The following is a 56,623-nucleotide window of genomic DNA, read 5'->3' as shown; positions in this document are numbered from 1 at the left end:
GGTGCTCGACCGGGCCCTCGCGCTGGGCTTCGACGCGGTGGCCACCGGGCACCACGCGCGCGTCGCGGACGGCGTCCTGAGCCGCAGCCCCGACCAGGGCAAGGACCAGTCGTACGTCCTGGGCGTGCTCACCAGGGAGCAGCTCGGTCACGCGATCTTCCCGCTGGGCGACTCCACCAAGGCCCAGGTCCGCGAGGAGGCCGCGCGGCGCGGCCTCATGGTGGCCGACAAGCCCGATAGCCACGACATCTGCTTCATCGCCGACGGCGACACCCGGGGTTTCCTCGCCGACCGCCTCGGCGCGGAGCGGGGCCCGATCGTCGACGAGTCCGGCGAGGTCGTGGGCGGTCACGAGGGCGCCTACGGCTTCACCATCGGCCAGCGCAAGGGCCTGCGCATCGACCGCCCGGCCCCCGACGGCCGCCCGCGCTACGTGCTGTCCATCGAGCCGGTCTCCAACACGGTCACCGTCGGCCCGCGCTCGTCCCTCCAGGTCACGAGCATCGTCGCGGAGCGGCCGGTCTGGAACGGCCCGGTGGACGAGCCGCGCGAGCCGCTGGCCTGCGTGGTCCAGCTCCGCGCCCACGGCGAGGTGTACGGCTGCCGTGCCCAGCTCTCCGGCGGGGAGGTCCACATCACGCTGGACAGCCCGGCCACCGGGGTCGCGGCGGGGCAGGCGGCCGTCCTCTATCTCGGCGACACCGTGATCGGCTCGGCCACGATCGCCTCGGCGTCCTGAGGCGGTTTCCCCGGACCGTTCGCCGAGTGCGTTCCGGCGGGCGTGCTCCGCGGACGTGCTCCGCTCTCGCGCGGGCGTGTCCTCGACGGTCACGTCCGCGAGAGCCCGGCGCCGGGGGCGGGCGCGTCCCCGGCGGGCCCGAGGCCGGTTTTCCCGCCGAAGATCGCCCGTGGGGGCGGGAGCCGGTCCGCGTTACGGCAGCGTGACCGACTCGCCGGGCTTGAGGCGGCGCATGTCGGCCTTCTGCCTGTCCGACTCCATCTCCAGCCACATGTCGACCAGGCGGAGCCCGATGTCGTTGAGCAGGCCGTCATGAGTGGAGAAGGCCCGGGCGGGGCGGACCTGGCGGAGATACCCGACCATCTCCGACGCCTTCATCCACGGCGCGTTGGTCGGCACCAGGAGCGTGGGCACCTCGACACCCGGCGGAGTGAACGCGTCACCCGGGTAGAAGACCTCCTCGTCCACCAGGAAGCCGACGTTGCGCACGATCGGCAGGTCCGGGTGGTTGGGGGCGTGCCACTCGCCGACGACCTTCACCCCGAAACCGGCCGTGTCGAAGGCGTCGCCGTGCCGTACGACCTGGATCTTCGCGGGGACGTCGGCGAGCGTGGCGGCCACGCCCTCGTTGGTCCAGATCCGCAGGGACGGATTGGCCTCGGCCGCCCGGCGCAGCCGGTCGGCGTCCACGTGGTCGAAGTGCTCGTGGGTGATGAGCACGGCCTGTGCCCCGTCGAGCGCGGACTCCTCGCTGAAGGAGCCCGGATCGATCACGAGGACGGAGTCGTCCTTCTCCAGGCGGACACACGCGTGCCCGAATTTCGTGAGTCTCATCTCTTCACTTTATGGGCGGGTCGGATCATGGTCCCGAGGGGGGCGGCGCCGTCGCGGCTGCTTCGCGGTCCCCGGTGGCGATGCTGTGGAGCAGCCGCGCCAGCAGGCCGGAGAGCTGCTCGCGCTCGGCCGCCGACAGGCCGGAGAGCATTCGCTCCATGCCGCGGACGTGGTCGCCCACCGCGCCGCCGACGACTTCGCGCCCCTCGGGGGTGAGCCGGACCCGTACCCCGCGGCCGTCGGAGGGGTCGGGCGCGCGGACGAGCAGGCCCGCCGACTCCAGGCGGTCGACGCGGTTGGTGGTCGCGGCGGGTGAGAGCAGCATCGAGGAGGACAGGGCCCCGGCCGACAGGCCCTCCGGGACTCCGGAGCGGTAGAGGGTGGCGAGCACGTCGAACTCCCCCCGGTTGAGTCCGTGGGCGCGCAGGGTCGCGGCGATGGCGGTTCCCGCGAGGGCGTCGGCGCGGGTCAGGCGGCCGAACAGGGCCATGGGCCGGGGGTCGACGTCGGGCATCTCCCTGTTCCACTGCTCGATCATCCGCTGGACACCGGCGTCCGGGTCTTCCATGCGCGCTCCTCACGTCTCGGTCCCAATAGTTTGACATCGAAATACATGGATGCAACTATTTCTACATCGAAATTCTTTGAGAGGATCGCCATGAACGACGCGCAGCGTAACGCACAGGCCGTGAAGGATCTCTACGACGCCCTCGGCGCGGGGGACCTGGAGGCCGCGGGGAGGGCGCTCACCCCCGACTCGGTCCTGCACGTCCCCGGGCGAGGCGCCAACACCGGCGACTACGTCGGCCGCGACGCCGTGCTCGGATTCGTCACCCACGCGTTCACCGTCACCGGCGGCACCCTCAAGCTCACCGTGCACCGCGTGCTGTCGGATGACGAGACGGCCGTGGCCCTGACGACCTACACCGCCTCCCGGCCCGACCGCGACGTTCCGCTGGAGAACAACCTCGCCCACGTCATGACGATGCGCGACGGCAAGATCGCCGAGGGCTGGTTCCACAGCCGTGACCAGTACGAGGTGGACGCCTTCTGGGGCCCCGAGACCGCCTGAGCCGGACGTGCCCCGGGCCCGTGGGCCCAGGGGGCGGCGAGCGGACCGCGCGCCGGCGCGGGGCGTGTCGTCCGGTGAGTCCGCGCCGGGGACGGGCGAGGTCGTGTGTCCGGCCGATCGGGCCGGGGTCGTACGGGGGGCCTTACGGGGCCGGGGTCGTACAGGGGCTGAAGCTATACGGGGGCCGGCCCCGCGGGGCCGGCCCGGGGTCGCTTCCGGGGGGCGGGGCGCGGAGGCCTCCGCCTTTCCGTGCGGGAACGGCGCGGCATGGTCGTGCACGGACCGCGCGGGAGGCTGCCGTGGAAGGCACGGCCCCCCGCGCGGTCCGGTCAGGTGATCACAGGTGGTGCGGTGCCGCCGTCACCACCCCAGACGTCCTCGTCCTCGGTGAGCCAGGTGGAGCGCTCGCGGTCCTGGTTCGCCTCACCCGCCGCGCCGCCCATCGGCATGAACGGCATGCCGCCCATGCCCATGCCGCCACGGCCGTCGGCCCGTGGGCCGCCGACGCCTCCGAAGCCGCCACCGTTCCCGGCGGTGCCGCCGTTGCCGACCCAGGAACTCGGCCCGGCGGGGGTGTTCGGGCCGAGCGTGGAGCCCACGCCGCCGCCCCCGCCACCCCCGGTGGAGGGCAGGCCGGTCCCGGGACCGAGTCCCGTGCCCGGACCGAGTCCCGTGCCCGGACCGAGCCCTGTGCCCGGACCGAGTCCCGTGCCAGGGCCGAGCCCCGTACCGGGACCGCCCGGCACGGTGGGTTCGAAACCGGCGAGCTGGGTGTTGCGCGGGTCGTTCGGGTTCAGCACCGTCGGGTCGTTGGCGTACGCGGGCGGAACGATGCCGTTCCCCGGCAGGCCCGTGCCGGGACCGCCCGTACCGGGGTTGCCCGTGCCTGGGAGGCCCGTACCGGGATCACCCGTGCCGGGGAGGCCGGGGAGGCCCGTGCCGGGACCGCCTCCGGGGAGGCCCGGATAGGTCGGGTTGGAGACTCCGGGATAGGTGCCCCCGCCCGGATAGCCGCCGGGCAGGCCGCCCCCCGTGCCTCCCGGGTAGCCGGCGCCGCCCGGGAAGGCGGGCAGGCCCGCACCACCGGGATAACCGCTCACGCCGCCGGGGTACCCGTTCACGCCGCCGGGGTACCCGTTCACACCGTTCGGGTAGGTCTGGGTGGTGAGCGGGGGGGCGGCCGGGTCGCTCAGCCGGGGCAGGTCCTTCTCCACGGTCGCGGGGATGCTGTCGTAGAGGACGACCAGTTCCTGGTTGAGCGCCATCAGGTCCTCGCGGGCGAGATCGTTCTCCGACTTGTTGGTGAAGATGATCCCGCCGAACGTTCCCAGGTTGATGTCGTCGCCCGGCAGGAAGTCCAGCCCGTCGTCGAACTCGAACCAGCCGCTCTTGGCCGCGTTGGCGATGTAGGAGGGAAGGATCTCCTTGCCGTAGTAGTTCAGCGGGGGTCCGAGCTGGCCGCAGCGGGTGGCCAGTTCCTGGACCGTCTTGTGGACGAACTGGAGCGCTTTCTGCGCCTCGATCGAGGCGTCACCGCTCCATACCTTCGACAGCTCTCCGGCGACCTCCCTGATCAGGGTGTGGCTGCCGTTCAGCATGCCCGCCGCGGAGTTGTAGGCGTGTCCCGCGTCCTCGATGGCCCGCGGGTTGGTGGCCCCGAGCATCGTCCTGATCTCGGTCGCGCTGTAGCCGCTGTAGTGGCCGCGGCTGCCGATCCCGGGAGCGCTCTCGCCGTCGAACTTGATGTGGTGAAGCGCGTGGTCGTTGCCCATCGCCTCAGCTCGTCTTGTTCGTGGTACTGGCCTGCTCGGCGTCCTGGTAGTTGTAGGCGGCGACCCGCAGCAGCTCGATCGCGGCCCGGTACTTGGTGATGGTCTCCTGGTAGACCGCGCCGATCTTCATGTGAGCCTTGCCCGTGGTCCTGGCGACGTCCTTGGCGGTGTCCCAGGTGCCGAAGTGGGCCTCGGTCAGGTTGGTCATGGACCGCATGTCCTGCAGGGCTCCCTCGTTCGAGCTCTCCAGGCGCTCGACGTCCTCTTCCAGAGCCCTGAGGAGCTGCTTGATCCGCTCGCGCTTGAGCTCGACGGTCGGTCTGTTCTTGTCGAGGCCGGGCCAGGCGGGCGGACCCATTGGTTCCGGTGCGGGAGGTGGCATGCCTCTTCTCCCCGTTACTGAGGGGCCGCGGCACCGCCGCGACCCGGTTGGTTCTCCCCGTTGACGTGAGGTCGCGGCACCGCCGTGACCCGTTTCGCTCTCGGGATCAGCGCCCGTCGAACATCGTGACGTTGACCTTCTCGGTCGTCGCGAAGTTCTCCCTGCCGATCTCGATGACACCGCCGAGGCGCTGGAGCAGCGCGGCCATCCGGCCGGACGCGGCGTCCCACTGGGCGCGGGCTCCGTAGTAGGCCGTGCGCGCGTCGCCCTCCCAGTCGCCGAGCAACCGGTCGAGGTCCCCCTCGAGCGTCTGGAGGGTTCCTTCCAACATCTGCCACTGCCGGGCGAAGTCGCCGGCAGAGCGGTCCATCTGGCCGAAGTCGACAAGAGTGCGGTCGAAGTCGCTAGCCATGGTGATCCCCGTTTCTGAGTCCGTCAGCTGTTGATGTCGGCCCCGAGCCGCCTGGATACGGCGGTCTGGTTCTCCTGGGCCGTCTCGTAGTTCTTCTGGATGCTCTTGAGCTTGATGGACAGGCCCTCAAGCTCGCGCAGGATGTTGGTCATCTCGGTGCTCCAGGCGTTGAACACGCCGTCGAAGGAGACCGCGGACTGGCCGTCCCAGCCGGAGCGCAGCTCGCCCCGGTGACCTTCGAGCTGGGTCTTGATCTGGTTGATCGTGTTCTTGGCGTCTTCTGTCTTCTGCGACGACTCGCCAAGCCGCGAATGGTACGCGGAGGTCTTCTGAACCACGTGAGATACCCCCATGGTGCTCAACTGGCACGAATGTTTCGATCATTACAAAGTGGACAGCCGTTATGTCTCTCATCAATAACGAACAGATATACCGTTGGTAACGTGGGTCACGGTTGTCCCACGGGCACCGGCACTCCCGCCGCCGTCCGGCTGAGCGCCGGCCCCTGCGGGATCAGGTGCACGATGTGCGCGGGCAGGGGCGCGACGTCCGCGGCGGTGTAGCCGAGACTCGCCAGCGAATCCGTCGCGGTGACCGCGTGCCGCCGCCCCTGGTCGCTGACCAGGAAGACCGAGGTGACCGAGTCCAGCCTGCCGTCCCCCGGCAGCACGCCCACCAGCGACGCGGTGCCCGGCGGGAGCACGACCTGGTCCACCGAGTCCTGGTCGAACCGGCCCGCCGGCGGCGCGGGGATGCGCACGGTGCTGCCGACGGTCAGCCGCGCCCGGGTCGACCCGCGCTCGGTGTCGGCGTAGACCGCGCACACCGGCGAGGCCGGATCGGGGGCGATGACCCGCGGCATGGCGGTGGGAAGCCCCGCCGGATCGAAGCGGGTGGCCGAGCGCCGCATCCCGTTCGCGGTCGCGGCGTCGATCTCCACAGGGCGCACCGGCGCCCTGCCGTACGCCCTCTTGCTGGCCGGGTCCTGGAGCAGGAGTTCGGCCTGGGCGGGCGTGAGCGCGGCCAGGCCGTCGGGGAGCAGGACGTACCACTTGGCCGCGCCGCCCGAGGCCGCGCGCACGGTGTAGATCCGGCCAGCCACGGAGCGCCTGCCGTCGGGGCCGCGCATCATCCTGCCGCGGGCGGCGAGCGCCGGGGCGCTGAAGTCGGGGCCGATGGGCAGCGCGTTGAGCCAGGCCGCGGGGACCTGCCGGGGCTGCTCCTCGGTCAGCGCCCGCAGGCTCTTCTGCGGCACCCGCATCCGCCGGTCCGACCAGAGCAGCCAGGTCTGCGAGCCCTCCTCCACGACCATCGCGGTGTCCCGCCCGATCGGGGTGCCGCCGACCGGGAAGCCGCCGATCAGCGAGGTGTGCGGGGAACGCGTCCCGGCGGCGTCCACGCCCTCGACCACGCAGGCCGACCAGGGGGCGCGGACCAGCCGGTCGCGGGGCGGCAGCGACTCGGGGGCACCGGGAATGCCGACCAGGAGCCCGCGCGGGAAGCGCGCGAGTGACGCGGTGGAGACCGTGCGGACCGCCACCTGCTGCCCGCCGCCGAGCAGCAGCCGGGCCGAGGTCACGTTGGCGACCGGGATCATCTGGCCCCGCGTCGCGCTGTAGACGAAGGTCGCGCCGGACTCCTCCTCGACGATCACCGTCCCCGGCTCGGTCAGCGCGGTGGCGCCGCCGGGGCGCAGCAGGCCGTAGATGCCGAACGCCACCGCCACCAGCACCGCGACCAGCACGCCGCAGAACGTCGCGACGTTGTGCCGGCGCATCGGCGACTCGGGCACGTCGGGCTCGCCCTGGAGCAGGGCCATGCCCAGACGCTGGGTCATCAGCCTGTGCGCCTGATAGAGATCACGACGGGTCTGCATCCCACCTCCGCCTCGCCGGGTGCGTGGTCGCCGACAGCATAGAAGCGTGATCGACATTCGGGGCAGGGGGCGCCGGTGGTGAACGGCGGTGGTCCCGGATGTTTCCACTCGTCGGCGACCCCGTGAACAGGCCTTCGAGGCGGGTGGGAGGGCCGGGTGGGGATGGTAGGAGATGTCCGGGAACACATGATCACGGAGGCCGCATGACCCAGGAGAAGTACGTCACCTCCAAGGCGATCGAGAGCATTCGCAAGGAGATCGAGGAGGACGTCATCCCCAAGATCAGGGAGCTTCACGCGATGCTGGGCGACACGGTGGTCGGCTTTCCCGGCTGGGGGGCCGTCGGCGAGCTCGCGGTCGGGATGCGCTACCGGGATGTCCAGCGGGACGTCGGCGAGAAGTTCGACGACGCCGTGGAGGTGCTGGAGTCGTGGACGGCCGCGCTGACCACCGCCCGCGTCAACTGGCGTACCGCGGAGGACAACAGCACCGTCGTGTACCAGTGAGGCGGGGGAGGGGGATCTGACATGACCGCGAGACCGGGCGGGAGACCGAGCCCGCTGACGGCGGGCAAGAGCGCCAAGGGGGTGATCACGAACTCCACCAAGGTCCTGTCCACCCTCAAGGGCGGTGCCAGGCTGGCGCCCACGGCCTGGGCGGGCGTGGCGATCGCGAGCACCGCCGTGGCGAACGTGCCGGGCATGGCCGACGCCTACAACAACTGGGAGTCCATCCACTCGCGCCTGGACACCGCGGTGAAGAGCTACGTCGCCGTCCTGCTCACCAAGGAGAAGGAGGGCTGGATCGCCGACGACAGGGAGGCGTTCGACGACGCCGTCCAGCGGATGCAGGAGGCGTTGGAGAGCCTGCGCGCCTACGTCAAGAACGTCGCGGGGATCGTCGACGAGCTGGGGGACGCCTACCGCGCGTACTGGCTGGCCATCGCCAAGATCGCGGCGACCCTGCTGGTCCTCGCCACGATCGCGGCGGCCATGCTGGCGACCCCGTACGCGGCCAACGCCATGGTCAACCTGAAGATGCTGGGCACCCTGGCCAGCCAGGTCATCGCCGTCTCGACCGGCGCGCTGGGCAAGCTCGTCGCCTCGGTGGCCGGGAGCATGTCGGTCTACTTCTCCGGCAAGGCGTGGGTCCAGTCGTTCAACCTGGAGCCCACCGGCTCGGCCAAGGTCGACTTCACCAAGGCGAGGATCGACCCCTCGCTCCTGCCGTACCAGCAGGCGCCCACGGGTGCCCCCGGCCAGGTGCCCCAGTTGCCCAAGGGCGGGACGTTCGAGTGGCTGTCCCCCAAGAAAGAGATGCCGGAGCCGTACAAGTGAGCGATCTCAACCCCGAGAACCTGCGCCTGGAGGACCTGGACGCCGTCGTACGGCAGAGCGAGGAGACGCTGCGGCGTCTCAGCGGGGTCTTCGGCGAGCTGGAGAGCGTCACCGGCGAGGGGTCCGGCGCCGACGGCCTGGCTCGCGCCCTGGTGGACGGCGCCGGGCAGATCAAGGAGATCACCCTTGAGCCGCGCATCATGCGCCTGGACAGCCAGGCCGTCGCCGAGGCGGTGACCGAGGCGGTCCGCGCCGCCCAGCAGGCCGCCAGGCGCGCGAACGAGGAACTGCTCCGTGCCGCCACCGGCGACCCGCTCCCGCTGGACATGGACGAGGCCCGCCGCCGTTTCGAGGACATCGGCCAGGACCTGGTCCGCACCCTGGACGACCTGGCGCGCGACTGACCGGCCGGGGCCCTCCCGTGATCACCGGTGACCGTCCATGACCGGCAGGCGGGGCGGGACCTGGACGGTGCGGAACTTTGGCGGGACCTCGACGGGACCGGCCGGGCGGATTCCGGTCCGCCCGGTCCGTATGTCCGCCCGGTCTGTCTGCCCGGTCCGCCCGTCCATCCAGCCGGCCCGGCCGTCCATCCAGCCGGGCCGGTCTGCCAGGGCTGGGCCGGTCAGTCCGGTCAGCTCCGGTCAGTTCGGCCGGGCCGGGCCGGGCCGGTCAGCCCGACAGGCCCCTGATGGCCGCGTACACGTCCATGACCCCGAGCGCGAGGGGAAGCAGGGCCAGGATCAGGCAGAACTCCACGACGTCCCCCGCGCGTCCCCAGAACGGGGAGGGCCGCTGCCGAGGGAGGAACAGCGCCATCCCGCCCGTCACCGCCGCCGCGCACACCAGGCCGATCGTCACCGCGGGGGCCGAGCCCGGCACGGTGAACGCCACGCCCAGGATCAGTGCCAGCAGGCCGGCCAGCCCCGAGCCGAGCAGCCAGAGGCGCTGACCGGTCCCCTGGAAGACGCGGGCGCGCATCAGCAGTGCCAGCGAGAGCGTGACCACCGTCGCGGGGGCGGTCCACCCGCTCGCGGTGAGCAGGACGGGCAGCGTGCCCAGCGCCACCAGGGCGACGCCCGCGGTCAGGCCGGTCGCGAACCGCTCGGCCTCCGTCGCGCGCCGGCGTATGTCCGCGCCGTCGATGTCGTCGGTGTCGGCGCGCAGCTCCTCGGCGTTGGCGGGCAGCGTGGGCATCGGGAGCCGCGCCAGCCGGAAGGACGTCGTCGGGATGAGCGGCGCGCAGGCCAGGGTCACCGCGGCGGCCACTGCGGCCACCCCGGCGGCGGGCGCCCCGGTGAACATGACGACCGCCGCGCAGATCGTCCCGATCACCGCGGCCAGCCCGACGCCGAAGAAGTTGGGCAGTCCCTCGGCGACGATCCAGCCGGTCACGGTGGCGACCAACGCGGTCACCGCGAACCCGGCCAGCAGGTTGGGCGCTCCGAACACCGCGGGACCGGCCGGGGGAGCGGGTACGCAGGCTCCGGCCAGGAAGGCGTGGGGCAGCGCGGTGTAGCCGATGGTCGCCCCGGCCCTGCCGTCGCCCGCGGCCCTGGAGAGCGCGGCGCCCGCCACGACGGCGAGGATCGCGCACGCCCCGGCGAAGGCGACGACCGGCGCCCAGGGCGGTCCGCTCGCCGCGAGCACCGCGGCCGCGGCGACCATCGACAGCGCCGCGGCGCCCAGGCCCACGCCCCTGGTGTGCGCGGCCCGCCAGCGGCCGGTGCGTTCCTTGACACCGGTCGCCACGGTGTCGGCGACGTCGTCGAAGACCGCCTCGGGCAGCTGGGACGAGCGGGGCAGCAGGTAGAGGACCTCGCCGTCCCTGATGCCCAGATCGTTCAGGCTCGCGCTCGACGGCATGGGGGCCGCGCCGATCCGCTGGAGTCCCCAGCCTCCCGCGGGTGCCACCTCCTCGGCGCTCTCGCCGGTGGCGGCGAGCAGGTCGGGCAGCAGGTGGGAGAGGGGGAGATCCGAGGGCACCGCCAGGTCGACCCGGCGGCGCGGGGTGACGACGGTGATGCGGCACAGGGGGATTGCGGTCACCTGGTTCACAGGGCGCATGGTAGCCACCTCCGCGATCACCCGGTATCGGTCCGGAGGCGTTGTCGGAGATTCCATCGAACATATGGAACGGTTTCGCTACGGTAATCCGGACGGGGCAATATTTGCTTAACTCACATCGGGGGCGAAGTGGGCATCGTGGTCGTCCGACGTCCCGAGCGGCGTCCGCCTCCGGCGCCACCGCGCGGCGAGATCCTCCTGGAGTCGCCGCCCGAGATCCCGGAGACCACCTCGGCGGGGTTCACGCAGGTGCTCATGTACCTGCCGATGGTGGCCGGCGGCGCCGCGATGGGGCTGATGTTCGCCGGGGGCGGCGGCGGAAACCCGATCATGTACGTGGCCAGCGGCATGTTCGCGCTCTCCATGATCGGCATGACCGTCGGCCAGATGGGCCGGGCGGGCGGGGAGCGCAAGCAGCGGATCAACGGCCTGCGCCGCGACTACTTCCGCTACCTGTCCCAGACCCGCGCCAAGGTCAGGCGGGCGGCGAGCAGGCAACGCGAGGCGCTCAGCTGGAACGGCCCCGACCCCGACGCCCTCTGGTCGATCGCGCTGAGCGCCCGGCTGTGGGAGCGGCGTCCCTCGGACGCCGACTTCGGCGCCGTCCGGGTGGGCACCGGCTCCCAGCGACTGGCCGTCCAGCTCATACCGCCGGAGTCCAAGCCGGTCGAGGACCTGGACGCCATGTCCGCCGGGGCGCTGCGCCGCTTCGTCCGCGCGCACTCGACGGTGGCCGACCTGCCCATCGCCATCTCCCTGCACTCCTTCGCCAGGGTCAGGCCCACCGGCCCCGAGGCGGCCGTCCGCGACATGGTCAGGGCGCTCGTCGGCCAGCTGGCCGTCTTCCACTCGCCGGACGAGCTCAGGATCGCGGTGTGCGCGTCCAAGGAGTGGATGGCCCACTGGGAGTGGATCAAGTGGCTCCCGCACGCCCTGCACCCGCACGAGGCCGACGCCGCGGGGCCCGTCCGCCTCATGACCGACGACCTGGGCGAGCTGGACCGGCTGCTGGGCGCCGACTTCAAGAACCGGGCCCGGTTCAGGCCGGGCATCTCCACCGAGGCGCTCCCGTACCACGTCGTGATCATCGACGGCGGTCATGTCCCGCAGGACTCCCCGCTGGGCGCGGACGCGATCGAGGGGGTCACCCTCATCGACCTCGACGGGACCACCACCCCGGCGGGGGAGAAGACGATGCTCAGGCTGCGCGTCACCGAGGAGCTGTTCAGCCGGGTCACCACGGACCAGGCGGGCAAGGAGGTCGTCACCCCGCTCGGCAGGCCCGACCGGTTCTCGTACCTGCAGGCCGACGGGCTCGCCAGGCGGCTGGCCCCGCTGCGCGGCTCCCCGGCCGGAGCGGGGGGCGGCGACGCGCTCGCCGCCGACACCACGCTGGCCGAGCTGCTGGGGCTCGGCGACGCCGCGGGGCTGGACCCGGCGCTGCTCTGGCGTCCCAGGGCGCCGCGCAACCGGCTGCGGGTGCCGATCGGCGTCGGTACCGACGGGCGCTCGGTCGAGCTGGACATCAAGGAGTCGGCGCAGGGCGGCATGGGCCCGCACGGCCTGGTCATCGGCGCCACCGGTTCCGGCAAGAGCGAGCTGCTGCGCACGCTGGTGCTCGGGCTGGCCGTCGCGCACTCGTCGGAGGTCCTGAACTTCGTGCTCGTCGACTTCAAGGGCGGCGCGACCTTCCTGGGCATGGACTCCCTGCCGCACGTCGCGGCCGTCATCACGAACCTCGCCGACGAGCTGCCGCTGGTCGACCGCATGCACGCCGCCCTGCACGGCGAGATGGTACGGCGCCAGGAACTGCTCCGCGCCGCGGGGAACTACGCCTCGCTGCGCGACTACGAGCAGGCCAGGGAGCAGGGGGCCGACCTGCGCCCGATGCCCACCCTCTTCGTGGTGCTGGACGAGTTCAGCGAGCTGCTGTCGGCCAAGCCCGAGTTCATCGAGCTCTTCGTGATGATCGGCCGCCTGGGCAGGTCCCTGGGCGTGCACCTGCTGCTGGCCTCGCAGCGGCTGGAGGAGGGCAGGCTGCGCGGTCTGGACACCCATTTGTCGTACCGGATCGGCCTGCGGACCTTCTCGGCGATGGAGAGCCGGGTGGTGCTCGGCGTGACCGACGCCTACGAGCTGCCCTCGGCGCCGGGTAACGCCTTCCTGAAGTTCGACACCACCGGGATGATCCGCTTCAAGGCCGCGTACGTCTCCGGGCCCTACACCCCCGAGCGGCGGGTCGTGCGGCGGGAGCGCGCCGAGGGGCGGCATATCGTCCCGTACGGTCCCGCCTACATCGCGCCTCCCCGCCAGGCCGAGCCCAAGGAGGAGCCGGAGGTCGTCAGCGCGGGGCGCGACACGCTGCTCGACGTCGTGGTCCGCAGGCTGGACGGGCAGGGCCCGCCCGCGCACCGGATCTGGCTGCCGCCGCTGGCCGAGCCACCCGCGCTGGACCAGCTTCTCCCGCCCCTGTCCGTCACCCCGGGGCACGGGCTGACGACCGCGCAGTGGCAGGGGCGCGGGGGATTGCACGCGCTGCTCGGCGTCGTCGACCGCCCCTTCGAGCAGCGGCGCGACCCGTACTGGCTCGACCTGTCGGGCGCCGCCGGGCACCTGGCCGTGGCCGGGGGCCCGCAGAGCGGCAAGAGCACCGTGCTTCGCACGCTGGTCGCCGGTCTCGCCCTCACCCACACCCCCGCCGAGGTGCAGTTCTACTGCCTGGACTTCGGCGGCGGCGGCCTCGCCTCGCTGGAGGGCCTGCCGCACGTCGGCGGGGTGGCCAACCGGCTGGACGCCGACCGGGTCCGCCGTACCGTCGCCGAGGTCACCGCGCTGCTCGCGCGGCGAGAGCGCGAGTTCGCCGAGCGGGGCATCGACTCGATCACCACCTATCGGCGCCAGATCGCCGCGGGGACCGTGGACCCCGGCGGCTTCGGGGACGTGTTCCTCGTGGTCGACGGCTGGCTCACGGTCCGCCAGGAGTTCGAGTCACTGGAGCCCACGATCACCGAGCTGGCCGCCCGCGGCCTCGGCTACGGCATCCACGTGGTCGCGGCGACCAACAAGTGGTCGGAGTTCCGGCCGTCCATCCGCGACCTGTTCGGCTCCCGCGTGGAGCTGAGGCTGGGCGACGCCTACGAGTCCGAGGTGAACCGCAGGACCGCCATGGCGGTTCCCGAGGGGGTGCCTGGGCGCGGCCTGACCCGCGACGGCCTGCACTTCCTGAGCGCGCTGCCCCGCGTCGACGGTGGTAACCAGAGCGACGACCTGCCCGTCGCCACCCGGGCGATGGTCGAGTCCGTCGCCGCGGCCTGGCAGGGCCCACCCGCTCCCAGGGTGCGGCTGCTGCCCGCCGTCCTCGCGCCCGAGAGCCTGCCTGGGCCCGAGGAGACCGGCGCGCGCATCCCGCTCGGCATCGACGAGAGCACCCTCTCGCCCGTGCTCGCCGACTTCGACGCCGACCCCCACCTGGTCGTCATCGGTGACAACGAGAGCGGCAAGTCCAACCTGCTGCGCCTGGTGGCCGAGGGGGTCGTGGCCCGCCACGAGCCCTCGAAGGCCCGCCTCGTCGTCATCGACTACCGCCGCTCGTTGCTGGACGCCGCCTACACCGAGCACCGCATCGGGTACGCGGCCTCCTCGACCGCCGCCACCGAGTTCATCGGCGAGATCAGGGAGTCGCTGATCAAGCGGCTCCCCCCGGGGAACCTCTCGCCCGAGGAACTGCGGTCGCGCGGCTGGTGGAAGGGAGCGGACATCTACATCGTGGTCGACGACTACGACGTGGTGGCCTCGGGCGCCAACCCGCTCGGGGCGCTGCTCGACCTGCTTCCCCAGGCTCGTGACATCGGCCTGCACCTGGTGCTGGCCCGCGCGATGGGCGGCGCGGGACGTGCCATGTTCGACCCGGTGCTCCAGCGGCTCAAGGACATGGCCACCCCGGCCGTCATGATGTCGGGCCACAAGGACGAGGGCGTGCTGTTCGGGGTGCGCCCCCACGCGCTGCCGCCGGGACGCGCCTATCTCTCCGACCGGAGGAGCGGCGTGCGCCTCATCCAGACCGCTTTCATCACTCAGCCCGATCCCGAGAAGTGAATGGAAAACAGCTAGGAAGTGCGTTTTCTCGTAACAATAGGTGACTAGCGTCACTCCCTAAACGTTTATCACGTTCAGGGGGTTCTCTTGTCATTCCCTCCGGAACCGACGGACATCAGTCCGGCCGACCTGAAAAACGCAAGGAAGACTTCCACGCCGAGCGCGACGAGCTCGGCAAGGCCTTCACCGAGGCCATGGTCGCCCTCGACGGTCTCGGAAACTTCTGGGGCACCGACGAGGCCGGTCAGAAGTTCGCGGGCGGCGAGGGCGGCAAGGGCTACCTCGCCGCCAGGGACGAGGCCAAGACCCACGTCGAGCACATCAGGGACGGCTACGGCAGGATCGGCGACAACCTGAGCCTGGTCGGTGACAACGTCACCGGGGCCAACTGGGCCACGGTCGAAACGCTGGTCACCGCGATCGTCGGCCCCGAGATCAGCGTTCCCGCCACCAAGGCGGAACTCGATTGACATCCTCCCCACGGCTAAAGCCGGGGGACTCCAACCCTCACGGGTTGGGTTTCCTGCTTCACCGGGCCGCGCCTTCGCCGCTTTCGCGGATCGGGTCTCACCAGCCCTCCACAGGCGTTTTACCTCTCCGCCAGCCCGGCGGCGAGGATGTTCTTAGCCGCGTTCACGTCCCGGTCATGGGTTGCGCCGCAGGCGCACACCCAATCACGGACGTTGAGCGGCATGGACTGCTGGATCGTGCCGCAGGCCGAGCACAGCTTCGACGATGGGAACCAGCGGTCCACGACCAGCAGTTCCCGCCCGTACCACTGTGCTTTGTACTCCAGCATGGTCCGCATCTCCCGCCAGGAGGCATCCGAGATGGCGCGGGCCAGCTTGTGGTTCTTCACCATGTTGCGCACGGTGAGGTCCTCGATCACGACCGTTTGGTTCTCACGGACGAGCCGAGTGGTGAGCTTGTGCAGGACGTCGCGGCGGCGGTCGGTGATCCGGGCATGCACCCTGGCGACCTTGCGTTTCGCCTTGGCTCGGTTCGCGGACCCCTTCTCCTTGCGGGCGAGGTTCCGCTGAGCGCGGGCCAGCTTGCGCCGGTCGGCTTGCTCGTGACGCGGGTTGACGACCTTGCCGTCCGCGTCGCTCACGCCCTGGATCGGACGGGAAAGCGTGACCAGGGCGGTGACCCCCGCATCGACGCCGACCGCGCTGGTCGTCGGGTCAAGCGGCCCAATCGTGTCCTCACAGAGGATCGACACGAACCAGCGCCCGGCCGCGTCCTTCGACACGGTCACCGTGGACGGGTTTGCGCCCTCGGGCAGCGAACGCGACCACACCACGTTCAGCGGGCCGTCCATCTTCGCCAGGGTGAGCCGACCGTCCCGGTACTTGAACGCGGAGCGGGTGTACTCGGCGCTGAGCCGCGACTTCTTGCGGGACTTGAACGTCGGGTACTTGGCCCGCTTGGCGAAGAAGTTCGTGAACGCCGCCTGAAGGTGGCGCAGCGCCTGTTGCAGCGGCACCGACGACACCTCGTTGAGGAAGCCGAGGTCGTCGGTCTTCTTCCACTCGGTCAGCGCGGCCGACGACTGCACGTAGGAGACCTTGCGACCCTCCAGCGTGTAGGCGCGGGTCCGCTCCTCCAGGGCCTTGTTGTACACGAGGCGGGCGCAGCCGAACGTGCGAGACAGCTCCGCTGCCTGCTCATTCGTCGGGTAGAAGCGGAACTTGCAGGCCCGCTTCACGATCTGCGCCATGCCTCACATTCTACCGAACGATCAGTTGAGTGTGGACATGTGTTCGATCCCAGAGCACGCGGCGCCGTGCCGCGTTTCCTCCCCAGGGCTAAAGCCCGGGGTCTCCACACTGGAGGTATCCGATGAGCGTGCTGGGGTTCGTCAAGGCCAATCCAGTCAAGACCGCGATGGGGGCCGGTTCCATCGGCGCCGCCGGATTCGTCACGGCGATGCTCGGCGTGAGCTGGCCGGACGCCGATCCGGACAAGCTGCGCAGGGCGGCGGACATCTGGGACGGCCTGGCCGAGACCATCGACCGCACCGGGGGCGAGGCGAACGGTGTCGCCGAGCAGGTCTGGAAGAACAACAGCGGTCTGGCGGTGCAGGAGTTCAGGAAGCTGTGGACGGACCTCTTCCGCGCCTATCCCGGCGACGTCGCCACGTTCTGCCGGGCGATCGCCACGGCCTGCCGTGACTACGCCCGCGCCGTGGAGATCACCCAGTACGTGCTCATCGTGCTCGCCGTCCAGGCCTGGGTGAACATGGTCTACACGGTCGCCTGGGCCTGGGCCACCGCGGGCGTCGGCGCGGCCGTGCAGAAGCAGATCATGGACAGGTTCCTCAAGGGACGCGCCATCCTGCAGAAGAAGCTCTTCAAGCTCAGTGTCGAGAAGATCATCTATAACTCGTTCTACTACCTGGGCGACAGCGTGCTCTACGCGGGCGGCCAGCAGGTGATCCAGTGGAGCGTCTTCGAGCTCTCCGGGGTCAAGAAGGACCTCACCGGCAACGACGTCACCGGCAAGGGCGAGAACGCCGCGCAGTTCGGCCGGGGCTTCGCCTCCAACATGGCCTTCAACGGCGTCTACGACCTGACCAAACTCGGCCCCTGGGGCAGGGCCTTCCCCCCCAACGCGGTGGGCAACCTGATGTCCCGGCTGGCCGGCTCCGGGACGTACACCTTCACCGACAACACGCTCCAGGGAAACCCCGACGCTCCCACCTGGGAGCAGTGGGTCTCCAAGCTGATCGTGCACGGCTCCCGCACGGCCAAGCCACCGGCCTGAGCCGGCCCCACGGTGGGGAACGCGTACTCCCCGAAGTCCGGCCCCGGGCCTTCGCCCGGGGCCGGACCTCGTGACGGGGTCGGACGCTCAGCCCTTGAAGGGGTCTTCCAGGAGCGAGTTCAGCAGCGCGCCGGTCTGCTCGGCCGCGTCCCTGGTGGCCTCGCCCGAGGCCTCCAGGATCGCCTCCGCGAGGGCCTCCGAACCCAGGCGGAGGGCACGCGGGTCGATGCGGAGGGCCGCCAGCGCACCGCTGGCCAGCACTTCCACCGACCCGTGGCCACCGGCCGCCTCACCGCGGCCCCTGGCCTCGGCCAGGCTCTGGCCGACCTCCTCCATCCGGGTCGTCTGCTCCTCGATCACCGTGAGGAGCAGGTCCGCCTCCGGATCCCCGGTCGGTGAGTACGGTTCGCCGGACACGCCCTCTCGCTCGCCGCGCATTACTTGCAGTTCCCCCAGTCGGCAGAGGAGGAGCCGGCGGGGCCGCCGCCGTTGAAGCGCACGCACTTGCCCTGGGAGGGAAGGACGACCGGGCCCGCGTAGTACTCGTAGTTGCCGCGGTCGCTCTTGGTGGGGCCGCCCTGGACCTCAAGGGTGACCCAGAGCGGGGACGCGACCCCCACGCTCTCGCTCTTCAGGGCGACCACGCAGGTGTTCTTCGCGGTGCCGCTGAAGAGCTGGTAGATGGTCCCGCCCTTGAACGGGAGCTGCCGCTGCACCGAGAAGCCCGGCCCGCAGACCTTCTCCGGGGTGTAGGGGTTGGTGCGCTGCGGCGGGGGCGACGACGGCTTCGTGAACGTGGGCGAGATCGGCTGCACCGTCGGCCTGATCGTCGGCCTGATCGTCGGCCTGATCGTCGGTCTGGCCGTCTGCGAGGGCCTCCAGGACGGTCTGGTCGGGGACGGCGTCGGCTTCGCGGTCTGCCGGGCCGGCGGCGGCGCCGGTGTCGCCGTCGAGGTGGGAGTGGGGGTGGGGGTCGGGCCGGGAGTTCCCGGGGGCGTGGTCGGCGTCGGGGTGGGCCCCGGGGTGCCCGGCGGGGCCGGGGTCGGGGTGGGGCTCGGGACCGGGGTCGGCGTCCCGGACGGGGGCGCCTCCGGCTCGACGGTCAACGACGGGGTCGGCGTCGGGGTCGGCTGGACCGACGTGGGCGACGCCGCGGCGGAGGGAACCCCGGCCGTGGGAGTCGGCACCCCGGGCGCGGTCGGAGCCGCGGTGAGCGGCGCCGTCGGCACGGGCATCGGAGGATTGGTGTACGGGCCGATGGTCGGGACCTGGGGCAGCCCGGTGGGGGCGTCGCTGGGCAGCTGCAGCGGACCCACCTCCGCGACCTCGGGGTCGGGCGTCGTCCCCCAGGGCACGGTCACCTTGCCCGTGGGGTCGTCCCCGGCCTGCACCGGGTCCTGCCCCTGCGGCTCGTCTCGTGACTGGTCCGCCAGCCCGAGCGAGACCTCGGGTAGCGCGCCGTTGGCGGAGGCCCGCTCCAGGTCGCTCAGGGCGGTGTACCGCCCCGCGGCCCACAGCCCGAGGCCGGAGAGCAGGACGATCACGCCGACACAGGCGGCCAGCGCCATCGAGAAGTTGCCCGTCCTCGGGCGGTCCCTGGCGGCGTTCGCGGGTGCCGGGTCCGGGGCTCCGGGAGCGGGGGACGCGGCCTGGGGAAGCTGCGGAGCTCCCCAGACCGACGTCGCGGGCTCCGCCTGTCGCGGTACGGACGCGCCGGGGGCGTTCTCGCCCCGGAAGGAGTCGACCCCGTCGGTGGCCCCCGCGATGCCCGTACCCGGCCGTGCCCCCACTTCGGTGCCCGCCGCCCCGATGTCCGTTCCGGTACCCGAGACGGTGCCGGAAACGGTGCCGGGGACAAGGCCGGGAAGAGAGGGGAGCGCGGGATCGGTGGCGACGCCGGGGAGGGGAGCCGGCGTGTCCGAAGCCTCGGGCTCGCCCAGCAGGCGCAGCATGGCGGCCTTGGCGTCCGGGCGTTCCTGCGGGCGCCCGTCCAGGCAGGCGGTGAGGACGGGACGCAGCTCCGAAGGCAGGCCGGTCAGGTCCGCGAGGCCTTCCAGGACCTTCTCCGGCCGGCCGCCGAAGGGCGGTCGCCCGGTCGCGGCGTAGACGACCGTGGCCGCCCAGGCGAAGAGGTCCGCGGGCCTGCTCGCCTCCGGCGTCGAGGAAACGGCGGAGGCGGCCTCCTCGCGGACGTGCTCGGGGGCGCGGTAGTCCGGCTCCCGCTCGCCCGTGACGGGTTCGAGCCCGATGTCGAAGACGCGCGGGCCGTCCGGGCCGAGCAGCACGGTGTCGGGGGTGAGCGACCCGTGGGTGAGACCGGACAGATGGAGCGCCGTCAGCGCGGTGAGCGTGCCGACGGCGAACCGCTCCAGCGCGTCACCGGTGAGCGGCCCCTCCTCGGCCACCGCCTGCCGCAGCGTGGGCCCCTCGACGTGCTCGCGGACCACGTACGGGCGGTCGTCGAACCAGCCGACCTCCAGCAGCCTGGCGGTGTGCGCCCCGGACGCGCGCTTGGCGGCGTGCAGCTCGTTCGTGATCCGCTCCCGCACCCGGGGGTCGGGAGCCTCCGGCTCGGCGGTGAGGAGGCGGATGACGCGGATGGTGTCGTCGTCAGGAAGATGCCCCAGGTAGACGGCGTGTCCTGCGTCCGGGGCGAGCCGGCCGACCAGGATGTACACACCAATACGCTTGGGATCTTCGGGCAGTAATGGGTGCAAATACCCCATTGCATTCCTTCCAGCACAGCTGTCAATAAAGCCGCTTTAAGCTAATTGGGCACCATCCAACCAAATTTGGCGCACCAGGTCGTATTTTTAATCCCGTTCGTTACGTTTGGTTCCCGACGGAGCCCGGCCGCCAGCCCCTGCGGCGCCCCATCGGGACCGCGATGCCCGCCACCGTGACCAGGACGCCCACGACGAGCGCTCCCAGCGCGACCCAGATCGAGATCGAGATGGCCCGGGAATCCTCGGGAGGCGCCGGCCGCACCGCGTTCCCGGGCAGCGGGGCCGCCTGGCGCGGCGCGAGCGCCACCTGCTCGGACGGCAGGATCGCCGAGACCGCCAGCAGCGGGTTGACCATCCCCGCCCCGGTGCCCGCCCCCGCGCCGCCGTCGGCGGTCAGCTCGACGCGCCGCCGTACCCGCACGTTGTCCAGCCCGGGGTGGCGGGCACGGACCAGCGCGACCACCCCGGCCACGTACGGGGCGGCGAAGCTGGTGCCCTCCAGGTCCTCCCGGTAGGCGCGCCCGGCCCAGGTGCTCGTGACGTTCCGGCCGGGGGCCAGGACGGAGACGGGGGTGACGGCGTTGGACGAGTCGGCCCTCACCCCGTCGGGACCGGCGGCCCCGACCGAGAGGACCCCCTCGTAGGCGGCCGGGTAGGCGGGCGCCGGGGTGCCGTCCTCCTTCTGCACGTTGCCGGCCGCGGCCACCACGACCGCGTCCATGGCGAGGGCGTAGGCGACCGCGTTGCGCAGGTCGGCCTGGTCGCTCGCCTGGACCGAGACGTTGATCACGTCGGCGCCCAGCTGGGCGGCCCGCACGATGGCCATGGCCAGCCGGCCCACGTCGCCGGTGCCGTCCTCGGTCTGCTTGATGGAGATCAACTTCGCCCGCGGCGCGACCCCGGTGAAGGGCACCCCCTTCATCTCGGCCGCCGCGATGATGCCCGCCACCGCCGTGCCGTGGCCGAGGCAGTCGCGGTTTCCGGTGGAGGTCAGGTCGATGGACCGGATCCCCCTCAGCTGGGGGTGCCTGGTGTCCACCCCGCTGTCGACGACCGCGACGGTCACCCCGGCGCCCTTGGTCAGCTCCCACACCTCGGGGAGGCTGAGCCGTCGCTGGGCCCAGGACTCCCCGATGCTGGTCGTGCCGCGCTTGGGGTTGCATTTGGCGGGCGCGGCCTCCACCCCCGCCGTCGAGGTGGTTCCCGCCGCCCTCGCGCCCACCGTCACCTTCGCCACGGCCGGCGGCGCCGCGATCGCCGCCAGCACCAGCACCGTGACGAGCATTCGACCGATCACGAAACGCCCCCAGAACAAACCAGAACGAACGGTCTCCCGAGCGAAACGGCCCCCATGCCGAGACGCTTCCGGGGCGAGAAGGCCCCAGAAACGGGTGAATACCGGGCAGCACCCTACTCAGCTTGATCGCACGCCGTCACGGCGTGGCGGGATTCCCCCGGCCGGAGGCGCGATCCGGCGGTCATAGGCTGGCCGTGGGCGGGCGAGCCGGGCAGGCGCCCGCGGCCCCGCCCACGTCCCGACGCGAAACCAGGAGCAGTCTTGAGCCATTACCCATGGGGTGAGGCGACCGCGACCGGCATCGGGTCGCATCCGGGAGAGGACCACGCCGAGGCGGTCAGGGTCGCCTTCGGCGAGTCGCCCGCGCTGCCGTACCTGCCGGAGTTGCCCGCCCGAGGTGTCGGCGCCGACATGATCGGGCGCACCGCCTCACTCCTGCTGGAGCTGCCCGTCGAGGTGCAACCCTCGGGCTGGCGGTTCGCCGACAGGCCCGGCCGCGACTTCAAGCGCGCCCGCGACCATCTCGTGCGCGACCTCGACGGGCTGGAGGAGGTGACCCAGGGGTACGAGGGGCCCTTCAAGATCCAGGTGTGCGGGCCGTGGACGCTGGCGGGGGCGATCGAGCTCCGGTACGGCGACAAGACGCTCGCCGACCCGGGGGCGGTGCGCGACCTGGTGGACTCCCTGACCGAGGGACTCGCCGCGCACGTCGCCGACGTGCGCCGCAGGGTGCCCGGCGCCTCGCAGATCGTGGTCCAGATCGACGAGCCGGGGCTGCCCGGCGTCCTCATGGGCACGGTGCCGACCGCCTCGGGCTTCGGGCGGCTGGCCGCCGTCGACCGCCAGATCGTCGCCGACCGGCTCGCGGCGGTGCTCCCCGCGGAGACGTTCACGGTCGTGCACTGCTGTGCCCCCGGCGTGCCCTTCGGTGTCCTGCGCGCGGCGGGCGTGGGGGCCGTCTCGCTGGACGCCCATCTCATGAGGAGGCGCGACGAGGACGCGATCGGCGAGACCGTCGAGGCCGGGACCGCCCTGTTCCTCGGTGTCGTCCCGGGCGTGGACTCCAAGATCCCGGACATCGACGTGGTCGCGAAACCCGCCGTCGAGCTCTGGCGCCGTCTCGGCTTCCCCACCTCGACCCTGGCCTCGCAGGTCGTGCTCACCCCCTCCTGCGGCCTGGCCGGGGCCTCGCCCGCCTACGCCAGGGCAGCCCTGGCCGCCTGCCGCAAGGCGGCGGGCGTGCTGCGGGACGACCCCGGCGAGTAATGCCTTGCGGCGCCGTACGGGAGCGGCGAGGGCTTGTCCAACTCGGAGCAATGGCGGGGTCGCGTTGTCGGTGCCCGAGGATACGTTTGTCTTGGGCCACGACGATGGGAGGACCGGGCGATGGGTGCTGAGGTCGAGGGTGTGCCGGTGTCGGCGCTGGAGCGGCACGCGGAGCTGAGCGAGCTGGTCGAGGAGGCCAACTGGCGTTATCACGTGCTCGACTCGCCCACCGTGAGCGACGCCCAGTACGACACGTGGATGCGCGAGCTGCGCGAGCTGGAGGAGGAGAGCCCGACTCTCCGCACACCCGACTCGCCCACCCAGAAGATCGGCGCGCCGATCTCCAGCGACTTCACCCCGGTCAAGCACCTGCAGCGCATGGAGAGCCTCGACAACGCCTTCAACGCCGACGACCTCGCCTCCTGGCAGGCGAGGGCCGAGCGGCTGGCCGAGCGCGACCCCGCGCCCTACCTGTGCGAGCTGAAGATCGACGGCCTGGCGATCGCGCTGCTCTACGAGAAGGGGCGCCTGACGAGGGGCGCGACCAGGGGCGACGGCCGCGTCGGCGACGACGTGACGGCCAACGTCCGTACGATCGCCAACATCCCCCACCGCCTGACCGGCGACGACGTGCCCGACGTGGTGGAGGTCAGGGGCGAGGTCTACATCCCCGTCGAGGAGTTCGAGAAGCTCAACGAGCAGCTGGTCGAGGCGGGCAAGGCGCCGTTCGCCAACCCGCGCAACTCCGCCGCGGGCTCCCTGCGGCAGAAGGACCCGCGCGTCACCGCGCAGCGGCCGCTCTACATGATCGTTCACGGCATCGGCAAGTGGGAGGGTGCCGTCGCGCCCCGCGCCCAGTCGGAGGTCTACGAGCGGCTCAAGGGGTTCGGCCTGCCGGTCAGCGACCTCTACAAGGTCGTCGACGACCTCGACGGCATCAACGCCTTCATCGAGTTCTACCGCGAGCACCGCCACGACCCGGCCTACGAGATCGACGGCGTCGTGGCCAAGGTCGACCGCATCGAGCTGCAGAACAATCTGGGCTCCACCAGCCGGGCCCCGCGCTGGGCGATCGCCTACAAATACCCGCCGGAGGAGGTCAACACCAGGCTCCTCGACATCCAGGTCGCGGTGGGCCGCACCGGCAGGGTCACGCCGTACGGAGTGATGGAGCCGATCGTCGTGGCGGGCTCCACGGTCGAGCGGGCCACGCTGCACAACGCCTCCGAGGTGGCGCGCAAGGGCGTGCTGATCGGCGACACCGTGGTGCTGCGCAAGGCGGGCGACGTCATTCCCGAGATCGTCGGCCCGGTCGCCGACCTGCGCGACGGCACCGAGCGCGAGTTCGTGATGCCGGGGCGCTGCCCGGAGTGCGACACCGAGCTGGCGTACGAGAAGGAGGGCGACGCCGACCTGCGCTGCCCCAACACCATGGCGTGCCCCGCCCAGCTCCGCGAGCGCATCTTCTTCGCGGCCGGGCGCAGGGCGTTCGACATCGAGGGGCTGGGCTACGTGGCGGCCACCGCGCTGACCCAGCCGCTGCCGCCGCAGGAGCCGCCGGTCCGCACCGAGGCGGACCTGTTCGACCTGACGATGGAGCAGCTGCTGCCGATCAGGTCGGTGGTCCGCGACCCCGACACCGGCCTGCCGAAGACCGATCCGGAGAGCGGCGAGCAGAAGGTCGTCACCTTCTTCGCCAACCAGAGCGGCGAGCCGAGCAAGAACGCCGAGAAGATGCTGGAGCAGCTGAAGAAGGCCAAGGGCCAGCCGGTCTGGCGGGTGCTCGTCGCGCTCTCCATCCGGCACGTCGGCCCCCCGACGGCCCAGGCGATCGCCGACGAGTTCCGTTCGATCCCCGCGATCGCGGAGGCCTCGGAGGAGGAGCTCGCCGCCGTCGAGGGCGTCGGCCCGCGCGTGGCCGCGGCGATCCACGACTGGTTCACGGTCGACTGGCACCGGGAGATCGTCGAGCGGTGGGCGGCCGCCGGGGTCCGGATGGTCGACGATCCCCCGGCCGGGCAGCTCCCGCAGACCCTGGCCGGGCTGACCTTCGTGGTGACCGGCACGCTCGCCGACTTCACCCGCGACCAGGCGGGCGAGGCCCTGAGCGGCCGGGGCGGCAAGGTCACGGCGTCGGTGTCGAAGAAGACGTCCTTCCTGGTGGCGGGGGAGAACGCCGGTTCCAAGTTCGACAAGGCGGTCAAGCTCGGCGTGCCGATCCTCGACGAGGCCGGCCTGCGGGTCCTGCTGACCGAGGGGCCCGAGGCGGCGTCGGAGATGACGATGCGCCCCGAGGAGTAGCGGGCCGCCCCGCTCCTGTGTCTCAAAAACGTGCGAATTGTCAGTGACGGAACGTGCGCAATCGGTTTCGCGAAGTGGCCCGTAGGCCGTACTCTCCCATAGTGAACTAATGGGGGTTTTGTTACTCATGGCCGACCCAACCGACACCCGCGACACCGGACCGCGACCGGGAACGCCCCTGTGGGCCTATCTCGCCGCGGTCATCACGATCGGGTTCACCGCGCTCGTCGTGTCCCAGCTGCGCATAGACATGGTGGAGGCCGCGGAGCTCGTCCGCAGCCCGCTGTTCTGGATGCTCGCGACCCTGATCGTGCTGGGCGAGCTGCGGCCGGTGGTCCTGTCGTCGTCGATGACGGTGGGCGGCACATACCCGTCGACCATGTTCACCTTCGCCGTGCTGCTCCACTACGGCCTGCCGGTCGCCGTGCTGTCGCAGGCGGTCGCCATGGTCGTCAACGGGGCCGTCACCCGCAAGGCGTGCCATCGGGTCATGTTCAACATCGCGCAGGCGACGCTGGCCTGCAGCGCGGCCGGGCTGGTGCTCGGGCTGTTCGGCGACCGGCCCGTCACGGTGACCTCCGGGGTGCCTGAGGGGTCCGACCTGCTGGCGATCGGCCTGGCCGGGCTCGCCTACTTCGTGGTCCGGGCCCTGCTGGTCTCCGGCGCGGTGGCGCTGCACGAGCGCAGGTCGATCCACCGGGTGATCAAGACCACGATCGGCCACCAGAGCCTCGTCTACGCCGGGCTGCTCGGCCTGGCCCCGCTCGTCGTGGTGGTGATGAACCACTCGGCGGCCCTGGTGCCGCTGTTCCTGGCGCCGATGGCGGCGGTTTACTTCACCGCCACCATGTCGGTCCGCCGCGACCACCAGGCGATGCACGACGGGCTGACCGGGCTGCCCAACCGCAAGATGCTCGTGCTCAGCACGGAGGAGGCGCTCGCCGAGGCGCGGGACGGCGAGCGGGTCGGCCTGTTCCTGCTCGACCTCGACCGGTTCAAGGAGATCAACGACACCCTCGGGCATCCGGTCGGCGACCAGCTCCTGCAGCTGGTCGCGCACCGGCTCACCCACAGCGTCCGTCCCGGTGACGTGGTGGCCAGGCTCGGCGGCGACGAGTTCGCCGTCCTGCTGCCCTCGGTCAGGGACGCCACGGCGGCCAGGGAGGTGGCGGCGCGCCTGCGGGTGGCGATCACCGAACCGGTCCGGCTGGAGGGCATGAGCTTCGACCTGGACGCCTCGTTCGGCATCGCCATCTACCCCGACCACGCGCCCGACTTCGAGATGCTCCTGCAGCGCTCCGACGTGGCCATGTACCTGGCCAAGGAGGGCAGGACCGGGGTCGAGATCTACGCCGCAGACAAGGACCGCAACAGTCCCGAGCGGCTCAACCTCCTCGGTGACCTGCGCAGGGCCATCGACCGCTCCGAGCTGCGGCTGCACTACCAGCCCAAGCTCGACCTCGCCGGCGGGCAGGTGCGGGGCGTGGAGGCACTGCTGCGGTGGCGCCACCCGGAGCGGGGAATGATCTCCCCCGGGGAGTTCGTGCCGATGGCCGAGCAGTCGTACCTGATGCGGCACCTCACCGGCTACGTCATCGACGCCGCGCTGGAGCAGGCCGCCCACTGGTGGCACACCGGCCTGCACGAGCAGATCTCCGTCAACGTCTCGGCCCGCGACCTTCTCGACTGCGCACTGTCCGACCAGCTGGGAGCGGGCCTGGCGCGATACCGGCTGCCGCCCAAGGCGATCCAGCTGGAGGTCACCGAGCGCATCCTGATGACCGACCAGGCCTACACCGACGGCGCCGTCCGGGCCCTGACCGCGCTGGGGGTGCCGCTCGCGCTGGACGACTTCGGCACCGGTTACTCCTCGCTGGTCCGCCTGCAACGCCTGCCGGTCGCCGAGGTCAAGATCGACTCCTCGTTCGTCCGCCGCATCGGCGAGTCCAAGGACGACGAGCGGATCGTCCGCTCCATCGTCGACCTGGTCCGTTCCCTCGGCCTGCGCTCGGTCGCCGAGGGCGTCGAGTCGGCCGAGGTGGCCGCCCGCCTTGCCGACATGGGCTGTGACCTGGGTCAGGGCTGGCTGTTCGCCGAACCCATGTCCGCTGCCGACGCGACCGTATGGTTGCGCAAACACCGAGCCCTCGCCACGCACGACTTCGGCTTCCTGCGCCCCACCGAGATCCTGGATCCCCAGAGGGCTTAGTCCGGCCCCGATGATCTCGTCCGGGACGTTCGGGCGCTCGGACGGTTCGCGGTTTCCGAGGTGGCTAGTTCCACGCCCGGATGAGATCGTCGGGACCGTACGCGGCGGTGAGGCCGGAGCAGGACACTCCGCCGCGCGAGACCGCGACGAGCGGGGTCGGCTCGTCCGTCAGGGCCGCTCGGTGCCTGGCCAGCGCGGCGAGGTCGCGGTCGTCGAACGAGGCGTTCTCCAGCCACTTGATCGACCCCAGGAAGCACAGTCGCCGGGCGATCGGCCCCCTGTCCGCGCCCACGATGTCGATCTCCACGTCGTTGCTCCTGGTCCAGTAGGAGCCGATCGCGGGTGCCTCCGGCAACCTGTCGTCGGGGAGCAGCCGGGCCAGTGACTCGCGTATGAGGGGTTCCACGGCTCGACCCCGCCAGGTGCTCCACTGTGAGGCGACCCGCCGCATGGTCAGGTCACCTCTGCGGCGCTCTATCTCGGGCATGTGCGGTCGCAGGAAGTGGAGCCAGAAACGCAGGTAGGCGTCGGTCACGCGGTATCGGCGTTCCTTGGAGGGGCGGGTGGACAGCGGCAGCTCACCGGTCACGATCCCTTTGGAGGTCAGAAGCTCGGCCGCCCTGGAGAGAGTGCTGTGCGAGATCCCGCCCGCGCTTCTGGCGATGTTGGTGAACGTGCGCTCGCCGCTGCCGATGGCCCGCAGCACCTCACTCGCCTGGGCGGCGGACGGGAATTCGGCCGCGAGGGAGCGCTCGGCGGACACCAGAAGGGCCGAGACCGGGTTCGTCAGGGCGGTGTGCAGGTATTCCCAGAGCGACGCCCCGCGAGGCCACTCCCCGCAGACGAGCGGGAGGCCGCCGGTGACCAGGGCCGCGTCGAACGCGTCGGCGGCCGTGAGGCGGAGCATCTGCTGGATCTCACGGGGGTTGAGCGGCCCGACGATCATTTCGGTGCCGCGCTGGTGGAAGGGGCGCTCGTAGCTGTTCAGCGCCTCCATCATGGACAGGTCGGATCCGATGAGGATCAGCAGAACGGGCTTGCGGCTGAGGAACCGGTCCCAGGCGCGCTGGAGCAGCCCCTCGAAGGCGTCCACGCGGTCCATGAGATAGGGAACCTCGTCGATCACGACGATGGACGGGCTGTCGTCGGGGAGCGCGTCCGCCAGCAGTTGCAGCGCTCCGTTCCAGGTGCCGGGCGCCATCTCGGAGAACGCGTTCCGGCCGGGCAGGTCCGACATCGCGACGTCCGCCATGAGCTGGTGCAGTTCGCTCTGGGCGTCCGCCCGCGCCGAGGTGTAGAAGAGCGACGGCAGGCCGCTGCGGCCGATGAACTCCTCGGCCAGGGCCGACTTGCCGATCCGTCTGCGTCCCCGGATCAGCACGCACTGTCCGGGACGTCCGGTCGTCGCCTCCGCCCGGACGCGGTCGAGCAGAGAACCCAGGGCCGCCAGCTCGTGCTCCCTGCCGATGAACCGACCCACTGGCGCTCCCCAATACTTCCACTGGCGATAGTATCGCTGGCGATACTATCGCCAGTGGAAGTAGGAGCGTACTTCTTAGAAGTACGCTCCTACTTCCACGACGGCCGAAGTGTGGTCCGCGATCTTCCTGGGCCGCTTCCGCCGGGTCCGGCGGCCCGGGGACGGTCTTGACCGCTTCGAGTAAGAGATCTTCGCTTGGTTGCGGCGGTGTTAATGAGTCGGGACCCTCAGGTCGCGAGCCATAGGATGACACTGTCCAATTGCCATTCCACGAAACGGGTTCAACGACTCATGTCCGCCATAACCCGCGACGAGGTCGCTCACCTCGCCCGGCTGTCCCGGCTGGCGCTGGCCGACGAGGAGCTCGACCACTTCGCCGCCCAGCTCGATGTGATCATCGGTGCGGTCGCCCGCGTCGCCGAGGTGGCGGCCGACGACATCCCGCCGTCCTCGCACGCGCTCCCGCTCACCAACGTCTACCGCCCCGACGAGGTACGACCCAGTCTGACCCCGGAAGAGGCGCTGTCCGGCGCCCCCGCGGTCGAGGACGGTCGTTTCCGCGTCCCGCGTATCCTCGGGGAGGAAGCATGAGCCTCATCCGCAAGTCCGCCGCCGATCTGGGCGCGCTGATCGCGAGTGGCGAGGTCTCCGCCGTCGAGGTCGCCCAGGCCCACCTCGACCGGATGGCCGCCGTCGAGCCGAAGATCAACGCCTTCCTCCACATCGACGCCGAGACGACCCTGGAGCAGGCGCGGGTCGTCGACGCCCGCAGGGCCGCCGGCGAGGAGCTCGGCCCGCTGGCCGGGGTGCCGATCGCGCACAAGGACGTCTTCACCACCAAGGACATGCCGACCACGGCCGGATCGAAGATCCTCCAGGGCTGGAAGCCGCCGTACGACGCGACCGTGACCCGCCGCCTGCGCGAGTCCGGCCTGGTGATCCTCGGCAAGACCAACCTCGACGAGTTCGCGATGGGCTCCTCCACCGAGAACTCGGCGTACGGCGTCACCCACAACCCGTGGGACCTGTCCCGCATCCCCGGCGGCTCCTCCGGCGGCTCCTCCGCCGCGGTCGCCGCGTACGAGGCCCCGCTGTCCACCGGCACCGACACCGGCGGCTCGATCCGCCAGCCCGCCGCGGTCACCGGCATCGTGGGCATGAAGCCGACCTACGGCGGCTCGTCCCGCTACGGCCTGATCGCCTTCGCCAGCTCGCTCGACACCCCGGGCCCCTTCGCCCGCAACGTGCTCGACGCGGCGCTGCTGCACGAGGCGTTCTCCGGGCACGACGTCATGGACTCCACCTCCGTCGACGCCCCGGTGCCCTCGGTCGTGGAGGCGGCGCGCAACGGCGACGTGGCGGGGCTGCGCATCGGCGTGGTCAAGGAGTTCGGCGGCGACGGCTACCAGGCGGGCGTGCTCGCGCGCTTCCACGAGACCGTGGAGCTGCTGGAGTCGCTGGGCGCGAAGGTCTTCGAGGTCTCCTGCCCGTCGTTCACCACCGCGCTGCCCGCGTACTACCTCATCGCCCCCTCGGAGTGCTCGTCCAACCTGGCCCGCTTCGACGCCATGAGATACGGCCTGCGTGTCGGCGACGACGGCACGCGCAGCGCCGAGGAGGTCATGGCCCTGACCCGGGCGCAGGGCTTCGGCCCCGAGGTCAAGCGCCGCATCATCCTCGGCACGTACGCGCTGTCCAGCGGTTACTACGACGCCTACTACGGCCAGGCGCAGAAGGTCCGCACGCTCATCGCGCGCGACTTCGAGTCCGCCTTCCAGCAGGTGGACGTGCTCATCTCGCCGACGACGCCCACCACGGCGTTCCCGATCGGCGAGCGCGCCGACGACCCCATGGCGATGTACCTGGCCGATCTGTGCACCATCCCGACCAACCTGGCGGGCAACGCGGCCATCTCCGTGCCGTGCGGTCTGGCCGACGAGGACGGCCTGCCGGTCGGTCTGCAGATCATGGCCCCGGTGCTCGGCGACGACCGCTGCTACCGGGTCGGCGCCGCGGTCGAGAAGGCCCTCCAGAGCCGGTGGGGCGGCGACCTGCTGTCCAGGGCCCCGGAGCTGTAGGGCTTTTCCGGGACCGTGGGGTGAGGGCGAGGGGGCGACAGGTGACAGGGAGAACGGCGGCATGATCACTCGGATCGAGATCGACGGGTTCAAGTCCTTCTTGAGCTTCGATCTCGATGTGCCGCCCTTCCTCGCGCTGGTCGGCCCCAACGCGAGCGGCAAGTCGAACCTCTTCGACGCCGTGGGGTTCGTGGCGGCCGAGATCGAAGGTTCCGGCGGGCTGTTCGGGGCCACCCGCGGGCTGCCGGGCGAGCAGTTCCACCGGGTCGCCCACGGTTCGGCGGTGCCCGGATTCGTCGTCTCGGTGGAGGCGCTGGTCACCCCGGAGCCCGGTTCCGTGGTGCCGATCAGGTTCGACGTGGGCGCGGAGATGGTGCTGAAGATCCCCAGGTCCAGCGGGGCCGTCGTCAGCCACGTGGCCCAGCGGATCCCCGAGGAGCTGCTGGAGCTCATGGTCGAGGACCCCGACCCGGAGAACACGCCCCGCCGTACGGTCCAGTCCTGGCGCCGCTACTCGCCGTCACCCGCGGCGATGCGCCGCCGCTGCCCCTCGGCCAACCGGGGGCCGCTCGCGGCCGACGGCGCGAACCTGGCCGCGGTGCTCGGGCGGATGGCGGGTACCGAGGCGCTGGCCGACCTCGCGGCCGATCTCGCGGGGGTGGTCCCCGACGTCACGGGGCTGGTGCCGCGCGTCGAGCGCGGGGAGTGCTCCTTCGACCTGCTCGTCGACGGCCAGGGGGTGGTTCCGGCGGCGCTGCTGTCCGACGGCACCCTGCGGATCCTCGGCCTGCTCGCCGCCCTGCACGACCCCGACCACCCGGGCACGCTGCTGGTGGAGGAGATCGAGAACGGCGTCCATCCGGCCCGTCTCGGAGAGCTGCTCCGGCGGGTGCGCCGCCGGATCACCGCGCCGGGAGGACCCGAGCCGCTGCGGCAGCTGATCCTCACCAGCCAGTCCCCGATCGTCGTCGCGGAGGTGTACCGGACCGAGCCGGACGCGCTGACGTTCCTCGACACCGCGGTCCGCGTCGACCCCGACAACGACCGGGTGTCGCGGGTCACCGTGGCCAAGCCGATCCAGCCGGACGGCGAGCCGGGCACGTTCGTCTCCCCCCGGCAGGTCCGCAAATACCTGGGCGCGGCGGCATGAGCAGCCGGCCGCTGGTCCCGGGACTCATCGCGGAGGGGGAGGCCGACGAGGGCTTCCTCGGTATCGTGATCTCCAGGCAGCTGCGCGAGCTCACCTGGATGTCGCCGTACGCCGTCGACGTCGAGGCGACGGAGGTCGTCTCCTGCGACCGGGAGCACATGGTCACCGCGCTGGAGGAGCTCGCGGCCGACTGCCACCTGCTCTTCACGCACGACGACGAGCGGGAGCGCCGCCGCAGAGACGGTGTCCGCTACCACTCGCACTACCTGGTGCCGGTGATCGGGCTGGGCGAGACGGAGGGCTGGCTGCTCGCCGACCCCGCCGCATGGGCGAAACTGGAGGGCAGCGACCTCAGCAGGCTGCCCGCGCGGCCCCGCGACGTCGAGAGGATCTCCGATCCCGCCGGGGTGCTGGCCACGACCGTCCCCCGGCGCGGCAAGCCTGCCCGCGACTACTTCGAGTACATAGGACGCAACATCGACCTCGCCGTTCTGGCCCAGGTGCCCGCCTACGCGAACTGGGTGGCCGAGACGAGAAACGCGTTGAAGGGACTGGGTTATCTATGAAGCAGGAAATGGTGAACGACAATGAGCGCTGAGACGTTGATGCCGTACGACGAGGCGCTGGAGCGCTTCGAGCCGGTGCTGGGCCTGGAGACGCACGTCGAGCTGGGTACCGCGTCGAAGATGTTCTGCGGCTGCCCGACCACGTTCGGCGCCCCGCCGAACACGCACGTCTGCCCTGTCTGCCTGGCGCTGCCCGGCTCGCTGCCGACGGCCAACGCCGCCGCGATCGAGGCGACCATCCGCATCGGCCTGGCGCTCAACTGCTCCATCGCCGAGTGGTGCCGCTTCGCCCGGAAGAACTACTTCTATCCGGACATGCCGAAGAACTACCAGATCAGCCAGTACGACGAGCCGCTCTGCTTCGACGGCTACCTCGACGTCGAGGTCGACGGCAAGACCGTCAGGATCGAGATCGAGCGGGTCCACCTGGAGGAGGACACCGGCAAGTCCACCCACGTGGGTGGCGCGACCGGCCGCATCCACGGTGCCGACTACTCGATCGTCGACTACAACCGGGCGGGCATCCCGCTGGTGGAGATCGTCACCAAGCCGGTCCCGGGGACCGACAGGCTCGCCCCCGAGGTCGCCCGCGCCTACGGCATCGAGCTGCGCGAGCTGGTGCGCAGCCTCGGCGTCTCGGACGTGCGCATGGAGGAGGGTTCCATGCGCTTCGACGTGAACGTCTCCCTCATGCCGCGCGGCTCCTCGGAGTGGGGCACCCGCACCGAGACCAAGAACGTCAACTCGCTGCGCAGCGTCGAGCGCTCCGTACGAGGTGAGATCGAGCGCCAGGCCGCGATCCTGGCTGACGGCGGCCGGATCATCCAGGAGACCCGCCACTTCCACGAGAACACCGGCACCACCACCTCGGGACGGTCCAAGGAGGAGGCGCAGGACTACCGCTACTTCCCCGAGCCCGACCTGGTGCCGATCGCCCCCGACCCGGCGTGGGTCGCCGCCCTCAAGGCCGCCCTGCCCGAGCTGCCCGGCACGCGGCGCAAGCGGCTCCAGCAGGAGTGGGGCGTCTCCGACCTGGACATGGCGGCCATGCACAACGCCGACGCCATCGCCCTGGTCGAGGCGACGGTCGCCGCGGGCGCCCCGCCCGCGGACGCCCGCAAGTGGTGGATGGGCGAGCTGGCCCGCCGCGCCAACGAGGCCGGGCTCCCGCTGAGCGCGCTGAGCATCACCCCCGACCAGATCGCCAGGGTGTGCGCGATGGTCGCCGGGGGAGCGCTGAACGACAAGCTGGCCCGCCAGGTGCTGGAGGGCGTGCTGAACGGCGAGGGCTCTCCCGACGAGGTGGTGGCCGCCCGCGGCCTGCAGATCGTCAACGACGAGGGCGAGCTGATGGAGATCATCGACCAGGTCCTGGCGAGCAACGCCGACGCGGCCGACAAGGTGCGCAACGGCAAGGTCGCCGCGGTCGGCGCCCTGGTCGGCGGCGTCATGAAGGCCAGCAGGGGCAAGGCCGACGCGGGCCGCGCCCGCGAGCTCATCCTGGAGCGCCTCGGCGTCTCCGGCTAGTCGGGCGTCCCCGGACAACCCGCGCGAAGGGTGTCCGAGAGGCCGCGCTGGAGGTTTTACGTGTAACCCGCGTCAAGGCTCCGCCGCCTCGTCGGGGTCCCGGGTGGTCCGGCCCCCCGGTAGGTGGACATACCCGGCCGGACGATGTGAACGGTGCCCCCGCCCCTCCTGGCGGGAGCACCGCCGCGACCGGCGTACGACGGCGCCGGACCCGGAGCGCCGTCCGGTCGCGCATGACCCGCGAGCGGCCCCTGGTCGTCCGCACCACCGCTCGCGGGAGTTCAGTACGACGACACACGGACAAGTCCGTGTGTCGTCGCGGCTGTTCAGGGGGCGGTGAAGGTGTGCCACGCCCGCGCGCTGTGCAGCCTTTCGACCTGGACGGGCAGTTCCGAAGCGAGTGCCTCGCCGGAGAAGCGCATGAACGTCTCCCGGACACCGGCCTGCCTCTGTTGTTGAGTGACGGTGGCCGGCAGGGTGGCGTACCAGACGGGGACGCTGAGATCGGTCACGCAGACGATCTCCCAGCCGGGATAGGCCTGTCGGAGCGCGGCGAGCCGGCGCTCGGCCAGTTCCCCCGCTTCCTCGGAGAACTGCGGTCCTCGGAGGGCTGGGTTCTCCTGGCTCGTCATCGTGAAGCCTCCCGCCGGGTCCGGGCTCGCTGTTCACACTCGTCGAGCTGGCGGCACAGGTCGCTCGGGCCGGGGGCGTGCGGGTACGGGTGCAGACGCAGCCCGGCACCGGGCGCGGGCCGGTGGCGTACCAGATGCCATTGACCCGCCAGATCCTCCAGGGCCGGAACGCGTGGCCGATGACCATGGCGAGCGCGTCGGCCTGGTCCTCGGTCAGGAGGAGTGGATCCTCGGCGTCCAGCGCGTGTGGTGATTCAGTGTTCCGGTGCATGTACAAAGCGTCACCGTTACGAGGGGTGGCGAAGTATCACGGGTTCGTGAAACCCGCACGTGCTACGGCAGGCCGAGCCAGCTCGCGAAGCCGCTGAGGTTCCGGGGACGCCGCCGTTCCAGGTCGACGAGCATCCGGACGGTTTCACGGACCATCGGGTGGTTGCGCGTCTGCTGGGGGGCGACACGGCGGGCGGCGAGCAGCATCTCCAGGGACTTTTGGCGATCGCCGTGGTAGAGCCAGCCGCGCGCCAGGTCGATGTAGTGGTGGCCGAGACGGACCGGTGCGACCGTCGGGGGGAGCGTGGCGTGCCGGGCGCGACGAACCGCCTCGCCGCCGTCGTACATCTCCACGGCGACCGCGACCTCGTGCATGATCACATTGGAGGACCCGAATTCGAGGCCGTAGTGGTTCGCGTCCCCGCCCAGCACGCGAGCGGCCTCGCGCGCGTGCTCGATGTGGTCGAACGCGGTCTGCCGGTCCGCCGCGCGGGCGGCAAAGATCGCGGATCGGAGGTGAGCGGCGCCGTACACGCTCAGCTCGGCGGGAGCCAGGCGGTCGAGATCCTCGCCGATGTTCCGACGAACTCGATCCAGAAGCATCAGGCCCTTGTCGTAGGTGGCCGTCGCCAGGAAAAGGGTCGACCGCTGCCACTGCGTGCGGGCGACGCGCAGCGGATCCTGGGACGCCTGGGCCGCCCACGCCACCCGATCCATGGCGGAGCTCCGCAGGCCGAAGTACCCCAGCGTGTAGGCGATCGCCGTCACCCCGGTGTACGCCTCGGACAGCAGCCCGAAGAGCTCGTCGCGCCGCGCGCCCTCGTTGGCGTGCGCGGCTCTCGTCAGCTCCTCCAGGAGACCCGGAAGCATCTCTCCCAGCTGGGCGTACCGGGCCCGCCGGCCCAGCGCGGACGCGCGACGCACGCTCGCCCGAAGCCGCTCCATCGATGGCGGCGAGATGTCCTCGTCGGGCAGATCCCATGTGAGGAGCGCACGCCGGATCTCGGGAACGCACTGGTGAACCCGGTTCTCACGCGCTTCGGGATCGCGGTACGGCTGGCCTGTCAGCTCGCCGAGCCCGATCCGCAGAGTTCGGGCCACGCCGGTGATGAGAGCCTGCGTGGCCGGTTTGTGCCCTCGTTCGACCTGGGCGATCAGGCTCTTGGAACAGGGCACTCGATCGGCGAGCTGCTGTTGCGTCAGGCCGCGCAACTTGCGGGCCTGGGCGATCCGCCGCCCGATTCGCTCTTCGCCAGGGGTATCCGCACCATCATCACGCATGAGCAGGCCCCGTACGTATCCGTAATGGTCTCGACGACCTCAGGCTACGTCCGGGGCCTTCGCATGTCATGGAAACAGCTGGTCAGGGTCGGTGTCGTAGGAAATCGATCATCTCGGTCCTGGTCTCCTCGTGCGGTTCGACCGATGCCGCCCGCCTCACCCAGTTTCTTGCCTCGTCCGGTACGGCCGAGGCCGGCCAGGTGGTCAGCGCGGCCAGGGCCGCGCGCCGGGTCCTGGTGACCCGGTTGCGCAGCGCCACGTCGATCAGTGCCAGCCCGATGCCGGGGAAGGCCTTCAGCCCGCCCACGACGGACTCCAGCGCTCGATCCGGCTTGTACTCCTGGCCGATGCCGCGGCGATCCCCCGGCCCGTCGGCCAGATCGGCCAGGGGAAGAAGGCGTTCGGCCAGGTCGCTGAGCTGTTCGGCCTCCTCGGCGGTGGCGAGCCCGATGGCGTGGTACCAGGCGAAATCGTCCAGCGGATCGGTCTCCAGACGGGCGACGATCTGCGGGACCACCTGTAGACGAAGTCTGTCGGCGGCCCACATCGCGTGGCTGAAATCGGCATGGTGTGGATCGGCCAGGCGCTCCAGCACGAGGTCGTTCCACCGGGGTCGAACGACGAGGTCCTCGTAGCGGTGGCGGAGTCGCGCGACCACGTCCGGGGGCCAGGGCGAATCGTCGCCGGGCTTACGCAGGAAGGCCAGGATTCTCAGTACGGCGTCCAGCCTGCCGAGCGTGGCCCGCCGGTCGGTGAGGAGGTCGGCGAGGCGATGCATGGCCGGTACGGCGTCGGCGTAGTCGCCCATGTCCTCGGCCGGGCCGCCCAGCGCCAGGGCGGCCAGGATGCCCGCGGCGCCGTCGAGCAGAGCGTCGTCGACGTCCGGTTCCAGCAGGGCCGAGTACAGGTCGCCGGTCGTGGCCGCGAGGTGGGCCAGGTACTCGTTCATGATCCCGTTGCGGAAACCGTCGCGGAGCAACCAGTCCTTGATCTGCGGATCGTCGCACCCCTTGAGCCGTTCCACCGCGTGGATGCGCCCCCAGCCCCGCACTCGGCGGGCCAGTTCGTAGGTGGCGCGTTGGCGGTCGGGCTGGGTGCGCCGCAGGGCCACCACCGCGTACAGGGTGAGCTCCTCCAGCGTGCCGAGCAGGAGCAGGAGCTCCCGGTCCCGCTCGTCCCCGCAGGCGCCGAGCAGCACAAGGCCGATCTTGACAGCGTCACGGCGGGTGCCGTGTTCGGCCAGATGCCGTCCGACCGCGCCGATACGGTCCCTGGGGAGTCGTTGTCGCCGGATCCGGTCGACGAGGCCGTCGGCGATACCGAGCGCTGACACGGTACCGAGCCGATCGTGCAGCAACAGGAGATCGTCGTGGGCGGGATCGCCGGTGACGAGCCTGCCGAGCAGGTCGGCGATCTCGATGACGGCGTCGTCGTCGGGCTCGATGCCGAAGTGATGGCTCTGGATGCCGTCCATGACGACGCTGCTGATGAACGGCTCGTCGCCGGTGGGGCGGGGCAGATCATCGGGGAGCCGGTAGGCGTCCTCGGGCCACGGACCGGGTCCGTAGCGCAGGGACATCGCGAGTGCGTGAGCGAGGAAGGTGGGGCAATCGTCAAGAGGATCGTCGCCCAGCTTCCAGGTGCCGGGGTTCACCGGCTGGGGCGATGGCCGCCCTTCCTGTAGGTCATGCCCGCCATGATGACCTATGGGGCGTCCGGATCGCAATCACGGGCCACCCACCCGGGCCGATGGCAAGAACCGCGGACCACCGTTCCCCGTGCCGACAGCGCCTCGGCGAACGCGCCGATCCCGCTAGGAGGAGTTTTCTGCAGGATCGGTCCATTATGTACATATTTTTATTTGGTCAGCCACTCGCCCTTGTGATCGGCGAATCCACTGTTCAGTGCGAACTGCAGCTTTTCGATTTTCGTGGTCTTGGGGACCTCGAAAACGATGACCCCCTTACGGCTGTCGCCGCTGCTCATCGTGACCGACCCGGCGAACGAGACGCCTTCCTGTATGTCGCCGAACGTTGATCGGTATTGCTGGCCCTCGGTGTCGATCAACAGGGCACCGTTGGACGGACTGTCGCTGTAGGCCTGCTGGCCGGTGTTTTCAAGGGTCAGTTGGATCGCGAAGAAGCGACTGCCGTCTTTCGGCTTGAGGAAGTCGGTCTTCGGTGTCGCGTTCTCGACGACCTTTTCGAGGGTCACGGCGACCTGGAGATCAGATTCGATGCCTCTCAGGGTGATCGTGCCACCTACGGTCGCCGTCGAAGGTTTGGATTCCGGCTCCTGAGTCGGCGCCTTCTCGATTTTCGCTTCGGTTTCTGCTTCGGTTTCCGCGACGGGAGCCGACTGGGCGGTGGTCGGCCGGTCTTTCCGCGTCGTCACCGTGGTGTCGTCGCTGACGCTGACGACGGCCGCGACGCAGCCGAACAGCAGCAGGATGGGGGCGCAGACGACGAGCAGCCAGAACGCGGCCCCCCTACCCGGCTTGCGTGGTGGCTCGCCGTACCCATGGCCGGGCGGCGGGTAAGGCCGGCCGTAGGGCTGCTCGTATCCGTGACCGGGTGGCGGGTAGGGCTGGCCGTAGGGCTGCTGGTGCTGCTGGGAGTAACCGTTTTGCGGGGATGGTGGCTGCCCGTACGGTCGCTGGTGTGGATCCTGTGGGCCGTACTGATTCGCCATCGGTGCTCCTGGGGCTAAAGGTGCATAGGGGACGCCCCGGATGTCCGCTCGGATGACACGGTCCGCGATTCTTCCGGCCTTTTCATGAATGCCGTGTGGTCAGGCACTCGACCGCAGGTTGGTAAGCGCCAGCCATTCGGCTGTGTTATCTCGAAAATTGGGCTAATTTGTGGTGATTTTGTGCCGTATGGGGAATGGAATCAGGCGGGGGTGGCCTGGGCGGCGACGAGTTCGGCGTACTTGCCGCCGACGGCCATCAGCTCCTCGTGGGTGCCGCGTTCGACGACGCGTCCGGAGTCGACCACCAGGATCAGGTCGGCGTCCCGGATCGTGCTCAGCCGGTGGGCGATCACGATCCGGGTCTGGGTGAGCCAGAACAGGTTGGACTCGATGGTCGCCTCGGTGGCGCTGTCCAGGTTGCTGGTGGCCTCGTCGAGCAGCAGGATCTTCGGCCGCGGCAGGATGGCGCGGGCCAGGGAGAGCCGCTGGCGCTGGCCGCCGGAGAGACCGCCGCCGTCGGTCAGCATCGTCTCGTACCCCATCGGCATGGCCATGATCTCCTCGTGCAGCGCCGCCACCTCGGCCGCGGCGACCACCCGCTCCAGGGACGCGTCGGGGAAGTTCAGCGCGATGTTCTCCCGGATCGAGCCGCTGAACAGGGAGGGGTCCTGGCCGACCACTCCGAACTGGCGGCGCAGGGTCCGCAGGTTGAGCTCGGAGGCCGGGACACCGTCGTACAGGATCTCGCCCTCCACCGGGGCGTGCAGTGTCAGCAGCAGCCTGGCCAGCGTGCTCTTGCCCGACCCCGAGGCGCCCACGAGGGCGACCTTCTGTCCCGGCCGGATGGAGACCGAGATGTCCTTCACCACCCACGGGCCGCGGGGGTCGTGCCGGAAGCTCACGCCGCGCAGTTCCACCGCGCCACGCAGCCGGAGGACCTCGATGCCGTCGCTGGGCTCAGGCTCGGAGGCCAGGATGTCGGACAGGCGGTCGAAGTGCGCGCCCGCCTGCTGCAGGCTCTGCAGGCCGGTCATCAACGAGCCCAGCGGGATCAGGGCACCGAGCGCGATGGCGTTGAGCGCGATCAGCGCGCCCACGGTCAGCTCCCCGTCCAGGACCCGCCACGTGCCGAGCCACAGCAGGCCGAGCGGGGCGACCACCCGGATCGCGGACAGCGCTGCCTCCACCAGGCCCTGGGTGAGACCGCTGCGCACGTCGGCGTTGAGCTGCTGGGTGAAGTGGGCCGACCACTGCTCCACCGCCCGCTTCTCGGACCCGGACGCCTTCAGCGTCTCGATGCCGGTGATCGCCTGGATGAGGCTGCTCTGCGACGCGGAGAAGGCGGCCAGCTCCTGCTGGGTGAGCAGGTTGATCCGGCGGGTGGTGGCCAAGACCAGGAGCCCCTGGGCCACGACCACCCCGGTCAGTGCCAGCCCGAAGACGGGATCCCAGACGTACACGAGCACGAGGTAGCCGACGGCGAGCGGGCCGTCCAGCAGCGCCGCCACGATCTGGCCGGTGAGGATGTCGCGCAGCGTGGAGACGCTGGCGGCCCGGGTCAGCAGGTCGCCCTTGCCGCGCTGCGCGAAGTACCGGTAGGGCAGCGCGACCAGATGGCCGATCACCCCCTCGGTGAGTTCCTGGTCGGCACGGGCACGTACCGCCACCAGCAGCGCCGCCCGCAGATAGCCGATCACGAACTGGGCCACCCCGGCCAGCAGCACGGCCCCGCCCAGCAGGGGCAGCAGGTCCGTTCCCCGTGACGGGATGACCCTGTCGATCAGCAGCTGGGAGAGGAGGGGCAGGGCCAGCCCCAGCAGTTGCAGCAGCAGCGAGGCCGCGATGACCTGCGCGAGCAGGCCACGCCGGCGCCGGAACAGGGTACGGACGAACTCGCGCCGCCAGGCGCTCGCCATCGAGGACGCGCCGCGGTGGAACCCCTCCCCGGGTTCGAAGACCAGCAGCACACCGGTGAACCCGGCGCCGAACTCCTCCGCGGTCAGGCGGCGGCGGCCCTGTCCGGGATCGACGAGGTCCACCCGGTCCGGCGCCCAGCGCTCGACCACCACGAAGTGGTTGAACTCCCAGTGCGCGACCGCGGGGAGCGGCACGCGCGCCAGGTCCTCGGGCGCGAGGGAGAACGCCCGCGCCTTCAGGCCGTGCTCGCGGGCACCCTCCACGATGGCCTTGGCACTCAGCCCGTCCCTGCCGACCTGGAGCCGTTCGGACACCTGGTGCAGCGTGGTGCGGTGGCCGTGGTGGCAGAGCACCATGGCCAGGCACGCCGCGCCGCACTCGGTGACGGTGTTCTGCAGCAGGACCGGTACGCGCCTCCTCATCCGCCCGCTCCCAGCGCGAGCGTGATCAGCACGGCGCCGGCCGCCAGGACGGCGGCCACCACGATCCACAGCAGCAGGAACGACGGGCCGCTGATCACCAATGGCATCCGGACGGTGGCGCGGGTCTCGACATGACGGCGCAACGCCTCTTCCCGGTAGACGAGCCGCCCTGGGCCGCTCCCCGCGGGAGGGCCGGTCGTCGAGGACCCGGGCTGGGCGGCGGGCGCGGCGGGAGCGGCGGCCGGGGGGCCGGGGCGGGGCGTCGGGGGGCCCGGATCGGTCGTCGAAGGCCGCGACGGGGCGGCCGGAGGCGAGTAGGGGGGCCGCGTCCGGTATCCCTCGGTGTCCTCCCAGTGCCTGACCCTGTGCCGGCCGGGCGCGGGAACGGCCTGGGTGCTGTCCGGATCGATCATGACCAGTGCCACTCGACCGTGGCCGCGGCGCGGTGCTCCGCCAGCCAGCCGGTGAACGCGGCCCGTCCGGCGGCGGCCAGTGTCTCCGCGTCGCCGGTGGCCGGGCTCCTGGACAGGACGGCGCCGGTCAGGAAGCCGCCGTCGGGCAGCTTCACCGGGCCGACGACCCGGCCGGGCTCCGCACCGCGCAGTGCCTCCGGCAGTTCCGCCTCCCAGCGGGTCGCGAAGGTCACCGCCGTCTCCCCGAGCGGGGTCGCCGCGGCTTCCCCGGACGAGGTCGACGTCAGGTCTCCGGACGAGGTCGACGTCAGGTCTCCGGACGAGGTCGACGTCAGGTCTCCGGACGAGGTCGACGTCAGGTCTCCGGACGAGGTCGACGTCAGGTCTCCGGACGAGGTCGACGTCAGGTCTCCGGACGAGGTCGACGTCAGGTCTCCGGACGAGGCCGACGGCACGTCCGCGGTCTCGCCCGGGGAGGTCGCCGCCGTTTTTCCGGGTGAGGCCGACGTCACGTTCGCGGTCTCCCCGAGTGAGGCCAGGGCGGCGAGGAGGTCGGGCGTGGTGGCGGCGGTCACCGCCTCCCCGCCGGTGACCCACACGGCCCTGACCCGGGCGAAGTCGCCGGGGTTCGCGGCCAGGTGGCCCGGGGCCAGTTCCGTCTCCTTGTCGCGGCGGAACCGGCGGCGGCGGGCGATCTCGGTGATGTACGCCTCGAACTGCTCGCCCGACATGCCGGCCTCGGTCATCCAGGCCAGGGTCGACTCGCGGTCGTGCAGTCCCCGGCCCCGGCGGAACTCGTCGGCCGTCGCCTGGAGGTCGGCGGCGGTGAGCGGTTCGGTGTCGTCGGCGGCCTCGACGAGCAGGCACTGGTCGACGATCTCCTGGTACGGCGACGCGTCCCGCCGGGAGAGCGAGCGCAGCATGGTCAGCGCCTGGGGGACCGTCACGTCCACGTCGTTGACGCTGACCAGATACCCGGCCGCCCAGTGCGTCGAGTGGTCGATCAGCCAGGGCACCCCGTCCTCGGGAGGGGCGGTCAGCGCGACCGTGCCGCCGTCGGGGTGGTCGAGGAGCAGGTCGTAGTCGACCACCGGGGTCCCGGGGCGCCGGTCGACGACGAGCTGTGCCCGGATCCCCGGATGCCGCGCCGCCCACTCGCCGACCGCGCGGTGGGCGTCGGCGACGCCCGCGCTGCGGCGGGGCAGCGTACGGAGCAGGGTGACCCCGGACTGCAGGGCCTTCGCGAAGTCGGTCACGGTGTCTCTCCGTCCATGAGCCAGCCCGCGATCGCGTCGCTGACGGGCAGCCCGGTCCACAGTTCGACGAACCCCCACGCGCCGTTGGAGTTCAGCTCCAGGAAGACGTACTCGCCGCCGGGGGTGACGATGAAGTCCAGTGCCGCGTAGGTCAGGCCGACGTCGGCGACCAGCCGGGCGCAGCGCGACGCCACCTCGGCGGGCAGCTCGTGCACGCCGTACCTGACCCGGTCGTTGTCGTAGTGCCGCCAGTCGTCCCTGGCCATCCGGGAGGCCGACGCGTCGATCTCCGCGGCGAACACCCGCTCTCCCACGACGATCACCCGCAGCTCGACCGCCTTGGGAACGTAGGGCTGCAGGATCACCGGCTCGTGCTGTACGCGGTGCCGGGAGGTCAGGTGGCGGCGGGTGATGACGGTCGTGAACGCGCGGTGCTCGGCGCCGTCGACCTGGAACCGCTCGGCGGTGATCTGCTTGGCGACCAGCCGTTCCGACGCCTCGTAGGCGCCCACGAGTTCCGCGGGGTCGTTGGTGTACACCGTGTCGGGTACCGAGAAGCCCAGCTCGATCGCCCGCGCCATGTGGAAGATCTTGTTGTGCGCCCGGCGCTCGTCCGCCCGGCGGCCGGGCAGCCACCGCGCGGGCAGGAGGCTCCACACCCCGTCCAGCATGACCTCCGCCTGCTGGTCGACGTGCGCGCGGTGACTCGGCTCGGTCACGGTGCCGGCGGCGGAGGGTGGGTTCGGCCGGCTGCGCCAGACCGCGGTGATCCGGGACAGGTCGATCGTCTCCGCACCGGTGTCCAGCAGCAGCCGTCGCTCCCCGCCGGCGAACGACGCGGTGATCCGGCTGCGGCTCGGGAAGTCGCCGGTGTCCCACCACAGCACCGGCGTTCCGGGGCCGTCCGCGGTGGTGGCCGCGTCACCGTCCGCCCCCACCACGCGAGCGCCGCGACGCAGGAGCGCGGTCATGACCCGCTCGACCGCCCCGTCCCCGCGCTTGCTGATGATCAGAATCACTGTCCGGTCCCGTCTCGAAGGCGCGGCGGAACGCTCCCGTTCCGCCGCGCCGTGTTCATCCGATGCGCCGTCCGCCGGAGACCCGCCTCACGGTGAACGGGTTCCCGGTGCCGGTGGGTCGGCCCGCTCAGGCGGACTCGCGCACGCAACCCTGCGGGCTGTAGGTCAGCACCCAGCCGGGCATGCCGCCGGACACCTGGCCCAGCTCGGCCTCGGCCAGCTCGGCGCCCTCGAAGGGCAGGTCGTCAATCGTGATCTTCGACATGGTCGTTCCTCTCGGTCGTGAAGCGGAGCCGTCGCGTGCGCGGGCTAGTACTGCCACCACTCGCACGGCAGGTCCTTCTTCCAGGCGCTGACCGACCACCTGCCGCCGGACACCTGGCCCAGCTCGGCCTCGGCCAGCTCGGCGCCCTCGAAGGGCAGGTCGTCAATCGTGATCTTCGACATGATCATTCCTCTCGGCCGCGTTGCCGCGGTTCCCGCCGGTCTTCCGGCCTCGGTATCGAGAGCCGGTCACCGGGTCCCCGTCTTCGGTCCCCGGCTGCACGGAGGAATCTAGGAATGATCACTTGTGGACCACTTGTGCTCTGCTTGCGTCGCGTGGGGCCGGGGTCGGGCCAAGGGAATCGCCAAGGAGGCCGGGCCGGGGGAATCGCCAAGGGGGCCGGGCCGGGGGAATCGCGCCGGCCGCGTCGCGTCGGCCGTATCGCGAGCTCGCCGGGATTCCGGGCCCGCTCGGCCGTGTCGGCGGAGGTCGGATTTCTTTCGGTCGCTTGCATTCCAGTAATCGGAATGACCTTTTCATGTGGTAATTCACATTTCTGGAACTGAATAGGTATTGACGAAATTCTTGGCCCCTTGCACAGTAATCACTGCAGTCCCACCTTTCACTCCGGCACGACCTGACCTCGCGATCGGAAGAACATCCAATGAAAAGGCTCGTGGCATTCGCCACCGTGACGTTGACGGCCGCCGCGGGAATGGCCGTCGCGGCTGTTCCCGCTCAAGCGGCCCCTGTGAACAGCGCTTTCGTCCTGTCGGCGGCCCCGGCCGTGGACGCGGTGGTCATTGCCAACGGGGTGCGCCTGCGGTCGAGTCCCGGAGGGTCGACGGTTATCGGCTATCTCTACTACGGCGATTACGGGCGGATTCTCAATCCGAGCTCGACGGGCGGCTGGTGCAACTTCCGGCTGAGCGCCAGCTCGGCCTCGGGGCTGCCCTCCGGTACCACGGGATGGGTTTCGTGCACCTATCTGGCCAGGGAGGACGGCCGGAAATTCGTCGGCCCGGCCGTCGATGCCCTGGGGGAATAGTCCCCTTCCTGGTTAAGTCCGGCCGCCCGGCTCCCCACAGCCGGGCGGCCGTTTCCCGTCGCGAGACCCTCGCGGGTCGCGTCATCCGTCCAGGAGCTTGAGGCCGATGACGCCGACCAGGATGAGCGCCAGGCAGGCGAGCCGGGCCGGTGCCGCGCTCTCGCCCAGGGCCGCGATGCCCACGACGGCGACCCCGAGCGTGCCGAGCCCGACCCAGACCGCGTACGCGGTGCCCATGGTCAGCGTCCTGAGCGCGAAGGTGAGCATGACGAAGCTCAGGACCGCCGCCGCCACCCCGACGAACGCCGGCCAGAACCGGGTGAACCCGTCCGAGCGTTCGAGCGCGGTGGCCCAGACGATCTCCAGCGCGGCCGCCGCGAAAAGCAGAGCCCAGGCCATGGCGGTCAGGCCGTGGTGCCCGCGTCGACGGTGATGGTGGCGCCGGTGATGTTCCCGCCACCCTCTCCCGCCAGGTGCGAGACGGTGGCGGCGATGTCGTCGGGGCTGCAGTAGCGGCCCAGGGCGGTGAAGCGCCGTTCCTCCTCCGCCCCCGGACCGTCGGCCGGATTCATCTCGGTGTCGGTCGAACCGGGATGGACGAGGTTGGCCGTGATGCCCCGCGGGCCCAGGTCCCTGGCGAGCCCCTTGGTCAGGCCGGTCAGCGCGGACTTGCTCATCGCGTAGAGCGTCCACCCCGGGTACGGCACGCGCTCGGCGAGACTGCTGCCGACGCAGATGATCCGGCCGCCCCTTCCCATGTGCCGGGCGGCCGCCTGTGCCAGCACGAACGAGGCGCGGGAGTGGATCGCGAGGACGCTGTCGACCTCGGCGAGCGTCACCTCCTCCAGCGGCCCGAACGAGGCGACGCCGGCGTTGCCGACCACGATGTCGAGCCGCCCGAACTCGGCGACCGTCCGCTCGACCGCGGCGACCAGCGCGCCGGCGTCGGCGGCCTCCACCGCCAGGGCCAGCCCGCGGGCGCCGGCGGCCTCGATCTCCTTGACGACCGCCGCCGCCCGCTCCGCCGAGCGCGCGTACGTGATCACCACGTCGGCGCCCTCGGCAGCCAGGCGCACGGCGATGGCGGCGCCGATCCCACGGCTTCCCCCGGTGACGAACGCGACCCTGCGTGTCATGGTGTGCTCCTTAAGCGGAATCAATTCCGCTTAACCATAAAACGGAACTGATTCCGCTTACAAGCCTCCAGTAGCCTGTGATCGTGGACGTCGTCATGAACCCGCGCCGCGAGCGGGTCGACGCGGCGCGCAACCGGGTGAAGATCCTCGCCGCCGCCGCCGACATCGTCGCCGCTCACGGCGTCGAGGGGCTGTCGATGGCGGAGGTGGCCGCCGCCGCGGGCGTCGGAGTCGGCACGCTGTACCGCCGGTTCGGCGATCGCTCGGGGCTGGCGTACGCGCTCATCGACGAGCGGGAACGCGAGTTCCAGGCGGCCTTCATCGAGGGGCCGCCGCCCCTGGGGCCCGGTGCCGGCGCGCCCGCCCGCATTCGCGGCTTCCTGCACGCCCTGGCCGACAGGACCGTGGAGCAGTTGGACCTGCTGGTGATGGCCGAGACGGCGACACCGTTCGCCCGCTTCGGCGGTGCCTACGACGCCTACCACGCCCACCTGTCGATGCTCATCGCCCAGGCCAGACCCGGCGCCGACGCCCACGTCCTCGCCGACGCGCTGCTCGCCCCGCTGGCCTCGCCGCTGCTCGCCCACCGCCTGCGCGAGCGGGGGATGACGGTCGAGCGCGTCAAGGCGGGCCTGGACGACCTGCTGGCCGCGTTCGCCCCCTGAGCGTCCCGGCGGTCCCGGTGGTCCCCGGTGGTTTCCGGTGGTTTCCGGTGGTTCCGGTGGTTCCGGCGGCGTACGCGTACGCCCGCCCGTGAGAACGGAAACGGGCACGGACGTCCGTCCGTGCCCGCGTGTGCCGCACCCGGGTGCGGCCGGTTCCGGTCAGGCGCCGCGACGGGCGGCCACCTTCCTGATGAGGGGCGTGAACAGCGCCAGGAGCGAGATGACCAGCAGCGTCGCCGCGATCGGGCTCCTGACCAGGACCGTCACGTCGCCCGCGCCGATGGCCAGGGCCCGGCGGAGCTGGATCTCGGCCATCGGGCCCAGGATCAGGCCGATCACCGCGGGAGCCACCGGCAGGCCGAAGCGGCGCATCGCGAAACCGAGCAGCCCCAGGATGTAGAGGATGACCAGCTCCACCCAGGAGGAGTTCAGCGCGTAGACGCCGAGCGCCGCGAACAGCACGATCCCCGAGTAGAGGTAGGGCCGGGGAATCCGCAGCACCCGGGCCCAGAGCGGGGCCAGTGGCAGGTTGAGCACCAGCAGCATGGTGTTGCCCACGAACAGTGAGGCGATCATGCCCCAGACCAGCGCCGGGTTGTGGTCGAACAGCTGCGGGCCCGGCTGCAGCCCGTACTGCTGGAAGGCCGCCAGCAGGATCGCGGCCGTCGCCGAGGTGGGCAGGCCCAGCGTGAGAAGCGGGACGAGCGTGCCCGCCGCCGAGGCGTTGTTGGCGGCCTCGGGACCGGCGACCCCCTCGATGGCGCCCTTGCCGTACTCCTCGCGGGCGATCCCGCGCGCCAGGCGCTTCTCGATCGAGTACGACAGGAACGTGGGGATCTCCGCGCCGCCGCCGGGCAGCGCGCCGAACGGGAAGCCGAGCGCGGTGCCGCGCAGCCACGGCCGCCAGGAACGCGACCAGTCGGAGCGGCCGAGGAACGCCCGGCCGACCGGGACCACCTCGGGCCGTCCGTGCCGCAGCCGCGAGGCGACGTAGAGCACCTCGCCGAGGGCGAACAGCCCGACCGCGACGATCACCACGTCGATGCCGTCGAGCAGCTGCGGGATGCCCAGGGTGAGCCTGGCCTGCCCCGTCTGCTGGTCGATGCCGACGAGCCCGATGACCAGGCCGAGGCTCAGCGAGGCCAGCCCGCGTACGACGGAGCGGGACAGCACCGACGACACCGCGGTGAAGGCCAGGACGGCCAGCGCGAAGTAGTCCTCGGGGCCGAAGGAGATCGCGAAGTCCACCACCAGGGGCGCCGCGACGACCAGCAGCGCGGTGGCGATGGTGCCCGCGACGAACGAGCCGATCGCGGCCGTCGCCAGCGCCTGGGCCGCCCGGCCGCGTTTGGCCATCTTGTTGCCCTCGAGCGCGGTGATCATCGAGGAACTCTCGCCGGGCGTGTTGAGCAGGATCGAGGTGGTCGACCCGCCGTACATGCCGCCGTAGTAGATGCCCGCGAACATGATGAACGCGCTCGCAGGGGGGACGGTGAACGTGATCGGCAGCAGCAGCGCCACGGTCATGGCCGGGCCGATGCCGGGCAGCACGCCCACCAGCGTGCCCAGCGTGACGCCCGCCAGTGCGTAGAGCAGGTTGACCGGGGTGAGGGCGGTCGCGAAGCCGTCCATCAACAGCTGGAAGGAATCCACTCAGATCACCCCGGACAGCAGTCCGGCCGGCAGCGTCACGCCGAGGCCCCTGACGAAAATCAGGTAGGTGAGAGTGGACAGCAGGATCGCGATGACGCCCGCGCGCAGCCGGTGGGCCGCCCCGAGCGTCACGGACAGGCCGAAGAAGAGCAGCGCGCCCGCGATGATCCAGCCGAGCAGGTCGAGCAGTCCGGCGAAGGCCAGGAAGATCACGCTGACCAGTGCGACCGTCCGCCAGTCGGCCCGCGCGCCGGGATCGGCGTCCTCGGCGTCCTCGGGATCGCCGTGACCTCCCCTGAGCACGTCGAGCACGTAGAACAGCCCGATCAGCAGCATCGCCCCCCCGACCAGGGCCGGGAAGAACCGGGGCCCGAGACCGAGGGCGGAGCCCGCGGCGGTCACGTCGGCGGTGCCGACGATCACGAACACCCCCAGCGCGAGGACCAGCACCGCCAGCCCCAGCTCGGGCCGCCGCCACGACCACCCGGTCCCGGCCCCGGGGTCCACGCCGGCCCCGGAAGCCGGACCGGGACCGGAACCGGGATCGGGACGGGAACCGGAGGCCGGATCGCGGGGAGCGCCGGTGTCACGGCCGGTACCGCCGTCGCCCGCGCGGGCGACGGCGGCCGGTTCGGGTCCGGTGCCGCGGTCACCGGCACCGGTGGCGCCGGTGCCGGTGGGTCCGGACGGGTCTTCTGTGGGCTGCATCAGGAGACGAGGCCCATCTCCGCGATGACGGTCTTGACCTTGGTCTGCTCCGTCGCGAGGAAGTCGGCGAACGGCTGACCGGTCTGGAAGACGTCGGCCCAGCCGTTCTTGAGCACCGCGTCCTTCCACGCCGGGGAGTCGTGCATCTTGGTGACCAGGTCGGTGAGCTTCTTCTTCGCCTCGTCGTCCAGCCCGCCGGGCGCGACGAAGCCCCGCCAGTTGGCCAGCTCCACATCCAGGCCCGCCTCCTTGAGGGTGGGGGCGTCCACGTTGCCGAGCCGCTCGGGAGAGCTGACCCCCAGGGCGCGCAGCTTGCCGGACTTCACGTGCTCGGCGAACTCGCCGATGCCGGAGATGCCCATCGCGACCTTCTCGCCGAGCAGCGCGTTGAGCGCCTCGCCGCCGCCGGAGTGGGCGATGTAGTTGACCTGCTTGGGGTCGATGCCCGCGGCCTTGGCCATCAGGCCCGCCACGATGTGGTCGGTGCCCCCGGCGGAGCCGCCCGCGATGGCGATCTTCGTCGGGTCCGTCTTCCACGCCGCCACCAGGTCGCCCAGAGTCTTGTACGGCGATCCCGCGGGAACCACGACGATCTCGTACTCCTCGGTGAGCTTCGCGATCGGCGTGGTGTCGGCCAGGGTGACCTTCGACTTGTTCTGCTCGACCGCGCCGACCATGACCAGGCCCATGGTCATCAGCAGGTCGCCGTTGCCCTTCTCGCCCGCGAGCTGGGCCAGGCCGATGGTGCCGCCCGCACCGGGCACGTTGTAGACCTCGATCTTGCGGGACGGGTCGGCGGCCTTGAGCGCCTCCCCGGCGACGCGGGAGGTCTGGTCCCAGCCGCCTCCCGGCGAGGCCGGAGCCATGATTCTCAGCGCGCTCGTACCTGAACCGCCCCCGGAACCGCAGGCGGTGAGGGCGGCGAGGGACAGCACCGCGAGGGCGGCCAGTCTCCGAAGACGCATTGTCAGCTCCAAACAAACGTAAATAAAGCGTGGTGAGGATGGTGACTTCAGGAGGCCGCCCTGTCGATCCTTTGCGTGTTTGCCGTCGTATCGGTCATATTGGTCACACCTCCTCGCGACCTCGCCGTTACCTCGGACTGCTTTCATCGAGGCCCTGACCAGGGAGTTGACTCGTGCGACGCTTAATCAACGCCTCGCTCGGCACCCAGCTTTTCGTGTTGCAGACCGTCATCGTGTTTCTCGCGGTCGGCGGCACGGCGGGCGTCTGGATGGAGCACACCCGTGTCCTGCTGGACCGCCAGTACCAGCAGCGCGCCCTGGCGATCGCCGAGTCGGTCGCGGGGCTTCCCCAGGTGCGCGAGGCGTTCGCCCAGCCCCGGCCCGAGCTGAGCCTGCAGCCGATCGCGCTCGGGGTGCAGGCGGCCACCGGTGCCGACTACGTGGTGATCGCGAATCGCGACCAGATTCGGTACGCCCACCCCAACGCGGCCCTGATCGGCAAGAGGCTGTCCACCGACGGTTCCGAGGTGATGACGAACGGGCGGCACTGGACCGGCATCCAGACGGGCACCCTCGGCCGCTCGGTACGCGGCAAGGCCCCGATCTTCGGCTCCTCGGGGCAGGTCATCGGCCTGGCCTCGGTCGGAATCCTGGAGGGGACCGTCGCCGACCAGCTCGGCGAGGCGCTCCCGCCGCTGCTGTGGACGGTGCTCGCGGTCCTCGTCGCGGGGTCGGCCGCCGCAGGGCTGATCGCCCGGCGGGTGCGCCGCCAGACGTTCGGCCTGGAACCGGGGGAGATCGCGGCCCTGCTCGAACAGCGCGAGGGCGTGCTGCACGGCGTCAAGGAGGGGGTGCTCGCGCTCGACCTCCAGGGAAGGGTGACGCTCGTCAACGACGCGGCACGCGACCTGCTCGGCCTCTCCCAGCACGACGTCGGCCGGAGCCTGCGGGAGATGCCCCTGTCCGACCGGATGCGGGACGTGCTGGACGGCGTGGACCCCGGCGACGACCGGGTGGTGCTCCACCGCGACCGGGTGCTGGTGCTCAACCGCACCCCGGTGGCCGTACGGGAGCGGCAGAGCGGCTGGGTGGTCACCCTGCGGGACCGCACCGAGCTGGTGCGCCTGGCGCGCGAGCTCGACCAGGCCAGCACCACGACCGGCGCGCTGCGCGCGCAGGCCCACGAGTTCGCCAACCGGATGCACACCGTGGTCGGCCTGCTGGAACTCGGTGAGCACGAGACGGCCGTCAGCTACATCACCCAGACCACCGAGGCCTACAGCAGGCACGCCTCGGGCATCCGGGAGAAGGTCGCGGACCCGACGCTGGCCGCGCTGCTGCTGGCCAAGTCGGCCGAGGCGGCCGAGCGGGGCGCCTCTCTCGTGCTGTCCGACGACTCCCGGGTGGAGGAGGGCATGCTCGGCGACCCGCACGACGCGGTCCTGGTCGTCGGCAACCTGGTCGCCAACGCCCTCGACGCGCTGCAGGAGAGCGGGGGAACGGTGGAGGTCTCGGTCCGTACGGAGGCGGACGGGCTGCGCGTCCGGGTCGGCGACTCCGGTCCCGGGATCACCCCGAGCCTGGTCCACGAGGTCTTCAGGGAGGGCTTCACCACCAAGGCCGCCCACGCCGGGCCGCGCGGCCTGGGCCTGGCCCTGACCCGGCAGGCGTGCTCGCGCCGAGGTGGCTGGGTGCGGGTGCACAACGCGGGCGGCGCCGTCTTCACCGCGCTCCTTCCCACGGGAGAGCCCGCCTCGCCGCACACCGGGAAACCCGCGGCGCTCACGGCGCCCGGGGCACCGGCGGTATCCGCGGCGCCCACAACGCCCACGGCACCCGCGGAACGGAAGGTGCCGAGTTGACCGGGGACGGGCACGCGAGGGAGATCCGCGTCCTGGTCGTGGACGACGACTTCATGGTGGCCAGGATCCACGGCGGCTACGTCACCAGGATGCCCGGCTTCACGGTCGCCGACATCGTGCACACCGGGGGCGCCGCGATCGCCTCGGCCGCGGTGCGCAGGCCCGATCTGGTGCTGCTCGACATCTACCTGCCGGACATGTCGGGACTCGACGTCCTCGCGAAGCTCAGGGAGGCCGCGCACCCGGTGGACATCCTGGTGATCACCGCCGCGCGCGACGTGGCCACGGTCCGGGCGGCGATGCGCGGCGGCGCGGTCAACTACCTGATCAAGCCCTTCACCGCCCGCGCCCTGGCCGAGCGCCTCGAACAGTACGCCGAGATCCGCAGACGGCTCGCCACCCTCGGGGACGAGGCCCGCCAGGACGAGATCGACCGGCTCTTCGGTGCGGTCAGGGGGGTTCCGCCACCGCTGCCCAAGGGGCTGTCCGTCACCACGTGCTCCCTGGTCGCCGCGGCGCTCAGGGAGAGCGTCGGCGACCTGTCGGCGGCCGAGGCGGCGACGCTCACCGGTCTCTCCAGGGTCAGCGCCCGCCGGTATCTGGAACACCTGTGCGCCGCGGGCCAGGCGGAGCTCCGCCCGAAATACGGCACCGCGGGAAGGCCGGAACACCGTTACCGCTGGACGGGCTGATCCGTCACGCCGGCCCGAGGGCGAGGGGAAAGGGTGGACACGAACGGCCACCGTTACCCCCGAACGGGATGATTTGTTACTCCTTTTTGGACGGCGGTTGACCAATGTGGTTTAAGGTTGCCGGAGGTGGAAGCTGCGAAGCAGGAGGATGCGGAGGCCGTGCGGAACGCCGGAGCGTCTGTGAACCCGCCGACGGACCCCTTTGAGGCAATGCCCCTTCCCTCACGCCCCGTCCCGCCGGGCGCCCGCGACCCGCGACTGCCTCCCGGCGCGCAGGCCGCCCAGTCCCAGGGTGGCTCGCGCCTTCCCCCGGGTGTCTCGCCCGACATCTTCGGCCCCACCGGTCGTGGGGCGTCCCCCGGTCTCGGCGGCCCCGCCGCGCCGGCGCGCGGGGCGACGGGCCTCCCGCCCGCGGCCCAGCCCCCGCAGCCCTGGCAGATGGCCACCCCGCCCGAGCGCCCCTTCCAGCGCGACGAGCCCACGCTCGTCCCCGGCGGCGACGGAGGGTTCCCGCAGCCCGACGCGCTCCGCTACGAGGAGCCGCCCCCGCGCGGCCGAGGGGGCCGCAGACTCTTCCTGATCGTCCTCACCGTGCTGTTCGTCGCCGCGCTCGCCTACGCGGTGCCCGCGGTCGTCATGTCCGGCAAGATGCTGCCCGGCACCACCGTGCGGGGCATCGACATCGGGGGCCTGACCGCGACCGAGGCGGCCGACAAGCTCAGAGAACGTCTGGCGGGCGAGGCCACCGGGGAGATGACCCTCCTGGCCGCCGGCAAGCGCTACGACTTCGACCCCGGCAAGTCGGGGCTGGAGTTCGACGTGGTCGCCACCATCAACCAGGCACCCAGCGGCTTCCCCAACCCCGCCGAGGTCTGGCGGGCCCTCACCGGCACCACCGATCTGGAGCCCAAGGTCTCCTCCGACCCCGAGAGCATGAGAGCCGCGGTCGCGAGCCTGGCCAGGAGGATCGACCTCAAGGTCCGCGAGGGCTCGGTCACGTTCGAGGGCGTCAAGCCCGTCGTCGTGATGTCCCGCGACGGCCGGGAGCTGGAGCGGGAGGCCGCGATCGCCGCGATCACGAACGCCTTCCTCGGCCCGCGCGAAGAGGTTCGCCTCCCGGTCTCGGTGATCAAGCCGATGGCCGGGGAGGCCGCGGTCAAGAAGGCCGCCGCCGGCGCGGCCAAGGCTCTGTCCGGGCCGGTCACGCTGACCTTCGCCGGCAAGCAGGTCCAGCTGCCGGTGGAGACCCTCGCCGCCCACCTGTCCTTCAAGCCTGACAGCGCCGGCGGCATGAGCCCGGAGTTCGACGCCAAGAGCGCCGTGGCCTCCGTGGAGGGGGACCTGATCGATCCGGTCCTGGCCCCGCGCGACCCCACGTTCCAGATCGTCGGGGGAAGGCCGAAACTGGTGCCCGGACGCAAGGGGAAGGGCATCAACGACGAGCGGCTCGCCGCGGACGTGGCCGCGATGGTCGCCCGCGGCGGCGACCGGACGATCCCGGTGCTCCTGACCACCGTCCAGCCGCGGATGTCCGACGCCGAGGCGCGCAAGCTCGGCATCAAGGAGCGGATCAGCCAGTTCACCACGCCCTACGACTGCTGCCCGCCCCGGGTGACCAACATCAGGGCGATCGCCAGGCTCCTGGACGGCTACCTGGTGAAGCCTGGCGAGACCTTCTCGCTCAACGGCGTCATCGGCCAGCGCGACACGGCCCGCGGCTTCGTCCCCGCCCCCATGATCCAGGGCGGCAGGCTGGTCGACTCGGTCGGCGGCGGCATCTCCCAGTTCGTCACCACCATGTACAACGCGGTGTTCTTCGGCGGTCTTGAGGACGTCCAGCACGTGGCGCACGAGTTCTACATCTCCCGCTACCCGGCCGGGCGCGAGTCCACGGTCTCCTGGCCCGAGCCCGACTTCCGCTGGAAGAACGACTCGCCGTACGGGGTGCTGGTGAAGACCTCCTTCAACGACAGCGGGGTCACCGTCGGCTTCTGGAGCACCAAGCGCTACGAGATCGAGTCGATCTCGTCCGAGAGATACGACGTCACCCCGTTCAAGAGCGAGACCGACAGCGGCCCCGACTGCATCCCGATGGTCGGTCAGAACGGTTTCACGATCGACGTCTGGCGCGTCTTCAAGCAGGACGGCAAGGAGATCAAGCGCGTCAAGAAGACCACGGTCTACCGCCCCGAGCTCGACCTGAAGTGCGTGCCCGAGTAGCGGTGCCGCTCTCCTAGGCCTGGTCAGAAGGCCGCTCCTCCTCGGCCCGGCCGCCGGCGCGTCTCCCCGGGGCCGGGCTGGAACCGTCGGCGCGTCTCCCCGGAACCGGGCTGGAACCGTCGGCGCGTCCTCCCGGGGCCGGACGGAAACCGCCGGCGCGTCTCCCCGGAACCGGATCGGAACCACCGGCGCGTCTCCCCGGACGGCCGGCGGGGCTCCGTTATGGGCGGTGCGGCTGGATAATGCGGGCATGAAGATCTGGGTCCCTTCCAAAGCCGCCGCCGATGTCCTGTGCGACCTCCCCGAAGTGGAGTGCGTCGTCTACGACGGCACGGAGCCGGTGCCCGAGGGGGTGGAGGAGGCCCAGGTCTGGATCCCGCCGCTGATGCCGGTGGCGGACCTTCCAGGCCTGCTGGCCCGAATGACCGGCCTGCGGCTGCTGCAGACCGTCACGGCGGGTGTCGACGCCTACCGGCCGCACCTGCGGGACGGGGTGACGTTGTGCAACGCCCGGGGCGTGCACGACGCGGGCACCGCCGAGTGGGCGGTGGGAGCGATGATCTCCGTGCTCAGGGAGTTCCCCGGGTTCGTCCGCGCGCAGCGCGAGGGCGAGTGGACCTATCACCACACCGGGGTGCTGGCCGACTCCACCGTCCTGGTCGTCGGCTACGGCTCGATCGGCGAGGCGCTGGAGCGGCGGCTCGACGGTTTCGAGGTCGACGTCGTCCGGGTGGCCAGGACCGCCAGGCCCGGCGTGCACGGCCTGGACGAGCTGCCCCGCCTGCTGCCCGGGGCGGACGTGGTGGTGCTGCTCGTACCCTCGACGCCCGAGACCACCGGCATGGTGGACGCCGGGTTCCTGGCGGCGATGAAGGACGGCGCCCTCCTGGTGAACGCGGCCAGGGGCACGGTGGTCGACACGGACGCGCTCGTCGCCGAGCTGCGGAGGGGCCGGATCCTCGCCGCGCTCGACGTCACCGACCCCGAGCCCCTGCCCGGGGACCACCCCCTGTGGACGGCGCCGGGGGTTCTCATCACCCCGCACGTCGCGGGCAGCAATCCGGCCTCCGTACGGCGCACGCTGAAGCTGCTCCGCTCCCAGTTGCTGCGTTACCTCGCGGGCGAGCCGCTCAAAAACGTGATCACGGGTTCCTACTGACCGGCAAAGGAATCCGGACCGTGGCTACCTCGTGACCTGCGGTGCGTACCGTCGGTGAGAGCGATCTCCGTCGCCCGCGCGGTTATCAGATCGGTGACGACTACGGCGTTGTCGCCACCCGCGAGGCCCGGACGGCACACACTGGCCCTGTGCCGGTGCGAGCGCCGAGGACGAAGAACGACGTGCTCGTGTCGGCAGCGCGGGCGCAGCGAGCAAGGGAAGCTGCGAAAGCGAAATACACCAAACGACATTGATGGGCAGACGACATTGATCCGCTGGCGTGACCCCCGGGTACCGCTGACCGCCGCCGCCGTGGGCGTGGTGGGGCTCGTTGCCGCTCTCGTCAGCGGCGCTCCCGCCGTGGTCGTCGAGGCGGTGGCGGGTGTCGTCACCGCCG

General features: G+C 71.2%; 50 protein-coding genes and 1 pseudogene (2 of these 51 only partly in view). 23 read left to right on the top strand and 28 right to left on the bottom strand.

Features of this window, described 5'->3' with window-relative positions; translation table 11 throughout:
• Positions 1-739: the 3' portion of a tRNA 2-thiouridine(34) synthase MnmA gene (mnmA, locus tag ACSDR0_RS10240; protein ID WP_435288516.1), read on the top strand. It extends 332 nt beyond the left edge of the window; 739 of the gene's 1,071 nt are visible here — the last part of the coding sequence; the start codon falls outside the window, past its left edge; its stop codon occupies positions 737-739.
• 192 nt (positions 740-931) lie between these two features.
• Here mnmA and ACSDR0_RS10235 read toward each other — a convergent pair whose 3' ends face one another.
• Together ACSDR0_RS10235 and ACSDR0_RS10230 are read right to left on the bottom strand one after the other, a co-directional pair.
• On the bottom strand, positions 932-1,573 hold the full coding sequence (locus ACSDR0_RS10235; RefSeq protein WP_435288515.1) for an MBL fold metallo-hydrolase: 642 nt from the start codon (positions 1,571-1,573) through the stop codon (positions 932-934).
• Between the two features lie 25 nt (positions 1,574-1,598).
• The gene (locus tag ACSDR0_RS10230) at positions 1,599-2,141 is read right to left on the bottom strand and encodes a MarR family winged helix-turn-helix transcriptional regulator (protein ID WP_435288514.1); all 543 of its coding nucleotides are present in this window, start codon (positions 2,139-2,141) and stop codon (positions 1,599-1,601) included.
• A gap of 90 nt (positions 2,142-2,231) precedes the next feature.
• On the opposite strand from ACSDR0_RS10230, the gene ACSDR0_RS10225 reads away from it, so the two are divergent.
• Positions 2,232-2,645, top strand: a complete 414-nt coding sequence (locus ACSDR0_RS10225) for a nuclear transport factor 2 family protein (RefSeq protein ID WP_435288513.1) — start codon at positions 2,232-2,234, stop codon at positions 2,643-2,645.
• Positions 2,646-2,974: 329 nt separating this feature from the next.
• On the opposite strand, the gene ACSDR0_RS10220 is transcribed toward ACSDR0_RS10225, so the two are convergent.
• The 5 genes from ACSDR0_RS10220 to eccB form a co-directional block, all read right to left on the bottom strand.
• Positions 2,975-4,417, bottom strand: a complete 1,443-nt coding sequence (locus ACSDR0_RS10220) for a hypothetical protein (protein WP_435288512.1) — start codon at positions 4,415-4,417, stop codon at positions 2,975-2,977.
• Positions 4,418-4,421: 4 nt separating this feature from the next.
• Positions 4,422-4,799, bottom strand: a complete 378-nt coding sequence (locus tag ACSDR0_RS10215; RefSeq protein WP_435288511.1) for a hypothetical protein — start codon at positions 4,797-4,799, stop codon at positions 4,422-4,424.
• A gap of 106 nt (positions 4,800-4,905) precedes the next feature.
• On the bottom strand, positions 4,906-5,211 hold the full coding sequence (locus ACSDR0_RS10210) for a WXG100 family type VII secretion target (RefSeq protein ID WP_435288510.1): 306 nt from the start codon (positions 5,209-5,211) through the stop codon (positions 4,906-4,908).
• 23 nt (positions 5,212-5,234) lie between these two features.
• Complete coding sequence (locus ACSDR0_RS10205; protein WP_435288509.1) at positions 5,235-5,549, bottom strand: WXG100 family type VII secretion target; 315 nt, start codon at positions 5,547-5,549, stop codon at positions 5,235-5,237.
• A gap of 110 nt (positions 5,550-5,659) precedes the next feature.
• Positions 5,660-7,087, bottom strand: a complete 1,428-nt coding sequence (gene eccB, locus ACSDR0_RS10200; protein WP_435288508.1) for a type VII secretion protein EccB — start codon at positions 7,085-7,087, stop codon at positions 5,660-5,662.
• 203 nt (positions 7,088-7,290) lie between these two features.
• Here eccB and ACSDR0_RS10195 point away from each other — a divergent pair, with 203 nt between their 5' ends.
• Genes ACSDR0_RS10195 through ACSDR0_RS10185 form a run of 3 tightly spaced genes read left to right on the top strand, consistent with a single transcriptional unit; the run spans position 7,291 to position 8,828 of the window.
• Complete coding sequence (locus tag ACSDR0_RS10195; RefSeq protein WP_435288507.1) at positions 7,291-7,593, top strand: hypothetical protein; 303 nt, start codon at positions 7,291-7,293, stop codon at positions 7,591-7,593.
• Positions 7,594-7,614: 21 nt separating this feature from the next.
• Entirely contained in the window at positions 7,615-8,424 is an 810-nt protein-coding gene (locus ACSDR0_RS10190; RefSeq protein ID WP_435288506.1) for a hypothetical protein, read from the top strand.
• Positions 8,421-8,828, top strand: a complete 408-nt coding sequence (locus ACSDR0_RS10185; protein WP_435288505.1) for a YbaB/EbfC family nucleoid-associated protein — start codon at positions 8,421-8,423, stop codon at positions 8,826-8,828. The genes ACSDR0_RS10190 and ACSDR0_RS10185 overlap by 4 nt, the downstream gene beginning before the upstream one ends.
• Before the next feature lie 268 nt (positions 8,829-9,096).
• Here ACSDR0_RS10185 and eccD read toward each other — a convergent pair whose 3' ends face one another.
• Positions 9,097-10,491: a type VII secretion integral membrane protein EccD gene (eccD, locus tag ACSDR0_RS10180; RefSeq protein ID WP_435288504.1), complete on the bottom strand. Its 1,395-nt coding sequence runs from the start codon at positions 10,489-10,491 to the stop codon at positions 9,097-9,099.
• A gap of 138 nt (positions 10,492-10,629) precedes the next feature.
• Here eccD and eccCa point away from each other — a divergent pair, with 138 nt between their 5' ends.
• Entirely contained in the window at positions 10,630-14,586 is a 3,957-nt protein-coding gene (eccCa, locus tag ACSDR0_RS10175; RefSeq protein ID WP_435288503.1) for a type VII secretion protein EccCa, read from the top strand.
• A gap of 194 nt (positions 14,587-14,780) precedes the next feature.
• Positions 14,781-15,056 (top strand): hypothetical protein, encoded by a 276-nt coding sequence (locus ACSDR0_RS10170; RefSeq protein ID WP_435288502.1) that lies wholly within the window; start codon positions 14,781-14,783, stop codon positions 15,054-15,056.
• A gap of 14 nt (positions 15,057-15,070) precedes the next feature.
• On the opposite strand, the pseudogene ACSDR0_RS10165 reads toward ACSDR0_RS10170, so the two are convergent.
• A pseudogene (locus ACSDR0_RS10165) lies at positions 15,071-16,306 on the bottom strand (RNA-guided endonuclease InsQ/TnpB family protein).
• Positions 16,307-16,428: 122 nt separating this feature from the next.
• Between ACSDR0_RS10165 and ACSDR0_RS10160 the strand changes: the two are divergent.
• A complete protein-coding gene (locus ACSDR0_RS10160; protein ID WP_435288501.1) occupies positions 16,429-17,352 on the top strand; it encodes a hypothetical protein in 924 nt (307 codons plus the stop codon).
• Between the two features lie 87 nt (positions 17,353-17,439).
• Here ACSDR0_RS10160 and ACSDR0_RS10155 read toward each other — a convergent pair whose 3' ends face one another.
• From ACSDR0_RS10155 to ACSDR0_RS10145, 3 genes are all read right to left on the bottom strand, one after another.
• Positions 17,440-17,790 (bottom strand): YbaB/EbfC family nucleoid-associated protein, encoded by a 351-nt coding sequence (locus ACSDR0_RS10155; protein WP_435288500.1) that lies wholly within the window; start codon positions 17,788-17,790, stop codon positions 17,440-17,442.
• Positions 17,790-20,030 carry a serine/threonine protein kinase gene (locus ACSDR0_RS10150; RefSeq protein ID WP_435288499.1) on the bottom strand — a complete coding sequence of 747 codons (2,241 nt, stop codon included), beginning with the start codon at positions 20,028-20,030 and terminating at the stop codon, positions 17,790-17,792. Before ACSDR0_RS10150 ends, ACSDR0_RS10155 begins: the two co-directional genes overlap by 1 nt.
• Positions 20,031-20,178: 148 nt before the next feature.
• The gene (locus ACSDR0_RS10145; RefSeq protein ID WP_435288498.1) at positions 20,179-21,375 is read right to left on the bottom strand and encodes a S8 family serine peptidase; all 1,197 of its coding nucleotides are present in this window, start codon (positions 21,373-21,375) and stop codon (positions 20,179-20,181) included.
• Between the two features lie 261 nt (positions 21,376-21,636).
• Between ACSDR0_RS10145 and ACSDR0_RS10140 the strand changes: the two genes are divergently transcribed.
• From ACSDR0_RS10140 to ACSDR0_RS10130, 3 genes are all read left to right on the top strand, one after another.
• The gene (locus tag ACSDR0_RS10140; protein ID WP_435288497.1) at positions 21,637-22,641 is read left to right on the top strand and encodes a methionine synthase; all 1,005 of its coding nucleotides are present in this window, start codon (positions 21,637-21,639) and stop codon (positions 22,639-22,641) included.
• A 120-nt stretch (positions 22,642-22,761) separates the two neighbouring features.
• The gene (gene ligA, locus ACSDR0_RS10135; RefSeq protein WP_435288496.1) at positions 22,762-24,942 is read left to right on the top strand and encodes an NAD-dependent DNA ligase LigA; all 2,181 of its coding nucleotides are present in this window, start codon (positions 22,762-22,764) and stop codon (positions 24,940-24,942) included.
• A gap of 127 nt (positions 24,943-25,069) precedes the next feature.
• On the top strand, positions 25,070-27,151 hold the full coding sequence (locus tag ACSDR0_RS10130) for a putative bifunctional diguanylate cyclase/phosphodiesterase (RefSeq protein WP_435288495.1): 2,082 nt from the start codon (positions 25,070-25,072) through the stop codon (positions 27,149-27,151).
• A gap of 64 nt (positions 27,152-27,215) precedes the next feature.
• On the opposite strand, the gene ACSDR0_RS10125 is transcribed toward ACSDR0_RS10130, so the two are convergent.
• Positions 27,216-28,631, bottom strand: a complete 1,416-nt coding sequence (locus tag ACSDR0_RS10125) for an ATP-binding protein (RefSeq protein ID WP_435288494.1) — start codon at positions 28,629-28,631, stop codon at positions 27,216-27,218.
• Positions 28,632-28,922: 291 nt separating this feature from the next.
• Between ACSDR0_RS10125 and gatC the strand changes: the two genes are divergently transcribed.
• The 5 genes from gatC to gatB all read left to right on the top strand — a co-directional run bounded on the left by gatC (position 28,923) and on the right by gatB (position 33,952).
• On the top strand, positions 28,923-29,222 hold the full coding sequence (gene gatC / locus ACSDR0_RS10120; protein ID WP_329085297.1) for an Asp-tRNA(Asn)/Glu-tRNA(Gln) amidotransferase subunit GatC: 300 nt from the start codon (positions 28,923-28,925) through the stop codon (positions 29,220-29,222).
• Entirely contained in the window at positions 29,219-30,709 is a 1,491-nt protein-coding gene (gatA, locus tag ACSDR0_RS10115) for an Asp-tRNA(Asn)/Glu-tRNA(Gln) amidotransferase subunit GatA (protein WP_435288493.1), read from the top strand. Before gatC ends, gatA begins: the two co-directional genes overlap by 4 nt.
• 61 nt (positions 30,710-30,770) lie before the next feature.
• Complete coding sequence (locus ACSDR0_RS10110; protein ID WP_435288492.1) at positions 30,771-31,859, top strand: AAA family ATPase; 1,089 nt, start codon at positions 30,771-30,773, stop codon at positions 31,857-31,859.
• Entirely contained in the window at positions 31,856-32,425 is a 570-nt protein-coding gene (locus ACSDR0_RS10105) for a hypothetical protein (protein ID WP_435288491.1), read from the top strand. The genes ACSDR0_RS10110 and ACSDR0_RS10105 overlap by 4 nt, the downstream gene beginning before the upstream one ends.
• Positions 32,426-32,446: 21 nt before the next feature.
• Entirely contained in the window at positions 32,447-33,952 is a 1,506-nt protein-coding gene (gene gatB, locus ACSDR0_RS10100; protein WP_435288490.1) for an Asp-tRNA(Asn)/Glu-tRNA(Gln) amidotransferase subunit GatB, read from the top strand.
• Between the two features lie 326 nt (positions 33,953-34,278).
• Here gatB and ACSDR0_RS10095 read toward each other — a convergent pair whose 3' ends face one another.
• The 10 genes from ACSDR0_RS10095 to ACSDR0_RS10050 form a co-directional block, all read right to left on the bottom strand.
• Complete coding sequence (locus ACSDR0_RS10095) at positions 34,279-34,584, bottom strand: hypothetical protein (RefSeq protein WP_435288489.1); 306 nt, start codon at positions 34,582-34,584, stop codon at positions 34,279-34,281.
• 333 nt (positions 34,585-34,917) lie between these two features.
• Positions 34,918-36,135 carry a helix-turn-helix domain-containing protein gene (locus ACSDR0_RS10090; RefSeq protein ID WP_435288488.1) on the bottom strand — a complete coding sequence of 406 codons (1,218 nt, stop codon included), beginning with the start codon at positions 36,133-36,135 and terminating at the stop codon, positions 34,918-34,920.
• A gap of 82 nt (positions 36,136-36,217) precedes the next feature.
• Positions 36,218-37,714 carry a hypothetical protein gene (locus tag ACSDR0_RS10085; RefSeq protein WP_435288487.1) on the bottom strand — a complete coding sequence of 499 codons (1,497 nt, stop codon included), beginning with the start codon at positions 37,712-37,714 and terminating at the stop codon, positions 36,218-36,220.
• Positions 37,715-37,992: 278 nt separating this feature from the next.
• Positions 37,993-38,826 (bottom strand): DUF4352 domain-containing protein, encoded by an 834-nt coding sequence (locus ACSDR0_RS10080; protein ID WP_435288486.1) that lies wholly within the window; start codon positions 38,824-38,826, stop codon positions 37,993-37,995.
• A gap of 200 nt (positions 38,827-39,026) precedes the next feature.
• Positions 39,027-41,165 (bottom strand): peptidase domain-containing ABC transporter, encoded by a 2,139-nt coding sequence (locus tag ACSDR0_RS10075; RefSeq protein WP_435288485.1) that lies wholly within the window; start codon positions 41,163-41,165, stop codon positions 39,027-39,029.
• Positions 41,162-41,578 carry a hypothetical protein gene (locus ACSDR0_RS10070; protein WP_435288484.1) on the bottom strand — a complete coding sequence of 139 codons (417 nt, stop codon included), beginning with the start codon at positions 41,576-41,578 and terminating at the stop codon, positions 41,162-41,164. Before ACSDR0_RS10070 ends, ACSDR0_RS10075 begins: the two co-directional genes overlap by 4 nt.
• Entirely contained in the window at positions 41,575-42,834 is a 1,260-nt protein-coding gene (locus ACSDR0_RS10065; RefSeq protein WP_435288483.1) for a TIGR04500 family putative peptide maturation system protein, read from the bottom strand. The genes ACSDR0_RS10070 and ACSDR0_RS10065 overlap by 4 nt, the downstream gene beginning before the upstream one ends.
• Positions 42,831-43,853 carry an MvdC/MvdD family ATP grasp protein gene (locus ACSDR0_RS10060; RefSeq protein ID WP_435288482.1) on the bottom strand — a complete coding sequence of 341 codons (1,023 nt, stop codon included), beginning with the start codon at positions 43,851-43,853 and terminating at the stop codon, positions 42,831-42,833. The genes ACSDR0_RS10065 and ACSDR0_RS10060 overlap by 4 nt, the downstream gene beginning before the upstream one ends.
• A 127-nt stretch (positions 43,854-43,980) precedes the next feature.
• Entirely contained in the window at positions 43,981-44,118 is a 138-nt protein-coding gene (locus ACSDR0_RS10055; RefSeq protein WP_435288481.1) for a putative ATP-grasp target RiPP, read from the bottom strand.
• A gap of 44 nt (positions 44,119-44,162) precedes the next feature.
• Positions 44,163-44,300, bottom strand: coding sequence for a putative ATP-grasp target RiPP (locus tag ACSDR0_RS10050; RefSeq protein WP_386161149.1), 138 nt, complete (start codon positions 44,298-44,300; stop codon positions 44,163-44,165).
• A 494-nt stretch (positions 44,301-44,794) separates the two neighbouring features.
• Between ACSDR0_RS10050 and ACSDR0_RS10045 the strand changes: the two genes are divergently transcribed.
• Complete coding sequence (locus tag ACSDR0_RS10045) at positions 44,795-45,166, top strand: hypothetical protein (RefSeq protein ID WP_435288480.1); 372 nt, start codon at positions 44,795-44,797, stop codon at positions 45,164-45,166.
• 81 nt (positions 45,167-45,247) lie between these two features.
• On the opposite strand, the gene ACSDR0_RS10040 is transcribed toward ACSDR0_RS10045, so the two are convergent.
• Together ACSDR0_RS10040 and ACSDR0_RS10035 are read right to left on the bottom strand one after the other, a co-directional pair.
• Positions 45,248-45,565, bottom strand: coding sequence for a DMT family transporter (locus ACSDR0_RS10040; RefSeq protein WP_435288479.1), 318 nt, complete (start codon positions 45,563-45,565; stop codon positions 45,248-45,250).
• A gap of 5 nt (positions 45,566-45,570) precedes the next feature.
• Positions 45,571-46,302, bottom strand: coding sequence for an SDR family NAD(P)-dependent oxidoreductase (locus ACSDR0_RS10035; protein ID WP_435288478.1), 732 nt, complete (start codon positions 46,300-46,302; stop codon positions 45,571-45,573).
• Between the two features lie 83 nt (positions 46,303-46,385).
• Here ACSDR0_RS10035 and ACSDR0_RS10030 point away from each other — a divergent pair, with 83 nt between their 5' ends.
• Entirely contained in the window at positions 46,386-46,967 is a 582-nt protein-coding gene (locus ACSDR0_RS10030) for a TetR family transcriptional regulator (protein WP_435288477.1), read from the top strand.
• A 159-nt stretch (positions 46,968-47,126) separates the two neighbouring features.
• Here ACSDR0_RS10030 and ACSDR0_RS10025 read toward each other — a convergent pair whose 3' ends face one another.
• Genes ACSDR0_RS10025 through ACSDR0_RS10015 form a run of 3 tightly spaced genes read right to left on the bottom strand, consistent with a single transcriptional unit; the run spans position 47,127 to position 50,293 of the window.
• Entirely contained in the window at positions 47,127-48,620 is a 1,494-nt protein-coding gene (locus tag ACSDR0_RS10025) for a tripartite tricarboxylate transporter permease (RefSeq protein WP_435288476.1), read from the bottom strand.
• Positions 48,621-49,328: a tripartite tricarboxylate transporter TctB family protein gene (locus tag ACSDR0_RS10020; RefSeq protein ID WP_435288475.1), complete on the bottom strand. Its 708-nt coding sequence runs from the start codon at positions 49,326-49,328 to the stop codon at positions 48,621-48,623.
• The gene (locus ACSDR0_RS10015) at positions 49,328-50,293 is read right to left on the bottom strand and encodes a tripartite tricarboxylate transporter substrate binding protein (protein WP_435288474.1); all 966 of its coding nucleotides are present in this window, start codon (positions 50,291-50,293) and stop codon (positions 49,328-49,330) included. The genes ACSDR0_RS10020 and ACSDR0_RS10015 overlap by 1 nt, the downstream gene beginning before the upstream one ends.
• 173 nt (positions 50,294-50,466) lie before the next feature.
• Between ACSDR0_RS10015 and ACSDR0_RS10010 the strand changes: the two genes are divergently transcribed.
• The 5 genes from ACSDR0_RS10010 to ACSDR0_RS09990 all read left to right on the top strand — a co-directional run.
• The gene (locus tag ACSDR0_RS10010; RefSeq protein WP_435288473.1) at positions 50,467-52,155 is read left to right on the top strand and encodes an ATP-binding protein; all 1,689 of its coding nucleotides are present in this window, start codon (positions 50,467-50,469) and stop codon (positions 52,153-52,155) included.
• A complete protein-coding gene (locus ACSDR0_RS10005) occupies positions 52,152-52,847 on the top strand; it encodes a response regulator (protein WP_435288472.1) in 696 nt (231 codons plus the stop codon). The genes ACSDR0_RS10010 and ACSDR0_RS10005 overlap by 4 nt, the downstream gene beginning before the upstream one ends.
• Positions 52,848-53,057: 210 nt before the next feature.
• The gene (locus ACSDR0_RS10000; protein ID WP_435288471.1) at positions 53,058-55,067 is read left to right on the top strand and encodes a VanW family protein; all 2,010 of its coding nucleotides are present in this window, start codon (positions 53,058-53,060) and stop codon (positions 55,065-55,067) included.
• Between the two features lie 250 nt (positions 55,068-55,317).
• Positions 55,318-56,226: a 2-hydroxyacid dehydrogenase gene (locus ACSDR0_RS09995; protein WP_435288470.1), complete on the top strand. Its 909-nt coding sequence runs from the start codon at positions 55,318-55,320 to the stop codon at positions 56,224-56,226.
• Between the two features lie 267 nt (positions 56,227-56,493).
• On the top strand, positions 56,494-56,623 hold the beginning of the coding sequence (locus tag ACSDR0_RS09990) for a putative bifunctional diguanylate cyclase/phosphodiesterase (protein WP_435288469.1). It continues 2,531 nt past the right edge of the window; 130 of the gene's 2,661 nt are visible here — the first part of the coding sequence; the start codon lies at positions 56,494-56,496; its stop codon lies beyond the right edge, outside the window.

This window comes from Streptosporangium sp. G11 (assembly GCF_051192615.1).
Classification (GTDB): domain Bacteria; phylum Actinomycetota; class Actinomycetes; order Streptosporangiales; family Streptosporangiaceae; genus Streptosporangium.
The sequence above is the reverse complement of the archived record's forward strand: the minus strand, read 5'-3'. Positions and strand labels throughout refer to the sequence as shown.

Bases quoted from the DNA above. Each gene is read 5' to 3' on its own strand.
- ACSDR0_RS10050 (WP_386161149.1), bottom strand. From the start codon at position 44,300: ATGTCGAAGATCACGATTGACGACCTGCCCTTCGAGGGCGCCGAGCTG.
- ACSDR0_RS10170 (WP_435288502.1), top strand. From the start codon at position 14,781: ATGGTCGCCCTCGACGGTCTCGGAAACTTCTGGGGCACCGACGAGGCC.
- ACSDR0_RS10070 (WP_435288484.1), bottom strand. From the start codon at position 41,578: ATGATCGATCCGGACAGCACCCAGGCCGTTCCCGCGCCCGGCCGGCAC.
- eccD (WP_435288504.1), bottom strand. From the start codon at position 10,491: ATGCGCCCTGTGAACCAGGTGACCGCAATCCCCCTGTGCCGCATCACC.
- ACSDR0_RS10075 (WP_435288485.1), bottom strand. From the start codon at position 41,165: ATGAGGAGGCGCGTACCGGTCCTGCTGCAGAACACCGTCACCGAGTGC.
- ACSDR0_RS10210 (WP_435288510.1), bottom strand. From the start codon at position 5,211: ATGGCTAGCGACTTCGACCGCACTCTTGTCGACTTCGGCCAGATGGAC.
- ACSDR0_RS10020 (WP_435288475.1), bottom strand. From the start codon at position 49,328: ATGCAGCCCACAGAAGACCCGTCCGGACCCACCGGCACCGGCGCCACC.
- ACSDR0_RS10035 (WP_435288478.1), bottom strand. From the start codon at position 46,302: ATGACACGCAGGGTCGCGTTCGTCACCGGGGGAAGCCGTGGGATCGGC.
- ACSDR0_RS10000 (WP_435288471.1), top strand. From the start codon at position 53,058: ATGCCCCTTCCCTCACGCCCCGTCCCGCCGGGCGCCCGCGACCCGCGA.
- gatA (WP_435288493.1), top strand. From the start codon at position 29,219: ATGAGCCTCATCCGCAAGTCCGCCGCCGATCTGGGCGCGCTGATCGCG.
- ACSDR0_RS10085 (WP_435288487.1), bottom strand. From the start codon at position 37,714: ATGTCCCTGCGCTACGGACCCGGTCCGTGGCCCGAGGACGCCTACCGG.
- gatC (WP_329085297.1), top strand. From the start codon at position 28,923: ATGTCCGCCATAACCCGCGACGAGGTCGCTCACCTCGCCCGGCTGTCC.
- ACSDR0_RS10080 (WP_435288486.1), bottom strand. From the start codon at position 38,826: ATGGCGAATCAGTACGGCCCACAGGATCCACACCAGCGACCGTACGGG.
- ACSDR0_RS10095 (WP_435288489.1), bottom strand. From the start codon at position 34,584: ATGACGAGCCAGGAGAACCCAGCCCTCCGAGGACCGCAGTTCTCCGAG.
- eccB (WP_435288508.1), bottom strand. From the start codon at position 7,087: ATGCAGACCCGTCGTGATCTCTATCAGGCGCACAGGCTGATGACCCAG.
- ligA (WP_435288496.1), top strand. From the start codon at position 22,762: ATGGGTGCTGAGGTCGAGGGTGTGCCGGTGTCGGCGCTGGAGCGGCAC.
- ACSDR0_RS10130 (WP_435288495.1), top strand. From the start codon at position 25,070: ATGGCCGACCCAACCGACACCCGCGACACCGGACCGCGACCGGGAACG.
- ACSDR0_RS10040 (WP_435288479.1), bottom strand. From the start codon at position 45,565: ATGGCCTGGGCTCTGCTTTTCGCGGCGGCCGCGCTGGAGATCGTCTGG.
- ACSDR0_RS10105 (WP_435288491.1), top strand. From the start codon at position 31,856: ATGAGCAGCCGGCCGCTGGTCCCGGGACTCATCGCGGAGGGGGAGGCC.
- ACSDR0_RS10215 (WP_435288511.1), bottom strand. From the start codon at position 4,799: ATGCCACCTCCCGCACCGGAACCAATGGGTCCGCCCGCCTGGCCCGGC.
- gatB (WP_435288490.1), top strand. From the start codon at position 32,447: ATGAGCGCTGAGACGTTGATGCCGTACGACGAGGCGCTGGAGCGCTTC.
- ACSDR0_RS10160 (WP_435288501.1), top strand. From the start codon at position 16,429: ATGAGCGTGCTGGGGTTCGTCAAGGCCAATCCAGTCAAGACCGCGATG.
- ACSDR0_RS09995 (WP_435288470.1), top strand. From the start codon at position 55,318: ATGAAGATCTGGGTCCCTTCCAAAGCCGCCGCCGATGTCCTGTGCGAC.
- ACSDR0_RS10015 (WP_435288474.1), bottom strand. From the start codon at position 50,293: ATGCGTCTTCGGAGACTGGCCGCCCTCGCGGTGCTGTCCCTCGCCGCC.
- ACSDR0_RS10155 (WP_435288500.1), bottom strand. From the start codon at position 17,790: ATGCGCGGCGAGCGAGAGGGCGTGTCCGGCGAACCGTACTCACCGACC.
- ACSDR0_RS10220 (WP_435288512.1), bottom strand. From the start codon at position 4,417: ATGGGCAACGACCACGCGCTTCACCACATCAAGTTCGACGGCGAGAGC.
- ACSDR0_RS10195 (WP_435288507.1), top strand. From the start codon at position 7,291: ATGACCCAGGAGAAGTACGTCACCTCCAAGGCGATCGAGAGCATTCGC.
- ACSDR0_RS10230 (WP_435288514.1), bottom strand. From the start codon at position 2,141: ATGGAAGACCCGGACGCCGGTGTCCAGCGGATGATCGAGCAGTGGAAC.
- ACSDR0_RS10110 (WP_435288492.1), top strand. From the start codon at position 30,771: ATGATCACTCGGATCGAGATCGACGGGTTCAAGTCCTTCTTGAGCTTC.
- ACSDR0_RS10235 (WP_435288515.1), bottom strand. From the start codon at position 1,573: ATGAGACTCACGAAATTCGGGCACGCGTGTGTCCGCCTGGAGAAGGAC.
- ACSDR0_RS10055 (WP_435288481.1), bottom strand. From the start codon at position 44,118: ATGTCGAAGATCACGATTGACGACCTGCCCTTCGAGGGCGCCGAGCTG.
- ACSDR0_RS10090 (WP_435288488.1), bottom strand. From the start codon at position 36,135: ATGCGTGATGATGGTGCGGATACCCCTGGCGAAGAGCGAATCGGGCGG.
- ACSDR0_RS10190 (WP_435288506.1), top strand. From the start codon at position 7,615: ATGACCGCGAGACCGGGCGGGAGACCGAGCCCGCTGACGGCGGGCAAG.
- ACSDR0_RS10225 (WP_435288513.1), top strand. From the start codon at position 2,232: ATGAACGACGCGCAGCGTAACGCACAGGCCGTGAAGGATCTCTACGAC.